At 36.7% G+C, this 57,671-nt stretch carries 44 protein-coding genes (1 of these 44 running past the window's edge); 33 read left to right on the forward strand and 11 right to left on the reverse strand.

Annotated features, from left to right (window positions below):
• Positions 1 to 969: 969 nt before the first annotated feature.
• Together LKL37_RS14355 and LKL37_RS14360 are read right to left on the reverse strand one after the other, a co-directional pair.
• Entirely contained in the window at positions 970 to 2,016 is a 1,047-nt protein-coding gene (locus LKL37_RS14355) for a PA0069 family radical SAM protein (protein ID WP_431611217.1), read from the reverse strand.
• 122 nt (positions 2,017 to 2,138) lie between these two features.
• On the reverse strand, positions 2,139 to 2,333 hold the full coding sequence (locus tag LKL37_RS14360) for a hypothetical protein (RefSeq protein ID WP_089693543.1): 195 nt from the start codon (positions 2,331 to 2,333) through the stop codon (positions 2,139 to 2,141).
• A 175-nt stretch (positions 2,334 to 2,508) separates the two neighbouring features.
• On the opposite strand from LKL37_RS14360, the gene LKL37_RS14365 reads away from it, so the two are divergent.
• Complete coding sequence (locus tag LKL37_RS14365; RefSeq protein ID WP_431611218.1) at positions 2,509 to 2,859, forward strand: hypothetical protein; 351 nt, start codon at positions 2,509 to 2,511, stop codon at positions 2,857 to 2,859.
• 110 nt (positions 2,860 to 2,969) lie between these two features.
• On the opposite strand, the gene LKL37_RS14370 is transcribed toward LKL37_RS14365, so the two are convergent.
• A complete protein-coding gene (locus LKL37_RS14370) occupies positions 2,970 to 5,615 on the reverse strand; it encodes a hypothetical protein (protein ID WP_431611219.1) in 2,646 nt (881 codons plus the stop codon).
• A 34-nt stretch (positions 5,616 to 5,649) separates the two neighbouring features.
• The gene (locus LKL37_RS14375) at positions 5,650 to 6,447 is read right to left on the reverse strand and encodes a DUF2797 domain-containing protein (protein ID WP_431611220.1); all 798 of its coding nucleotides are present in this window, start codon (positions 6,445 to 6,447) and stop codon (positions 5,650 to 5,652) included.
• An 88-nt stretch (positions 6,448 to 6,535) separates the two neighbouring features.
• Between LKL37_RS14375 and LKL37_RS14380 the strand changes: the two genes are divergently transcribed.
• The 10 genes from LKL37_RS14380 (at position 6,536) to msrA (ending at position 22,497) form a co-directional block, all read left to right on the forward strand.
• Positions 6,536 to 7,564, forward strand: coding sequence for a GDP-mannose 4,6-dehydratase (locus LKL37_RS14380; protein ID WP_431611221.1), 1,029 nt, complete (start codon positions 6,536 to 6,538; stop codon positions 7,562 to 7,564).
• 136 nt (positions 7,565 to 7,700) lie between these two features.
• Positions 7,701 to 7,922 (forward strand): DUF2795 domain-containing protein, encoded by a 222-nt coding sequence (locus LKL37_RS14385; protein WP_002662059.1) that lies wholly within the window; start codon positions 7,701 to 7,703, stop codon positions 7,920 to 7,922.
• Between the two features lie 123 nt (positions 7,923 to 8,045).
• A complete protein-coding gene (secA, locus tag LKL37_RS14390; RefSeq protein ID WP_431611222.1) occupies positions 8,046 to 11,120 on the forward strand; it encodes a preprotein translocase subunit SecA in 3,075 nt (1,024 codons plus the stop codon).
• Positions 11,121 to 11,270: 150 nt separating this feature from the next.
• Positions 11,271 to 13,478 (forward strand): TonB-dependent siderophore receptor, encoded by a 2,208-nt coding sequence (locus tag LKL37_RS14395; RefSeq protein ID WP_431611223.1) that lies wholly within the window; start codon positions 11,271 to 11,273, stop codon positions 13,476 to 13,478.
• Positions 13,479 to 13,514: 36 nt separating this feature from the next.
• On the forward strand, positions 13,515 to 15,674 hold the full coding sequence (locus LKL37_RS14400) for a TonB-dependent siderophore receptor (protein ID WP_431611224.1): 2,160 nt from the start codon (positions 13,515 to 13,517) through the stop codon (positions 15,672 to 15,674).
• 41 nt (positions 15,675 to 15,715) lie between these two features.
• Complete coding sequence (locus LKL37_RS14405; RefSeq protein ID WP_431611225.1) at positions 15,716 to 16,915, forward strand: PepSY-associated TM helix domain-containing protein; 1,200 nt, start codon at positions 15,716 to 15,718, stop codon at positions 16,913 to 16,915.
• Positions 16,915 to 19,029, forward strand: coding sequence for a TonB-dependent receptor (locus LKL37_RS14410; RefSeq protein ID WP_431611226.1), 2,115 nt, complete (start codon positions 16,915 to 16,917; stop codon positions 19,027 to 19,029). The genes LKL37_RS14405 and LKL37_RS14410 overlap by 1 nt, the downstream gene beginning before the upstream one ends.
• A gap of 51 nt (positions 19,030 to 19,080) precedes the next feature.
• Entirely contained in the window at positions 19,081 to 20,292 is a 1,212-nt protein-coding gene (locus LKL37_RS14415; protein ID WP_431611227.1) for a PepSY-associated TM helix domain-containing protein, read from the forward strand.
• Positions 20,293 to 20,371: 79 nt separating this feature from the next.
• A complete protein-coding gene (locus tag LKL37_RS14420) occupies positions 20,372 to 21,340 on the forward strand; it encodes an ROK family protein (protein WP_431611228.1) in 969 nt (322 codons plus the stop codon).
• Positions 21,341 to 21,942: 602 nt separating this feature from the next.
• Positions 21,943 to 22,497, forward strand: coding sequence for a peptide-methionine (S)-S-oxide reductase MsrA (msrA, locus tag LKL37_RS14425; protein WP_431611229.1), 555 nt, complete (start codon positions 21,943 to 21,945; stop codon positions 22,495 to 22,497).
• A gap of 107 nt (positions 22,498 to 22,604) precedes the next feature.
• Here msrA and LKL37_RS14430 read toward each other — a convergent pair whose 3' ends face one another.
• Positions 22,605 to 24,365, reverse strand: a complete 1,761-nt coding sequence (locus LKL37_RS14430) for a RagB/SusD family nutrient uptake outer membrane protein (protein ID WP_431611230.1) — start codon at positions 24,363 to 24,365, stop codon at positions 22,605 to 22,607.
• Between the two features lie 13 nt (positions 24,366 to 24,378).
• Positions 24,379 to 27,423 carry a SusC/RagA family TonB-linked outer membrane protein gene (locus tag LKL37_RS14435; RefSeq protein WP_431611231.1) on the reverse strand — a complete coding sequence of 1,015 codons (3,045 nt, stop codon included), beginning with the start codon at positions 27,421 to 27,423 and terminating at the stop codon, positions 24,379 to 24,381.
• A gap of 330 nt (positions 27,424 to 27,753) precedes the next feature.
• On the opposite strand from LKL37_RS14435, the gene LKL37_RS14440 reads away from it, so the two are divergent.
• Positions 27,754 to 28,830 carry a phosphatidylinositol-specific phospholipase C1-like protein gene (locus tag LKL37_RS14440; RefSeq protein ID WP_431611232.1) on the forward strand — a complete coding sequence of 359 codons (1,077 nt, stop codon included), beginning with the start codon at positions 27,754 to 27,756 and terminating at the stop codon, positions 28,828 to 28,830.
• A gap of 279 nt (positions 28,831 to 29,109) precedes the next feature.
• On the opposite strand, the gene LKL37_RS14445 is transcribed toward LKL37_RS14440, so the two are convergent.
• Positions 29,110 to 30,900: a metallophosphoesterase gene (locus LKL37_RS14445; protein ID WP_431611233.1), complete on the reverse strand. Its 1,791-nt coding sequence runs from the start codon at positions 30,898 to 30,900 to the stop codon at positions 29,110 to 29,112.
• 74 nt (positions 30,901 to 30,974) lie between these two features.
• The gene (locus LKL37_RS14450; RefSeq protein WP_431611234.1) at positions 30,975 to 31,814 is read right to left on the reverse strand and encodes a hypothetical protein; all 840 of its coding nucleotides are present in this window, start codon (positions 31,812 to 31,814) and stop codon (positions 30,975 to 30,977) included.
• A gap of 371 nt (positions 31,815 to 32,185) precedes the next feature.
• Between LKL37_RS14450 and LKL37_RS14455 the strand changes: the two genes are divergently transcribed.
• The 4 genes from LKL37_RS14455 (at position 32,186) to LKL37_RS14470 (ending at position 36,002) form a co-directional block, all read left to right on the forward strand.
• Positions 32,186 to 32,380, forward strand: a complete 195-nt coding sequence (locus LKL37_RS14455) for a hypothetical protein (protein WP_431611235.1) — start codon at positions 32,186 to 32,188, stop codon at positions 32,378 to 32,380.
• A 46-nt stretch (positions 32,381 to 32,426) separates the two neighbouring features.
• Positions 32,427 to 34,130, forward strand: coding sequence for a tetratricopeptide repeat-containing sensor histidine kinase (locus tag LKL37_RS14460; RefSeq protein ID WP_431611236.1), 1,704 nt, complete (start codon positions 32,427 to 32,429; stop codon positions 34,128 to 34,130).
• Between the two features lie 12 nt (positions 34,131 to 34,142).
• Positions 34,143 to 34,808 (forward strand): response regulator, encoded by a 666-nt coding sequence (locus tag LKL37_RS14465; protein ID WP_431611237.1) that lies wholly within the window; start codon positions 34,143 to 34,145, stop codon positions 34,806 to 34,808.
• A 126-nt stretch (positions 34,809 to 34,934) separates the two neighbouring features.
• Positions 34,935 to 36,002 (forward strand): type I restriction endonuclease, encoded by a 1,068-nt coding sequence (locus tag LKL37_RS14470; protein WP_431611238.1) that lies wholly within the window; start codon positions 34,935 to 34,937, stop codon positions 36,000 to 36,002.
• A gap of 232 nt (positions 36,003 to 36,234) precedes the next feature.
• On the opposite strand, the gene LKL37_RS14475 is transcribed toward LKL37_RS14470, so the two are convergent.
• The 3 genes from LKL37_RS14475 to LKL37_RS14485 form a co-directional block, all read right to left on the reverse strand.
• Complete coding sequence (locus LKL37_RS14475) at positions 36,235 to 36,684, reverse strand: GNAT family N-acetyltransferase (RefSeq protein WP_431611239.1); 450 nt, start codon at positions 36,682 to 36,684, stop codon at positions 36,235 to 36,237.
• A complete protein-coding gene (gene yihA, locus LKL37_RS14480; protein WP_431611240.1) occupies positions 36,677 to 37,300 on the reverse strand; it encodes a ribosome biogenesis GTP-binding protein YihA/YsxC in 624 nt (207 codons plus the stop codon). The genes LKL37_RS14475 and yihA overlap by 8 nt, the downstream gene beginning before the upstream one ends.
• A 66-nt stretch (positions 37,301 to 37,366) precedes the next feature.
• Positions 37,367 to 38,128, reverse strand: coding sequence for an alpha/beta fold hydrolase (locus LKL37_RS14485; RefSeq protein ID WP_431611241.1), 762 nt, complete (start codon positions 38,126 to 38,128; stop codon positions 37,367 to 37,369).
• 272 nt (positions 38,129 to 38,400) lie between these two features.
• Between LKL37_RS14485 and mraZ the strand changes: the two genes are divergently transcribed.
• The 17 genes from mraZ to LKL37_RS14570 form a co-directional block, all read left to right on the forward strand.
• Positions 38,401 to 38,859, forward strand: coding sequence for a division/cell wall cluster transcriptional repressor MraZ (gene mraZ, locus LKL37_RS14490; RefSeq protein WP_047378001.1), 459 nt, complete (start codon positions 38,401 to 38,403; stop codon positions 38,857 to 38,859).
• A 49-nt stretch (positions 38,860 to 38,908) separates the two neighbouring features.
• A complete protein-coding gene (rsmH, locus tag LKL37_RS14495) occupies positions 38,909 to 39,802 on the forward strand; it encodes a 16S rRNA (cytosine(1402)-N(4))-methyltransferase RsmH (protein WP_431611242.1) in 894 nt (297 codons plus the stop codon).
• Positions 39,803 to 39,876: 74 nt separating this feature from the next.
• Positions 39,877 to 40,242 carry an FtsL-like putative cell division protein gene (locus tag LKL37_RS14500; RefSeq protein ID WP_105682842.1) on the forward strand — a complete coding sequence of 122 codons (366 nt, stop codon included), beginning with the start codon at positions 39,877 to 39,879 and terminating at the stop codon, positions 40,240 to 40,242.
• A complete protein-coding gene (locus LKL37_RS14505; protein WP_431611243.1) occupies positions 40,226 to 42,217 on the forward strand; it encodes a penicillin-binding transpeptidase domain-containing protein in 1,992 nt (663 codons plus the stop codon). Before LKL37_RS14500 ends, LKL37_RS14505 begins: the two co-directional genes overlap by 17 nt.
• 57 nt (positions 42,218 to 42,274) lie before the next feature.
• Positions 42,275 to 43,735 carry a UDP-N-acetylmuramoyl-L-alanyl-D-glutamate--2,6-diaminopimelate ligase gene (locus tag LKL37_RS14510; protein WP_431611244.1) on the forward strand — a complete coding sequence of 487 codons (1,461 nt, stop codon included), beginning with the start codon at positions 42,275 to 42,277 and terminating at the stop codon, positions 43,733 to 43,735.
• Between the two features lie 177 nt (positions 43,736 to 43,912).
• Positions 43,913 to 44,152 carry a four helix bundle protein gene (locus LKL37_RS14515; protein WP_431611815.1) on the forward strand — a complete coding sequence of 80 codons (240 nt, stop codon included), beginning with the start codon at positions 43,913 to 43,915 and terminating at the stop codon, positions 44,150 to 44,152.
• 43 nt (positions 44,153 to 44,195) lie between these two features.
• Positions 44,196 to 45,437: a phospho-N-acetylmuramoyl-pentapeptide-transferase gene (mraY, locus tag LKL37_RS14520; RefSeq protein ID WP_431611245.1), complete on the forward strand. Its 1,242-nt coding sequence runs from the start codon at positions 44,196 to 44,198 to the stop codon at positions 45,435 to 45,437.
• Between the two features lie 62 nt (positions 45,438 to 45,499).
• Positions 45,500 to 46,837 carry a UDP-N-acetylmuramoyl-L-alanine--D-glutamate ligase gene (murD, locus tag LKL37_RS14525; RefSeq protein WP_431611246.1) on the forward strand — a complete coding sequence of 446 codons (1,338 nt, stop codon included), beginning with the start codon at positions 45,500 to 45,502 and terminating at the stop codon, positions 46,835 to 46,837.
• A gap of 17 nt (positions 46,838 to 46,854) precedes the next feature.
• Complete coding sequence (locus LKL37_RS14530; RefSeq protein WP_431611247.1) at positions 46,855 to 48,093, forward strand: FtsW/RodA/SpoVE family cell cycle protein; 1,239 nt, start codon at positions 46,855 to 46,857, stop codon at positions 48,091 to 48,093.
• Between the two features lies 1 nt (position 48,094).
• Complete coding sequence (gene murG / locus LKL37_RS14535) at positions 48,095 to 49,189, forward strand: undecaprenyldiphospho-muramoylpentapeptide beta-N-acetylglucosaminyltransferase (protein WP_431611248.1); 1,095 nt, start codon at positions 48,095 to 48,097, stop codon at positions 49,187 to 49,189.
• A 150-nt stretch (positions 49,190 to 49,339) separates the two neighbouring features.
• Complete coding sequence (gene murC, locus LKL37_RS14540) at positions 49,340 to 50,698, forward strand: UDP-N-acetylmuramate--L-alanine ligase (protein WP_431611249.1); 1,359 nt, start codon at positions 49,340 to 49,342, stop codon at positions 50,696 to 50,698.
• 30 nt (positions 50,699 to 50,728) lie between these two features.
• Complete coding sequence (locus tag LKL37_RS14545; protein WP_431611250.1) at positions 50,729 to 51,694, forward strand: cell division protein FtsQ/DivIB; 966 nt, start codon at positions 50,729 to 50,731, stop codon at positions 51,692 to 51,694.
• 87 nt (positions 51,695 to 51,781) lie between these two features.
• The gene (ftsA, locus tag LKL37_RS14550) at positions 51,782 to 53,167 is read left to right on the forward strand and encodes a cell division protein FtsA (RefSeq protein ID WP_431611251.1); all 1,386 of its coding nucleotides are present in this window, start codon (positions 51,782 to 51,784) and stop codon (positions 53,165 to 53,167) included.
• A 91-nt stretch (positions 53,168 to 53,258) separates the two neighbouring features.
• Complete coding sequence (gene ftsZ / locus LKL37_RS14555; RefSeq protein WP_431611252.1) at positions 53,259 to 55,169, forward strand: cell division protein FtsZ; 1,911 nt, start codon at positions 53,259 to 53,261, stop codon at positions 55,167 to 55,169.
• A 90-nt stretch (positions 55,170 to 55,259) separates the two neighbouring features.
• Positions 55,260 to 55,706: a GatB/YqeY domain-containing protein gene (locus LKL37_RS14560; protein ID WP_431611253.1), complete on the forward strand. Its 447-nt coding sequence runs from the start codon at positions 55,260 to 55,262 to the stop codon at positions 55,704 to 55,706.
• 453 nt (positions 55,707 to 56,159) lie between these two features.
• Positions 56,160 to 56,570 (forward strand): BrxA/BrxB family bacilliredoxin, encoded by a 411-nt coding sequence (locus tag LKL37_RS14565; RefSeq protein ID WP_079243608.1) that lies wholly within the window; start codon positions 56,160 to 56,162, stop codon positions 56,568 to 56,570.
• 106 nt (positions 56,571 to 56,676) lie between these two features.
• A protein-coding gene (locus tag LKL37_RS14570) for a GH3 auxin-responsive promoter family protein (RefSeq protein ID WP_431611254.1) crosses the window boundary here: on the forward strand, positions 56,677 to 57,671 show its 5' portion. It continues 520 nt past the right edge of the window; 995 of the gene's 1,515 nt are visible here — the first part of the coding sequence; its start codon is at positions 56,677 to 56,679; the stop codon falls past the right edge of the window.

Here is a 57,671-nt window from a genome sequence, read left to right on the forward strand (position 1 = left end):
AGAGAGGTCGGAGGGTTTGAGAATTGGAGCGTGGGAGGGTTTTTCATGAGTAATGAGTAATGAGTAATGAGTAATGAGTAATGAGTAATGAAAGGTATACCTATATATAATAGTAGATATCTTTCTAGAAATATTCTTTTCTAGGTTTGGGATAAAGCCAGCTGAATGATTTGTGTTCATCAAACAGGCTTCGTTCGTCTAAGCTCAAGGTTATAGTCCGTTTCTATTGAATCGCCAGGTACAATGAACCACAGATCGCTTGGGTTGGCACAGAGGATAATGGATATAATATATATAAGAGAAAAGTCGATGATACAGAATACAGCTATTCTATGTCCCGGACAGCATTGTCACTCAGTAGGAGTTTGGACAAAACTCTTTCCATAAAATTAAAATACCAGAATATTCACCGTAAGTAAAATGCTTCGACTAAGCTCAGCATGACACCGCTAATACTTACTGCTGAAAAAACCCAGACACTATACTATAATTTTACTTCCTTTACAATTCTCATCAACAAGTCTGGATTCCTGTGAAATGACACAATGGGAATAGCAGGATAGCCGCATATCTCTACACTGGTTATTGTATAGGAATGATAGATTTAAAAACGTCAGACTCACTACAACCTGAACTCCACAACCCGAAACTAGGAACTCGAAACACAATAACCCAAATCACTATACCCTGAAACTCATCATTCATCATTCATAATTCATAATTCATCATTCATAACCCCTTCCCTAGCCCTGATAGAAATGGTTACCCCGCAGATTGCGTGGGAAAGTGGGTTGGCTTGAGCGTCGGAGAGCACTGGCGCGAGGAGTATGAATGGATAGCAGGATGAAGCTCCTGAGAATGTTCGGGAGTTCGAGAGTTGGTAGGAAAAATTGGAAATTACAATAAGGAAGATGAAATTCCATCTATACCATATATTATATAATAAGCAGAATTACTTCAAAGTTATGATTAATCAAATAATCTCAATTGCTGCTCTCGGGTTCCGGTAAAGTTGGCTGTAGAAAGTTTTGGGAATTCTTTACCTTCAAAAAACTTCTTTCTGCCAATCTTAAAGGTGGTGTGAATCATTTCGGCGATATTACCCTCTCCTCTTTGTCTTTCAAAATATCTTTTATCACCCAGTTTTCCACCACGCATAGATCTGATGAGATTTAATACTTTCTGTGCTCTGTCCGGAAAATGGGATTCAATCCAATTCACAAAGACAGGTTCAACGGTATCATTTAATCTTACCAAGGTATATCCGAATCCTAATGCTCCTGCATCAGAAATAGCCTTTAATATATTCAATGGTTCATCACTATTGAGCCCGGGAATAATGGGAGCAACCATTACATGTACGGGAATATTGTTTTCGGAAAGGAGTTCGACGGCTTTTAGTTTATTCTTTGCAGAGCTTGTTCTTGGTTCCATTTTTCGTCTCAGCTCTTCATTGATTGTTGGAATGCTTAAAGAAACGGAAACCAAATTTTGTTCTGCCATCGGTTTTAAAATATCAAGATCTCTTAGTACCAGTGCGTTTTTTGTCAGAATATTGACAGGGTGTCTGTAATCAAGACAAACCTGCAGTAATTTTCTGGTAATTTCGAATTGTCTTTCGGCCGGCTGATAGCAATCTGTGTTTCCGGACAACAAAATCGGGGCTGCTTTATAGCCTCTCTTTTGAAAAAACTTTTCCAGGAGTTCGGGAGCATTTTTCTTTACCATGATTTTTCTTTCAAAATCAATTCCTGCGCTATAGCCCCAATATTCGTGAGTAGGTCTTGCAAAACAGTAAGAGCATCCGTGTTCGCATCCCTGATAGGGATTCATGGAATATTCCATCGGAAGGTCTTCGCTTTTGACCTGATTGACAATTGTTTTGGGAAATACTTCAGTGAAAGAGGTCTTTATGGATTCGAAATCTTCATCTTCAGGCTCATAGGTATACCTGTCGAAACGATTGACAACGTTTCGCTGAGCTCCCTGACCTTTTATAAATTTTTCGTTTTGCATTCTGATGTAAAATTAGAGTGGAATTTTCATAAAATAATGAGTTTTAACATTAAAGTTTTCCACAAAAAAATCCGGCACTTTCAAAAGTGCCGGATTTAAACATAATTAAATATATCTTTTTACTACTTCAGCGCGTAAAATTCCACTCCGTGTGTTTCATCGTCGTGGTTCTTTTCATCAAAGTGTCTGTGATAATCCGAATAGGAATCACTATATTTTTTATCTTTTTTTGTCAAAATTTTTTTAATACTAATTAAGCCTAATACTGCCAAAAGACCTACTCCTCCTGCCAGTAAAACTCCAACTTCTTTTTTCATATTTTCTCTGATTTATTATTGATACCATTGCAAAAAGTATACCTATTTTATTTTTTTAAATTATAAATTTTGTTAACATTAAACTTTATTTTTAAGAAAACTGTAATCTGCTATTTTTCTTATATTTAAAGAATGCAATGGTTTAATTATTGTACTTAAAAACAAAAATATTATTATGGAAAACCAAGAAAACTTCGACAGAATGACGACCTTAAGCCAAGTGATGAAAACGCTTTCTGAAAGAGGAATACATAGGGAATTCAGGATGAATGAAAAGTGTGAAATGAAGTTTGAAAACTCTGATAAGGTTTATCAGCCCGCTGAACTGGTGATTTTAAAAACTTACCGTTTCGAGGGAGACAGTAATCCTGATGATAATGCCGTACTTTATGTGGTAAAGGATGGTGCCGGAAATCGTGGAATGATCATAGATTCTTATGGAGCGGACAGCAATTATCCGGGTGAAGAGTTTGATAAGTTTCTAAGGGATATTCCTGTTTTGGAAAGTGATGAATTCAATTTTTAACCGATCTTTCTTATATTTATTTTTTAAACCATTAAGACTGTTTTAATTAAAAACTTGTTTTTGTTTGTTTTGCTCGGCAAGTAATGATTCGATCTTAATGGTTTAAAGAATTATTCTTCAGATTTTTCTTTTTTTCCGAATATATTGTTCAGAAAACCTTTCTTTTCTTTTTTCTCTTCTTTCGGTTTGGAGGTTTTATTTTTGATCTCCTGTTTTATTTCTTTTACGGACTGTTTCATTTCTTTTACCGATGAAACTGCATTTTTCACTTTCTTTTCTGTTTTTTCTACATTTACACCTATCAGTGTCTTCTTTAATCCCTGCTCAATTCCTTTCCAGAAGAGATTGAAGAAAGACTTTGTGGGATCACGTTCTACGTTTTCTACTGCAACAGACTCTGGAAAACTTCCAGAATCTGATTTTATGAAAATATTGGCCACAGCCGTCAGAAAGCCTTTTTTCTCATGATTATTCTTATTTAAAACTGCAATTTTAAGATCTTTATGCTTAAGATTAAAGGTTCCGTGTAATCCGGCAGGGTTTCCTTTAAAATTAAAAAGCATTTCCTGAATAGTTCCCGCAGTTGCCGTCACATGAAGATAAGGTCTTATAAAAGGATTGATTCCGCTGACAGGAAGATTGGTTGTTTTTCCTGAGATTGCAAACCCATCGTTCTGATCAGCTACATCAAAGCTCCAGTTTACGGAAAGTGGTGAGAGGTTCATGAAAGAACAGTTGATTTTAATATCCACTTTTGTGGGTTTCCCTTTTGTTTTAGCAGAATTCAGATTTTTGACATTCATATTAAAGTTACTGAATGTCAACTTTCCAGGTCCCATACTTTCCGGAGTATCTTCTTCGTATACCAAGACGGAATTTTTCAGATCAAGATTATTAATTGTCATTGGAATTTTGATTGAACGAAGCATTTTTGAATACAACGCCTTTATTTTTGGATCGTCTTTCGGGATTTTACTTCTGAAAATATTAGCGTTTGCAGACTCAATGCCTACATGGGAAGCGTTCACCATTTTATTATGAGAAAACAGATCCCACTCTCCTTCTGCGGTTATTTGTCCGGCCTTCAAGTCGTATAAATCTCTCTCAACAGGTATCATTTTGATAAACTGGGCTCTTGAAACGAGAGGTTTCATAGCAAAATTGTTGATTTGGATTTTATTTTTATTCAGCTTCAGAAGCCCAAGGCTCATGTTATAGAATTTCGTTTTGTAAGCAAGATTTCTGGTGGTTACATAATAGTCTTTTACCTTAAAAGAAAGTCCTGGCTGATTGGATTTGGGGGATAATTCAATATTATTTGCAGTGGCATTCAAATCATGAAAAGCCAACGGTTCTTTCCCATTATCATAAATAATATTTGAGTTTTTCAAAGACATTTTCCTTACGATAACAGACTGTATGATTCCGGGTTCAGAAGTCTTATTTTGTTTCTTTTCCCCTGCTTTGATGGTGCCGTTTATATTATTTACGAGAACATCTTTGAGATCCAGATTCAGTTTTTTATCAACGAACTCGAGTTTATTGATATGAAAAGCAATATGATCTGTTTTCAAATTTATTGTTGATTTTCCAGCTGCAGAAGAACCCGGTGTGAGTACAACATCCAGAATTTCACCGTTTGTAGGTTTCAGAGCCAGACTTCTAATGACAATATTCTGATGATTGGAATATACAATATCTCTTCCTGAAAGCAGAAAATCTTTATATCCGATAGGAATGACTTGCTCTGAACTTTCTTTATCAAATTTAAGTTGATTGATATTTAAGTTAAGATTTCCAACAGACAACAGTTTATTCCCATCAGGTTTGTTGATCTGAACTACGGCATTATTCAGTTTTATATTTTTTAAATCAACCTCAAAGTTTGATTTTTTTTCATTCTTTTTAGCTTTTATTCCTGTTTTATATACTGTAAAAGCTGGGTTTTGGAAATCAGCATTGGTAAGAGAGACTTTATTTTTATTCAAAATCACATCTTTGAATTCCATTTTTGGAATGACACATTCAAATAATTGAGTTTTTTTAGGATAAAACTTTTTAAACTGGGCAAAAGAAAGAAGCGGAGTGAGTCTGAAATTCCCAACAGACATCTGCCCATCACGTGTGTTTATAGTACTGATGGTAATAGCATACGTTTCATCCGGGCGGAAAAAGAATCTTTCTCCTTTAATACTGTATCTGTCAAATACGATGGGCAATTTATTTTCTACAGATTCTTCCGTCATCTGTAAGTTTTCTACAAACAGATTCAGTTTCTGTACTGATAAAAATTTTTGTTTTGAATGTCTGAAAACAGCAATTTTACCATCTTTGATCCTGATATTTTCGAATAAGAACGGATTTCTTTTCTTTCCGGTTTTATGGTCAACAGGTTTTGCAAGGATAACATTTAGATTAGGTTTTGCCAAAAGCAGATCAGATGAGCTTATTCTTTTATTAAAAATGGCATCATAAATCCCGAAACGGCTTATTTTCAGGGTATCAATCGTTCCCTGTAAACCAATAACATCTGTATTTTGCGGATCTTTACTGTTAACGGAAATTTGTGTTGCAAAGATATTTCCTGTTCCTAAATCTACATCCAGGGTTTTGTAGGAAACTTTATAAGCTGTATTCTTTTTTATATAGTCAGGAAGCTGGGTTTTCAACCATATATTCAGTCCGAAATTCGCGGCAAGAAGAATTCCTGCCAGGATCCCGAAACTTATCAATAGTCTTTTAACCCATTTCCTCATATTTTGTGATTTGGTTCTTACTTTATTGTATAGATCAATTCTTTATTTCAAGTTCGATCACGTATCCTTCGTGTCCTCTTACATTGATGAAATTTCCTCCTTCAAATCCAAGATACTGTCCTTTAATGCCTGTAAGCCTTCCTTTAAATTCAGGTTTTTTGTCTAAAGTAAATGAAGTGACTTTCTCCGGTTTTTCAAAAGGATAGTCGAACGCCCACAATTCTTCACCTTCGCTATAGAATTTCTGAAAATCTTCAGGGAAATATTCTTTAATCTTCTGTCTGAAATCTGCAAGGTCAATTTCTCCTTCAAAATCATCCTGAAGCATTTTTCTCCAGTTGGTTTTATCCTGCAAATGATCTTTCAAAGCAACTTCTATCATTCCCGCTTCATAACGGTTCTCTGTTCTTGCAATAGGTAATGCAAAAGTCGCACCCTGATCAATCCATCTTGTAGGAATTTGTGTATTTCTGGTTACCCCTACTTTTACATCTCCGGTATAAGCAAGATAAACAGTATGTGGCTGCAGCTGAATTTGTTTTTCAACTTCAAGATCACGCTCTGCAACGCCTAAATGTGCTGTAGAAAGCTCCGGACGGATAATGGTATCACTGGCATAAGGACTTTCAAAAAAACAGCTTTTGCAGAATCCCATTCTATAAATAGGCTTATTGAGTCCGCAATTTACACATTGGAATCCGGTATGTTTAATGCTTAACTCCTTCCCAAACAGCTCATTCATGTGGATCAGATCTCCTGAAAGATTGAGATAGTACTGGATTGGCTTGGCGTCGAAGCTTGTCATTTTTAAAATTTGCCCTTGAAACTGCATATTATATTTATATTACTTTTTTAAGTAAATTTAATGATTATATTTTTCAAAAGTAAAATTTATATTTTTGCACTAATAAAAAATACAAATGGTTTATCTTATAACAGGCGGTAGTGGGTTCATCGGTTCCCATTTAATTGAACGATTGTTGAGAAATGGACATTCTGTCATAAACATTGACAATTTTGATGATTTCTACAACTATCGGGTAAAAATTAAAAATACTTTAGAGTCAATTGGCAAAATTTCGGATTTTGAATTCTCTGAAAAGGAAACCGATATCCAACGTTTGGCTTCCCTCACCCATTCTGATCAATACTCCCTCTATTGGCAGGATATCCGGGATAAAAAAGGCCTTGAAAATATATTTAAAAATCATCCTATTGATATGGTGGTTCATCTGGCAGCTCTTGCTGGTGTACGCCCTTCTATCGAACGTCCTCTGGAGTATGAAGAAGTAAATGTACGCGGAACAATGAATCTTTGGGAGCTTTGTAAGGATTTCAATATTAAAAAATTTATTTGCGCCTCCTCTTCAAGTGTTTATGGAAACAACGAAAAGATTCCTTTTTCAGAGACTGATAATGTAGATAATCCTATTTCACCTTATGCTGCTACCAAAAAAAGCGGTGAGATTATAGGGCATGTTTATCATTCATTATATAATATAGATATCATCCAACTTAGATTCTTCACTGTATATGGGCCAAGACAAAGGCCGGATCTCGCTATACACAAGTTTGTAAAGCTAATTTCAGAAGATCAGGAAATTCCTTTTTATGGGGATGGAAGCACTGCCAGAGATTATACTTATATAGATGATATTATTGATGGAATTACCAAGTCTATCCTTTATCTGGAAACTCATTCCGGCGTTTATGAGATCCTTAATCTGGGCGAAAACCAGGTAATCACTTTATCTGAGATGGTAAACACAATAGAAATGGCACTTGGAAAAACTGCCATTAAAAAAATTCTGCCAATGCAGCCGGGAGATGTCACAAAAACGAATGCCGATATTACCAAAGCAAAGGATTTAATAGGGTACAAACCGGCCACTGACTTCCAAAATGGCATAAAAAAATTTGTGGAATGGTTTTTGAGAAAACGACATTAAGTAAATTGCTGACACAGCTGCCAGCCAGTTTGTGCCAGCCATTTATAAGAAAAAATTATAAAAAGAATTGAAAATCAAGTATAAAAAAGTTTATTATACAACCTATTTTTATACTTTTGCAAAAAATTAGAAAATTATGTACTGGACATTAGAATTAGCTTCATATTTAAGTGACGCACCTTGGCCAATGACAAAAGCAGAGCTTATCGACTACGCAATCAGAACTGGTGCACCTATGGAAGTAGTAGAAAACCTTCAGGCTATTGAAGACGAAGGAGAAATTTATGAATCTATCGAAGAAGTATGGAGTGACTATCCTACTGATGAGGATTTCCTTTGGAACGAGGACGAATATTAATAAAGCGATAAGCTTTAGGCTGCGTGCTTAGAGCTTTTTTGCCCTTTTTATATATTAATTTACACGATAAGTGTTATTTAAAACGCTTAAAGCATTTTGCATTAAGCATAAAGCAAAAAATTTATGAGTTTTTTAAACAAAGTTCTTAAAGGGTTTTTGGGAGACAAGAAAGCGCAGGACCTAAAAGAAGTAAAAAAAGTTGTAACAAAAATCAAAGCTGTAGAACCTAACATCCAACAATTGTCGGATGATGGGTTGAGACAAAAAACGGCTGAGTTTAAAGAGAATATAAAATCTGCAACCAGCAAGATTACAGCTCAAATAGAACAGGTAAAAGAGCAGATAAAAAATTCAACCAATGTTGACGAAAAAGAAGCTCTTTTTACAAAAATTGAGTCTCTAAAGAAAGAATCATACGAAATTGAAGAAAAAGTTCTGATTCAGGTTCTTCCCGAAGCTTTTGCATTGATCAAAGAAACGGCAAGAAGATGGGCTCAGAATGGAGAAATCCGTGTAACTGCTAGTGACTGGGACAGAGAACTGGCTGCTGCAGGAAAAGATTTCGTTAGCATTCAGGGAGACACAGCTGTTTGGAAAAACTCATGGGACGCTGCCGGAACTCCTGTAGTTTGGGATATGGTCCACTATGATGTTCAGTTTATCGGAGGGGTTATTCTTCACAGTGGTAAAATTGCCGAGATGGCAACCGGTGAAGGTAAAACTTTGGTAGGAACATTACCTATTTACTTAAATTCACTTCCGGAAAGAGGAGTACACGTTGTAACCGTGAACGACTACCTTGCAAAAAGAGACTCCGCATGGATGGGTCCTCTTTATCAGTTCCACGGAATGTCTATCGATTGTATCGATAACCACCAGCCGAACTCAGACGGAAGAAGAAAAGCATACAACTCGGATATTACTTACGGAACGAATAACGAATTCGGTTTCGATTATCTGAGAGATAACATGGTGACATCACCTTCAGAATTGGTACAAAGAGAACTGAACTTTGCGATCGTGGATGAAGTTGACTCTGTATTGGTAGATGACGCAAGAACACCTTTGATCATCTCTGGTCCGGTTCCTCAGGGAGACAGACAGGAGTTTGATGTTCTTAAACCTTCTATCGACAGAATTGTTGAAGTACAAAAGAAAACGGTTTCTGCTATTTTTAATGAAGCGAAAAAATTAATCGCTGCAGGAAATACAAAAGAAGGTGGATTCAAATTGCTTCAGGCATACAGAGGTCTTCCAAAAAACAGACAATTAATCAAATTCTTATCGGAAAGCGGAAACAGAGCATTGCTTCAGAAAGTTGAAGCGCAGTATATGCAGGACAACAACCGTGATATGCCGATTGTGGATAAAGATCTTTACTTCGTAATCGAAGAGAAAAATAATCAGGTAGATCTTACAGACAAAGGTGTTGAGTACATGTCTCAAGGAAACTCAGATTCAAACTTCTTTGTACTTCCGGATATCGGAACTGAGATTGCTGAATTAGAAGCTAAAAACTTATCTAAAGAAGAAGAGTTTGAAGCTAAAGAGAGACTTTTCTCAGATTTTGCTGAAAAATCTGAACGTGTTCACACAATGAGCCAGCTATTGAAAGCATACACATTATTTGAAAAAGATGATGAGTATGTAGTGATTGATGGTGAAGTAAAAATCGTTGATGAACAGACAGGTCGTATCATGGAAGGACGTCGTTATTCTGACGGTCTTCACCAGGCGATCGAAGCGAAAGAGAATGTAAAAATTGAGGCTGCTACTCAAACTTTTGCAACGATCACGCTTCAGAATTATTTCCGTATGTACAACAAACTTGCGGGGATGACAGGTACTGCTGAAACAGAAGCTGGAGAGCTTTGGGAGATCTACAAATTAGATGTTGTGGTAATTCCTACCAACCGAGTTATTTTAAGAGATGACAAGCAAGATTTGGTTTTCAAAACCAATAGAGAAAAATATAACGCTGTAATTGAAGAAATTGAAAAATTAACAGCAGCAAGAAGACCTGTACTTGTAGGTACTACTTCTGTTGAGATTTCTCAGTTATTATCAAAAGCACTTCAGTTAAGAAAGATTCCACACCAGGTATTGAACGCGAAACTTCACAAGAAGGAAGCAGAGATTGTAGCTGGAGCAGGACAGCCGGGAGTTGTAACGATTGCAACAAACATGGCAGGTCGTGGTACGGATATTAAGCTTTCTAAAGAAGTAAAAGAAGCTGGAGGTTTAGCGATCATCGGTACAGAAAGACACGACTCAAGACGTGTTGACAGACAGTTAAGAGGTAGAGCAGGACGTCAGGGAGATCCGGGAAGTTCTCAGTTCTATGTATCTCTTGAAGATAACTTAATGCGTTTGTTCGGTTCTGAAAGAATTGCTAAAATGATGGACAGAATGGGTCATAAAGAAGGTGAAGTAATTCAGCATTCTATGATCAGCAAGTCTATTGAAAGAGCTCAGAAAAAAGTAGAAGAAAATAACTTCGGAACAAGAAAGAGACTTCTTGAGTATGATGACGTAATGAACAAACAACGTGACGTAATCTATAAGAGAAGAAAGAATGCTCTTTTCGGAGACCATTTGAAATATGACATCACGAATATGATTTTTGATGTTGCCAATTCTATCGCTGCGAAAGGAAAGGCTTCAGGAAGTTATAAAGATTTTGAATACGAAATCATTAAAACCTTCACCATGGAATCTCCGGTTTCCCAAAGTGATTTTAATAACAAGAATGTTCAGGATCTTACTAATATCTTATTCCAGGCGGCTCAGGAAGATTACAAAATGAAACTGAACCTATTGAAAGAGAAATCATTCCCAATCATTGAGAATGTATATCAAAATCAAGGTTCTATGTTCAAAATGATCCAGGTTCCTTTCACTGACGGACACAAAACAATGACTATCGTAGCTGATCTTAAAGAAGCTTATGATACTCAGTGTGAAAGTTTGGTGAACGATTTCGAAAAGAACATCACTTTATCAATTATCGATGAAAACTGGAAACTTCACCTTCGTGAGATGGACGACTTAAGAAGATCTTCACAAGGAGCTGTTTACGAACAGAAAGATCCATTGGTAATTTACAAACAGGAATCTTTCCACTTATTCAGTGAAATGATCGACAAATTAAACAAAGAGATTATTTCTTTCTTATACAAAGGAGAAATCCCAGCTTAAGAAAATTTTAATAAAATCATATAAAAACCGCTCTGGCATTGGCTAGAGCGGTTTTTTGTTATTCATTATATAACATTTCATGATAAATATCAATCTTATTATTTATTTAGAATACTTAAAAATAATATATTTGCAAAAAATTTGACTTTCATGAAAAATGTACTGATCTGTGCTTCTGCACTGGGAACAATGCTGGTTTCTGCCCAAAAAAAGGATTCTTTAACCACTAAAAGCATTGACGAAGTAATCATCAATACATATGTAAAGAAAGACAGTGAATACTCCAACAAAATGCCTTTAAAAGCAATAGAGGATCCACAGGTATATTCTTCTATTGACAAAGGAGTGCTGGAAAACCAATTGCTATTTACCGTAGATGATGCTTTCAGGAATGTGGCGGGTGCACAGAAAATGTGGAGCGCTACAAACAGAGCCGGAGATGGAGGTATTTATCTTAATTTAAGAGGTTTTGTAGCCGGAAACTCCATCAGGAATGGTATGGTTGCTCCTATTACTACTTCTATGGATGCTATTAACGTAGAAAGAATTGAAGTTTTAAAAGGTCCTTCTGCAACATTATTCGGAAGTAATGTGACTTCTTACGGAGGTGTTGTGAACAGAGTGACTAAAAAACCCTTCGAAACTTTTGCAGGTGCTGTTTCTTTAGCAGGGGGAAGTTATAATTACTACAGAGTTCAGGCAGATGTAAATGCTCCTCTTACGAAAGATAAAAAATTATTATTCAGATTAAATACAGCTTATACCAATCAGGGAACTTTTCAGAGAACCAATGCAAAGAACTCATTTTACGCATTTACTCCATCCATCACTTACCGTCCTACGGATAATTTGGAGATCAATGCGGAGCTGGAAATGTTTGAAACCAATTCATATCCTGAAACAGCATTCTTTTTCTATGTTCCGAGCGCACAGCTTGGTGCAGACAGTATGGATAAGCTGGAAAAGCTAGGTTATAACTATAAGCAGTCTTACACAGGAGAAGGCCTTAAAACTATTGGTAAAGCAAGAAACTTCTTTGGGCAGGTGAACTATAAGATTAATGAGCATATCAAATCCTCTACGAATGTAAGCACTTCTTATTCTTATTCAGACGGATTTAATCCTTATTTCTATTTTGCTCCGAAAGGCATGGTAACAGGAATTCCTACAGATACAGAATTGGGAGTTGTAAGAGCAGATCAGTCAACTAAAGACAGCAAAAGAACGTATTTTCAGGTTCAGCAGAACTTCAATTTTGATTTCAACATCGGAAGTGTAAGAAACAGAACGGTTGCCGGTTTCGATTATATGAGACTGAATGATAACCAATACTTTATGTTCACCAATTTTGACTGGGTTCCGTTCACGGGTACAGATTATTCTAATATGAATGGACAGACATTGGGAGCAATGTATGACAACCTGAGAAAACAGCCTGATTTTGAGAAAAACAACACCTATATAAGCGCTGGTAAAAAAGATACTTACAGTGGTTATATTTCCAATGTAATTACTCCTATAACCGGTCTTAACATTCTTACTTCATTACGGTATGAAACGAATAACTACAGAGGCGGACAGGTAGGACAAAATAAAACAGCCGAATACAAACAGGGAGCATGGTCACCAAAATTTGGCCTAGTTTATCAAATTCTTCCTGAGAAATTATCCGTATTTGGAAATTATCAGAACAGCTTTACCGTAAATGGATATTATACTTCAGACAAGGCCGGAAATGTGACCCTTTCAACTCCTGAAAAAGCTAATCAGTTTGAAGGTGGTATCAAAACAAACCTTATCAAAGGAAGAATTACTACAACGCTAAGCTACTACAATATCCAGGTAAAAAACACCCTTCTGAATACGGGTGAAATGACAGGAACAGGACAGGCTGTACAAAACCAGGCTGGCTTACTAAGAAGCCAGGGAGTAGAACTGGAAGCAAACGCCTATCTGATCAAAGGATTCTCTGTAATTGCCGGAGTAAGCTATAACGATATGAAATATACAGAAGCTGATAATACGGTAATCGGCAGAAGACCCGCTACGGCATCATCTCCATGGTTGGTTAACTTCAATGCAAGTTACCAGTTTCTTGACGGGAAACTAAAAGGACTTGGATTCGGAGTTGGAGGAAATTACGCAAGCGACAACAAGATTGTGAATTCTACGACGATGGGTACTTTCATCCTTCCAAAATATCTGGTACTGAATGCTAATGCATTTTACGATACCAAAAAATTCAGAATCGGGGTAAAAGTAGACAACTTTACCAACGAACATTACTGGAGCGGATATACTACTGCCAATGCCCAGGCACTTGCCAATGTATTAGGAAGCTTTACTTATAAATTTTAACTGTAGAGTAAAAAATAATTACTCCCCTTATAAACAATGAAAAGAATAACAATAGGAGCTGCATTATTAACTTCCATGTTAAGTTTTGCACAGGAAAAAAAAGACACCATCAAATCCAACGATATTGAAGAAGTAGTTGTTAACGGACGATATTATCAGAAGTATAAGCTTAATGAGGTTTCCGGTTCTCTGAGAATCCAGACTCCGATTCTTGAGCTTCCTCAGAATGTACAGTCTATAAGTTCTCAGGTTCTTGCTGATCAGCTGACTTTAAACATGTCTGAAGGAATTGTTCGTAACGTGAGCGGGGCAAGAAAGGTGGAACACTGGGACAATGTGTACTCCAATGTTTTCATGAGAGGGGCAAGTATTGCCACTTTTATGAATGGAATGAATGTTTCCTCTACATGGGGACCCATCAATCCTGATGCATCTATCATAGACCGGATTGAATTTGTAAAAGGTCCTGCCGGATTTATGGGCTCTATGGGAGATCCAGCTGGGTTTTATAATGTGGTAACTAAAAAACCTACCGGAAAGTTTGCCAATAGTGTACGTTTCACAACGGGAAGTTATAACCTCTTCAGAGGGGAAGCCGATCTGGATGGAGTTCTTGTAAAAGACGGGGTTTTAGACTACCGTATCAACTTAATGGGTAGTTCTAACAATTCATGGGTGGAAAATGATAAAACAAGCAAAATTATTGTTGCTCCTTCCATCACTTTCAGACCAACAAAGACTACTACATTTACGGCTCAATACAATTATCAGTATTTAAAATTCAATCAGCCCGGAGCTTACCTGATGTCTAACGACGGATACGCTTCACTGAATGTACATACCAACTTTAATGATCCTAATTTCAAGAAAACCGAGGTAAAAGATCAGAGTTTATTTTTAACCTTAGACCAAAAGCTTTTCAAAGATTGGGTTTGGAGCACACAGTATGCTTATATGGACCTGAATTACGACGGGGGCTCATGGTGGGGAACTTTTGACCCTACCAATAAAAATGTTTTAAACAGAACAGTAAGCAACTGGCAGGCTAAAGGAAAGAACCATATTTTCCAGACGTATGTAAGAGGAAAGCTTAATACAGGAAATATTGTACATAAAATTATTGCAGGATTCGATTACGGAGACAGAAAGTACAATGCAGACTTTTCATCTTTTGCAGGAGGTCCATTCCCAATTGATATTTATAATGTCAACTATGGTGTAGATCCTTCCAAACTTCCTTCTTCTGATTTTTACACTTTAAACCCATCTGCTCCGTTTTATGATGATGAAGGTGTAAAATATACCTCATATTATGCTCAGGATCAGATCGAAATGTTTAACAACAAGCTAAGAATAACATTAGCAGGAAGATACACAAGCGGTACTACTTATGCCGGATATCCATACTATTCACCGGGAAATGTTATTCCTAAAAACAAAGCAGGAGAATTCACGCCGAGAGTGGGAATCAGCTATTCTATCCTAAGCGATTTCTCTGTGTATGGAATCTATGATAAAACTTTTGTTCCACAATCTGCAGTAGGAATTAATAATACTCAGATCACAGATCCTTTCAGAGGACAGAACATTGAATTCGGATTGAAGAAAGACTGGTTCGGAGGAAAATGGAACTCTACTTTTGCTGTATATGAAATCAGAAGACAAAATATTCTTGTTGCCGGAGCTAAAGAACAAAATGGAGGAAATCCTTTTCAGGTTGCTACAGGCGAACAGAGAGCAAGAGGTTTTGAAACTGATATCAAAGGAGAAATCATCAAAGGCCTGAACATTGTTATCAACTATGCTTATACAGATGCAAAAACCATCAAAGATACAGATCCGACAAGAATTGGAATTCAGTCTCCGGGAAATGCAAAAAATGTACAGAATACCTGGCTAAGCTATAGGTTCGAAAATGGGCTTATAAAAGGTTTCGGAATTTCAGCAGGTTATCAGTATCAGGGAGGAAGACAATCCTGGTTTGGAGTAAATGCCGCAAAAGATCAGAGCCTTCCGGATTATTTCGATACCAACTTCGGGGTTTCTTATGTTGCTAAAAAATTTGATGTCAACCTAATCTTGAATAATGTTCTTAACAAAAAACTGTACAGCGGATACAGAGGAGATGCAGGTGAATATGCATGGATCTACAATGCTCCGCGTAACTGGAGATTATCAATAGGATATAAATTTTAAAAATTCAAAGGTTAGCCCCTCCCCGGGGTTAACTTTTTGCTATGAGAAAAAAGCATCATCATACAAAGAAAGCTCCTTCAAAAAAATGGTCAGCCAAACTTCATTTGTGGTTTGGTTTATCTGTTGGTATTATTGTATTTATAGTCTCTCTTTCGGGGACTTTATATGTTTTTAAGGACGAAATACAGAATAGCCTGCGAAAAGAAGCTATTTATCTGAAAAAAGAGGAGATCGGAACAAAATCTTTACCGATTAACCTTCTTCGTGAAAAAGTATCGCTGGAACTTAATGAAAAATATCCTGTAAGTGCTGTAGAAATTCCATTGGACAAAACGAAATCCTATCAGTTTGAGTACTATGATAAAAGCAAAAAGGGATGGAACTATTTTCAGCAGGTACGCATCAACAAGTTGATTTATGTGAATCAGTATACCGGGCAAATCCTTGCTGTTTACAATGAAAAATATGATGTCTTTAGTATTTTGAAATACCTCCACTGGGGACTGCTGCTCAACTCAGAATGGGGACCATACACCGTAGGAATCCCAACCGTTCTTTTCATTGTTATGCTGATTACAGGAATCATTTTATGGTGGCCTAAAAATAAAAATGCCAGAAAAGGACGTTTCTGGTTCAATTGGGAAAATGTAAAAAACTGGAAGCGTAAAAATTATGATCTTCATAATGTACTTGGATTTTATGCATCATTTATTGCTTTGCTTCTATGTGTTACAGGGCTTTATTTTGCTTATCCTTATGTAAAAAATACATTCACATTTGCCTTATCAGGCTCATGGGAGCTTCCAAAGGAAAAAGAAAGAAAATCTCCGGACTCTCTGATGGCTAAAAATGAAGCTGTTTTTGATCTGGCTGCGGCACAGACAGAAAAGCTATATGCAAAATCCTCCAGCTTCAGAATTAATCTAAACGGAAAGAATAAAAAAGGAAAAGAACTGAAGAGCCTTCCGGTAACGGTTTACGGACTGGATGGAAGATACAGCGAAAGAAACATCCTGACATTTGATAAATACTCCGGAAAACTACTGGCCAACAAACCTCATCACAATCTCAATACTGCCGAGAAATATTCCAACGCTAATTATGATATCCATACCGGATCCTACTTCGGAATCATTGGAAAAATCATCTGGTTTATGGCCGGCCTGACATGTACATCACTCCCTGTAACCGGATTCCTGGTTTGGTGGGGAAAAAGAAAGAAAAAAGGAAAGAAAATATAATGAAAAAAGCGCTTTTATCAGCTGCCTGTCTAGGAACAACTGCCGTTTTTGCCCAGGTAAAAGATACTCTACAAACTAAAAATGTAGACGAGGTTGTCATGACTGCCTCCAGAAAAAGGGAAAACATAAAAGAAGTTCCAAGCTCTATCACAGTGGTAGGAGAAAAACAGATTCAGTCTCAGCTGACTGTTAACTCAGATATTACAAGCATCCTGCAGTATACGGTTCCCAGTTTAGGAACCAATTCCGGGCAGACTTCCAACTCCGGACAGACGTTAAGAGGGCGCCAGGTTTTGGTTTTGATCGATGGAATTCCACAGTCTACCCCACTTCGTAACGGAGCAAGAGATTTAAGAACTATCGACCCTTCAGCCATCGAAAGAATCGAGGTGATCAAAGGTGCATCTTCCATCTACGGAAACGGTGCAGACGGAGGGATCATCAATTATATTACAAAAAGAAACAAATCAGATAAAAAGATTTCCGGAATTTCACAGATTGGCCTTACCGGACAGCCATATGGTGGTACTTTAGGAGTAAGAGCCAGCCAGCTTTTATCCGGAAAGATCAATAAGTTTGACTATACCCTTTCATTAGCCTACGAAAGAACGGGATATACAAAAGATGGAGATGGTGTTTTGATAAGTCCAACCTACAGTATTGCCAAAATGGACAACTACAACGGATTGCTGAAAGTAGGTTATGATATCAACGAGAATCAAAGAATTGAAGCATCTTATATCGGTTATTCTTCAAGATCAGATCTGAATGTAGGATTAAAAACAGGAAAATACGGCATCACGCCTACCATTGGGGAAGGAATTGGAAAAGGATTGGAAACAACGCCTCAGGGAACTCCTAAAAACCATAACATCAGATTGAGCTATGACAATAAGAACCTGTTTGCCGGAACTTCTTTGAATATCAACCTTTATTATCAGGATTTCAAAACCGTTTACGGATACAGCGATACGTTTTTCAATGGCGGTCAGTCTAATGTCATTTCAAAAAAAGCTGGAGCAAGATTCAATTTTGACACCCAGCTTTGGAATTCAGCCAACTCTCAGGGAGAAATCATCTACGGAGCTGATATTCTGAATGATGAAACTGTACAAAAGCTGGAAGACGGCCGTTTCTGGACTCCGAACATGAGTATGACCAATATTGCGCCTTTCGTGCTGGCAAAAATTGATCTGTTTAAAAAATTAACCATCAAAGGAGGTCTTCGCTACGAAAATATTAAAGTAAATGTAGATGACTTCAATACGCTTTCTACCCTGAAAAGTGACGGAACTTTCACCAAAAGTATTCCTGTTGCCGGCGGAAAACTGAACTATAATGCATTGGTTGGAAATATTGGTATCCGTTATAATATTGAGCCTTATATCAACCTTTTCGGAAGCTTCTCTCAGGCTTACTCTATCAATGAATTAGGAAGAATCTTAAGAACCTCAACCTCTGAAACCATCAATAGCCTGGAAACAAAACCCATTATCGTTAACAACTATGAATTGGGTGCAACAGGACAACTTTCAAGCTGGCTGAATTATGAACTAACCTCTTATGTGAGTACATCTAAATTAGGTGCATCATTTGTACAAAGTCCGGACAGGGCATTAATGATTCAGAGATCTCCGGAGATAGTATACGGAGTGGAGGGATTTTTACACTTTACCCCTACAAAATGGATTCAGTTTGGAGGAAGCTACAGCTGGATGGAAGGAATTACTTCTGTAAAAGATGACGGTGATTATTCTGCAAAAATCAACAACAGCAGAATTTCTGCACCTAAAGTACTGGCTTATGTTCAGGCGAGGCCTGTTCCTGCTTTATCCGTTGGTCTTGATATGCTTCACTCTTTCCAGCAAAACAGATTTGAACCTAATGCTAAAACGGGACAATATGCCTACGGTGAGGGGTTTGTTCCTGAATATACTGTTTTTAATTTCAAATCAAGTTATGAAGTTAGCAGCAACTGGAGGCTGTCATTAGGTATTGAAAACCTATTCAACAAAGTATATCAGCCTGCTATTTCATGGTGGACAGCCAGAGACAGTGACTTCACGAATGCTCTTGGATTAAGAGGAACATTCATGATTGAATATAAATTTTAATTAAACTAAATAAAAAGTAAAACATATCTTTGCTTTACTTTTTACTGCTATATGAAGAAAAATCATCATCATAAAAAGAAACCTGGATTCTTTAAGAAATGGTCTGCCAAGCTGCACCTGTGGTTTGGATTGGGAATAGGTTTTCTGATCTTTATTATCTCTATTACAGGAGCATTATACGTTTTTAAGGATGAAGTAGAAAATGTCACCCGAAAAGATGTCATGTACCATCATGAGCAAAATATCGAGCAGAAACAGGTACTTCCTATCCGAGTGATGGAAAAGGCTGTTGCGGAGCAGGTAAAAGAGAAATACCCAATCCACTGGGTAAACGTTCCTATTGACAAGACGCAGTCTTATATGTTCTTCTGGTATGAGCATAATACGGATGCCTGGAACTATTTTGATGAATTTCCTATCTACAAACAAGCTTATGTAAACCCATACACCGGAAAAGTACTGAGAGTATATGATGAGAAAAACGGCTTCTTCAACATTGTAAAAATGATCCACTGGAGCTACCTTTTAAAACAGGACTGGGGAACTTATGTGGTAGGAATTCCTGTTATTATCTTTATTATTATGCTGATCTCCGGGATTATTCTATGGTGGCCCAAAAATAAAGCAGCAAGAAAACAGCGTTTTGCTTTCAAATGGAAAAATATTAAAAGCTGGAAACGAAAAAACTATGATCTTCATAATGTATTAGGGTTTTATGCCTCAATTTTCGCGTTAATATTCTCTATTACAGGGCTTTTCTATGCATTTTTTGTAGTGCAGGCAATGATTTATGTGATATTTTCCGGTGGAGAAACCAAATACCCTGACTTCTCACACATTAAAACAAAAGCTCCTATTGAGCTGAGAACAGAAGGAACACTGGATAAAATCATCAATACAGTACAGACAAAATATCCTGATTCCTACGGTTTTGCCATAGACTTAGGACATCCACATATGGATGACCATGAGCATCCGAACTTTGAGGTGTATGTGAAACACCTTTCTTATTCTTATCATAAAAGCAGCAGCTTAATCTTTGATGAAAACTCAGGAGAGCTTCTTCATACTCATGATCCGAAGGACAAAAACTTTGGGGAAAAGGTAGTGAGCGCCAATTATGATATTCACGTAGGCGCTATTTTAGGGCTTCCAACCAAGATCATTGCATTTGTTGTAAGTATTATCTGTGCCTCTCTTCCGGTAACCGGATTTATGATCTGGTGGGGAAGAAAAAAGAAAAAACCGGCAAAACCAGTTTAACATATTAAATAAAACGGAGTTAATAATCTATTAATACAATCTTTTTTATAATTTTAGCCCCTAGAATTTAATAATAGAAATGTCATTAATAGATTTATCAAAACAAGTTGCCCTTGGAGTTGACATCGGCGGAACCAATACTAAATTCGGAATCGTAAACCACCGTGGAGAAGTTCTGGATAAAGGAAATCTGAGAACTGATGCCTATGACAAAGTGGAAGATTTCATCGATGCTTTATATGAACATGTTCGTCCAATGATGGAAAAGTATGGTACAGAAGCACACTTTGACGGAATCGGGGTTGGCGCACCGAACGCCAACTATTACAAAGGAACCATAGAACTGGCTCCAAACCTTCCCTGGAAAGGAGTAATTCCTTTCGCTGAACTGATGACTGCAAAATTTAATCTGCCCTGTACAGTAACCAATGATGCGAATGCTGCAGCACTGGGAGAAATGCTTTTCGGAGCAGCAAGAGGGATGAAAGATTTTATCATGATTACCCTGGGAACAGGCGTAGGAAGTGGAATTATTGCTAACGGAAGCTTAATCTATGGACATGATGGATTTGCCGGGGAATTGGGACATACGATTGTAAAACCAGGGGGTAGAAAACACTGGAGTACAGGTTCTGAAGGAAGCCTGGAGGCCTATGCTTCTGCTACAGGAATTACCATTACAGCTAAGAAAATGAGAGCGGAGTTCCCGGAATCTATGCTGAACCAGTATCCTGAAGACGAGATCAATTCTAAAACAGTATACGAATGTGCTATGAATGAAGACCCGATTGCTATTGAGGTTTTCAGATATACAGGTCAGAAGCTGGGTGAAGCAATAGCCAATTTTGTGATGTTCTCTTCGCCTGAAGCTATTCTTCTTTTCGGAGGAGTAATCAAAGCAGGAGATTTTATTTTAAAGCCGGCTAAACTTCATATGGAAAGAAACCTTCTTCCAATTTTCAGAAATAAAGTGAAACTGGTATTCAGTGAACTTGACGAAGCAGATGCTGCCATTCTTGGAGCAAGTGCTTTGGTTTGGGAAAAATAACTGAACGCTATTTTAATAATATAGAGCATCCTTTTTTAGGGTGCTTTTGTTTTTCACTACAGATTACACAGATTTTCACAGATGATTATGTTGTATTTCTTTGTGTTTATTTGTGAAAGTATTGGTGTTATTTGTCCTTAAGATTAAAAATTCAGCTTAATTAAGATGCTTCGACTCCGCTCAGCATGACATTGCTAATACTACATGCTTTAAGAGACTTTTGACATTATTTCTGGCATCGTATATTTCACAGATAAGTACGTTTTGCTTTCCTTGTGCTTATTTGTGAAAACATTGGTGTTATTTGTGTTTAAAACTAAAATGGGAGGATAGAATTCATCCTAATTGAGATGCTTCGACCCAGCTCAGCATGACACTGCTAATACTAACTGCCTAAAAAAACCTGGTGTTATCTCTGTTATTTTATATTCTACATTCACCTATAAAAATGTTTGCTAATTGTGTTTAAAATCATTTGTCACATCTATCATTGCAATTTGAGTTTACAACATAAAATCATGTTCAAATGAAAAAGTTTTTCATACTTTTGATCAGCTTTTTCCGTGTCTGGAAAAGATCATAAAACAATATAATTACGCAAAATGGACAACAATAATTTAGAACAGATTACTTTCGGAGGCGGATGTTTCTGGTGTGTGGAAAGCTGTTTCAATATGCTTAAGGGAGTACAGTCTGCTATTTCAGGATATTCCGGTGGACATAAAGATAACCCGACGTATCAGGAAGTTTGCACTGGAGAGACAGGACATGCAGAAGTGGTGCAGATCACTTATGATCCAGCTATTATTTCTTATGAACAACTGATGGATGTATTTTTCTTTTTGCATGATCCTACTCAACTTAACAGACAGGGGAATGATATCGGGACTCAATACCGTTCTGTAATTTATTATAAAGATGATGCTGAGAAATCAAAGGCTGAGGAAGCGATCAAAGTATCTCAGGAATCAGGAAGATGGGCTGGAACTTACGTGACAGAATTAACGAAATTCGATAAATTCTGGGCAGCAGAACAATACCACCAGGGATATTACAACGAAAACCCGACACAACCTTATTGCAGCGCTGTGGTAGGTCCTAAAATTCAGAAATTCAAAAAACATTTCGGAGAACTGGGAATGTTGAATGCAGAATAAAACGTGATATTTTAAGTTTCGGCAAATCCCATATAAAATAACAGAAGCGAAGAGGAAATCTCTTCGCTTCTTGTTTGACGCAAAAAATAATTGTTTATATGAAAAAACTAATATCCTGGATTCTGTGTAAAATCTTTTGAGGCATCAATGGTTGCCTGAGGGATTGGGAAAATCCTTCTGTAAGGCTGAGAAGCAGGTTTCGCTGTTCCCGGTAAATCAAATTTCTTGAATCTGATCATCGCCTTTCTTCTGTACATCTCCCAATACAGTTCATATCCTGATTCTTTAAACAGTGTATTCTCATCTAAAGAAGCAATGGCAACTCCCGGAGTATTGTTCTTTAAAGCATCATTTGTTCTGCTTGTTCTCAGTTTATTGACATCAGCCAAAGCTCCCGCTAAATTCCCGCTTCTTAAGTAGGCTTCTGCTCTCATCATATAGATAGTTCCTAATCTGTACAATGGCACATCCATTCCGCTTGTTCCGTTGTTTCCATAGCCTGGATCAAATTCAAATTTAAAGTTTCTTACTCCTCTGTTGATCTGAGCCTGTGTAAATACAGATTCAGAAGGGTTGTCAAAATTCAGTTCAGGAGTGAAATCTGCAGCAAGCGTGGTATTTTTTTCGGTAAATAATTTGTAGACCTTAATTCTTCCGTCTGATGTCATATCAAAGTTTCCGTCTGCAAGAAGCTTAGGACCGTATTGCTGGCCTACCTGCAACCCTCTGTTGAAATGAAACCATGGTTTTCCGGTTCCTTCTACTTTACTTGATGATGGTACACTTACATCTGTTCCGTCATTTCTGAACCATGTTCCATCCGCATACTGATAAGATCTCTGAAAACGTGGATCATCATGATTTCCGTTCCATGAATAATAGAATTCCGGGGTGATACATGAGGCATTGGTTCCTCTGTTGTCTGGAGATGGTTTCTGGATTCTTTCCATAGACATGTACGCAAGGTCATTATCTGAAGTTTTGTCTGTATTCTTCTTCTGAACAATAGAGAAGATCATTTCCTTACTTGTATCATTATTGATATCAAAATTGTGGAAATAGTTAGACTCCAAGCTGAAATTTGGATTGTTGATCAACAAATTGGAATACTCAATTACTTTATCCATATCCGTTCCTGAACCATTCACCGCCTGTTCCAAAAAGTTAAAAGATCCTGCAGTTTTATTCTTCAAAACAGCTCTGTTCAGGTACATATCTGCAAGAAATGCATAGGCTGCCTGTTTCGTAAATCTTCCGGCGTGCGTGTTCTGTGTCTTAATATCTGCCAGATTGGGAATAAGCCCTTCCACTTCAGTGATCAAAGCATCAATGGTAGTTTCTGCTTTTCTAATCTGAATAGGAGCATTAATATTATTGGGATCTCTGTAAGGAGCCTGCCCGAAAAGATCAATCGTTGTATACGTATAGTAGGCCAATAGTCCTTTTGCTTCAGCTAAAAATAAAGCCCTGTTGGTACTGTTGCTTTTTTCAATACTTGAAATGGCTGTCAAAGACTTTGTAATTCCAAAATTCAGGGAATTCCAGGTTGTTTTTACTACATCACTGCCTGCATCCCATGAGAATTCATGCATCGCTCTCCATTTTCCGCCATCACCCCAGTCGCTTCCTCTTGTTGGTAATAACGCTTCATCAGTAGAATATTCCTGCAAGGCAAAAACGTTTCCGTGGTCTACAAAAGTTCCGTCTCCCAGCTGGCTGTAAGCAGCGGCAAGAGCAGCTTCAGGATCTGCCGTTTCAGAACCCAATACCTCATCGATCACTTTTTCATCCAGATTGGTACATCCCATTAAAGAAAATACAGCAATGGATAATATAATTTTATTGATATTTAAAAATTTAGATTTCATGATTTCTTTTCAATTAAAATTTAACAGTAGCTCCCAAAATGAAAGTCTTTGCAGATGGATATGTGGTGTAATCAATTCCCAGTGACTGGTTTCCACTTACCTGTTTGTTTGTATCCACTAATGGATCATACCCTGTGTAGCTTGTAATAGTGAACAGGTTTTGTGCACTTACGTAAAGATTGATGCTTCTGAGGAACTTCAGCTGGCTGGTATCGAAGGTATATCCTAGTTTCACGTTATTTAATCTGATAAAGTCTGACTTTTCAAGATAAAGGGATGATAGCTGAGGCTGATTGGTGAAATTGGCTCCTGATTCGTAGAAGTTTTTCAAAACGTTTCTGTCTGAAGCTAAGTTGTTGATATTTAAATCCAATGCAGTATTATTCACAAGGTAGCCACCCGTTTGTCCGATGAAAGAGAATGAGAAATCAAACTTCTTGTATTTCATATAAGAATTAATCCCGAAAGTGAAATTCGGAATAGCTCCCTCAAAGATCTTTCTGTCATTCTGATCAATTCTTCCGTCACCATTTACATCTTCATAGATATATTTTCCGTTGGCATCCACTCCCAAATAATTCAGCATGTAGAAAGATCCTGCTTCATAGCCATTCTTGTAAATATTGGCTGTCACTCCGGAAAGCCCAGGTCCTGAAACCTCCCCTGAATAAATAGCCGAAACCGGAAGGTCTTTTACTACATTATTCACCGTAGCTCCGTTGACATCAAAGTTCCATGTGAAATTTTCAGTTTTAATAATTTCTGAACCTAAAGAGAATTCAAAGCCTTTATTGACAATCTTGGCATCAACATTTTTCCATACCGTGCTTGTAGGGCTTAAGGGTCTGGAAGGGATATTCAGAATCGGGTCTTTTGTTACTTTGTTGTAGTATTCTAGTGATCCATACAATTTGTTTCTCCATAAGCTGAAGTCTGCTCCAATATTGGTCTGCTCCACCACTTCCCATTTCAGATCAGGGTTGGGAGTTCTGTTGATCACCACTCCATTGATCAGGTTCAAATTATCATACAAATAGTATCCTCCGGATGGCGACAGTGAAGAGCTCGCCTGAGTAATCTTATTCGGAACTTCCTGGTTACCGGTTTGTCCCCAGCTTCCTCTTAATTTTAATTCATTAATAATTTGAGAATCCTTCAGGAAATTTTCATTAGAAATTGTCCATCCCACTGCAACAGAAGGGAAATATCCGTATTTGTTGTTTTGACCGAAACGGGTAGAACCGTCAGCTCTCAATGAAGCCGTTAATAAATATTTTTTATCAAAATTATAATTTACCCTTCCAAAATAAGACTGCAGCTCATTCTCCTGAGCATATCCCGCAGCCGGAATAAATGCTTCCCCAGAATACCCAGGATTGATTTCCGGAGAAATTCCTGCTCCCTGATTCGCAATATTTTTTACTCCAAAATATGTTCCTGTAGTTTTGAATTTCTGGTATGAAAAACCACCTAATAAGCTGAAATTGTGTTTATTTAAACTAATATCATAGGTTAAGTAATGTTCCAAAAGTACATTATAGGAATCAAGATTAGCCTGAACGTACATTCCTTTTGGCGTTCTGTCTGTAATGTTCGGATACATGGTTGTATTTCTCTCAGACATTGTTTTATCAATCCCCAGGTTAAACTTATAATTCAACCCCGGTAAAATTCTCAATGTGGCCTCTGTATTCCCCAACACTCTGAAAGTATTGGTTTTATCATTGTAAACGCTCAATAGATACAATGGATTGTAATGAGCATTCATATTGAAGTTGGTAAAGTTTCCGTTCTGATCATATACTGAACGTGTAGGATTCGCCATCAAAGCATGGATAATCACCTGGCCGTCAGAACCTGCGTTGGCTCCGTTCGGAATTCCGGTTTCTTTGATGTCACTTGCCGTAAGGTTGAGCTTAATCTTTAATCGTTTGTTGTCAAAGAAAGATTCTTCTGCATTCAGACGGGCTGTCGTTCTTTTGAAACCACTATTCAGAATAATCCCGTCCTGATCCATATGAGAGATAGACGCAAAGTAATTTCCGGTTTCCGTGGATTTTGAAAATGATACTGAGTGGTTGGAAGACACTGCATTTCTGAAAATCTCATCCTGCCAGTCTGTATTTCCGCCATGGTCGTATAATTTGTTGATTCCTGCCGACCTGTATTCATCAGCGCTCATCAGATCTAGTTTTTTAATGACTGAAGAAAAACCTAAATACGTATCATATGTAAACAAAGGCTCCCCTTTTCTTCCTCTTTTTGTCGTTACCAAAACAACACCGTTTGATCCTCTTGCTCCGTAGATAGCTGCTGCAGAAGCATCTTTTAAAACAGTGATGGATTCAATATCACTGGTATTTAAAAAGTTGAGCGGGTTTTTTGCCTGAGCATTTCCTAAACCGATATTCGGGCCTGTAGCACTTACGGCATCGTTACTCAAAGGCACTCCATCTACAACGAATAAAGGGGTACTTCCGCTTCGGATAGAACCGATCCCTCTGATGGAAACATTCACTCCCGCTCCAGGTTCTCCACTAGACTGAACGATACGGACACCTGCGATTTTTCCCTGCATCAGGTTGTCAACGGAAATGTTCATTCCTTCTTTGAAATTCTCGGCTTTCAGCTGGCTCACTGCTCCTGTTAAATCAGATTTCTTCTGAGAACCATACCCTACCAGCGTAACCTCTTCAATAGAAGTTGATCCTTTTGGGGGTTCTAGTTTTACAGAAACTGAAGTACTTGAGATTTTCACCATCTGAGTTCCATATCCTTCGTAAGAAATAGACAAGGTCTGCCCGATATTGGCCGAAATAGTAAAGTTTCCCGATGCATCGGTAGAAGCAGTGTCTCCGGTTTCTACAACCGTGATTTTAGCGCCTTCAATGGCACCTCCTTTCTGATCCGTTACATTTCCGGAAATGGTTTCGTTTACCTGCGAAAACACAGGATAGTTTGAAGTAAATCCTTTAGCATCAGCTTGGTTCGCCACCAAAAAAATTAATGCAATCGGAATTAGCTTTTTAAACTTAAAAAAATTAATTTTGTGGTACATATCAATAAGTAAAGTAATTGCAAGACGTTACATTGCTTATCAAAAAGCCGCTGTTGTTCCCGCAACAGTGGTTTTCTTTTCAGGCAACGGTTAGTTTTTATTTCGGCATACAAAGTAAAAGGATCTACCACAAATCTATTTTAACATAATATTATCTTAAAGTCAACAAAATATAAATATCTCAATTTGAGAGAATAGAAACAGGCTAGATATCAAATATTTATATTCCATTATTTTTCTATTATTCACAGAATTTTAAAAATTACTTAACATAATATATAAATCATTCCCTGTGAAGAGTAATTAATTTCGCGTTTAAAATGTATCGAAATGAAAAAGGCTGTTTATCTTGGCATTTGTTTATCTTCTTTCAACCTGTTGTGGGCACAATTCCATTCTCTGAATAATGTAAAGATTAATGAAATTCAGGTTATTGGATCTCATAATTCTTATAAAAAAGCGATTCTTCCTGAAGTATATCGTTATTTGTCTCAAAAAGATACCCTGAACGCTCTGCCAAGGATTCAGTATGAACACATCCCTATTCTTCAGCAGCTGGATCTGGGATTGAGAAATCTGGAAATTGATGTATATGCAGACAGCAAAGGAGGAAAATATGCCCATCCTAAAATTCTGGATCTGGTAAAGACCACCGAGCCTTTTGATCCGGAAGGTAAAATGAAAAAGCCGGGTTATAAGATGATCCATATTACAGATATTGATTATCAGACATGGTATTATACATTAGAAGACTGTCTGAAGGATCTGAAAAAATGGTCTGATAAACATCCTGATCACGATCCGGTTTTTATAACGCTTGAACCTAAAGATGGAAAAGCCAATCAGTTTGGAACAGAGCCGGAACATTATACGTCAAAACTTTTTGATGATCTCGATAATGAGTTAAAAAAATATCTGGGAAAAGATAAAATAATTATTCCGGATGATATCCGTGGTTCTTATACAACACTTAATGAAGCTGTTGTAAAGAAAAACTGGCCTAAAGTAAGAGATGTAAAAGGAAAATTCCTTTTTGTAATGGATAACAATGGAGAAAACAGGGATTTGTATATTAAAGATCATCCTTCATTAAAAGGGAGAATGATTTTCACGAATTCCACTCCGGGAACTCCTGAATCTGCTGTTTTATTTATGAATGAACCCAAGAAAGACGATATTGTAATTAAAGATCTGGTTAAAAAAGGATACATCATTCGTACCAGAGCTGATGCCGATACCATGGAAGCACGAAGTGAGGATTATTCAAGGTTTGAGAAAGCTAAGGAAAGCGGCGCGCAAATCATTACAACAGATTATTATTATCCAAGCAAATTATTCAAATCCAATTATAAGGTAAGTTTTGATAATAACACTTATGAAAGAATGAACCCTGTAACAGGAAAATAGTCCTGTTTTGCTATTAGATTTATAATTGAGGAGGCTGTCTGAAAGGGCAGCCTTTCTGTTTTTCAAACACTAATGACGTTAATGTTTTTCACAAATAACACAGGAAAACAGAATACAATTTCTTGTATTTAATCACCGCAAAGTATTTTAAAGCAGTTAGTATTAGCCATGTAATGCCGAGCTTAGTCGAAGCATTTTAATTTTAAACACTAATGCTTTTCACGAATAGACACAACCAATCTATTAAACATAAGGCAAATGTTTATAAAGCACAGAGATTTAGAGCTTTCTTATTTCTTTCCTCCTCAAGTCTATTTCAAAATGATCTGCAGGATCTCCATGGGAAAGTAATGAAAGGATTCTAAAAACAGATTTCAACTGCTGAACAAATGGGTCATCTTTCGAGTCTTGCTCCTTGTACAATTTCTCCAATAACTGATACTGCTTCAGTCTCTCTTCGGGAATATCCTTTCCTGCCAGCTCATCTGCAGACTGAAACTTATATAGATCCAATAACAGATCATCAAAAGACCAGTTTTTAAAATCTTCAGATCTGATTCTTTTCTTTTTTAACTGATCTTTATTATGAATGAGTAAGAGAAGGTCTTCACCATTTAAATTTTTAGTCTTTTCAATAAAATCTTTTGGCCAGTCATCCGGAATCATCCGTAGGCGAACCAGTTCTTTTAAATGAAAGAGCATAAAATCATGATAGGATTTTGTCTTTAAAATATCTTTATTCCAAAGTATTTTACCTGTGCTGTTTTGTAAAACTTCATATTCCTTTTCGTATAGAGGAAACAATTCATCGAAGCGGGGAACTTCATTTAAAACCTCGGTTGTCACTTCCATCTTATCAGGAGATTGGATGGTCAGAACTTTATACGCAGGAAGATAAGCTGCCAGTGATGGCACCTGAACATTCACCAAAATATTATCTCCTACCCTTCTGATACCGGTATCATTAATATGCATATGCCCAGCAAAATGAATTTGTAGTCCTACTTCAGTAAATACTTTTGCTACTTCTTCCTGAGGAACACGTTCCAATTGCCACTTTTTCTCACCTAACAAGCTTTTAATTTCATGCGTTGCTCCATCATTGAAGTCAATCATAGGATAATGGGTAAAAGCAATCAGGGTTTTATTATTTTTCTTTGCTTCGGCAGCCAGTTTTTTTACCCATAGGATTAAATGCTGTTTGTTGGTCAGTACATTATTATAGCCAATAGCCGCTCCTTTATAGTTGGACGTATTTTCAGGGTGTTCATTGATGTTTTTCGGAACATAAGTATTCCCATCTATAGCAATCATCCATACATCTTTCACAGGTTCAACAACATAACTTAAATCCGGGACAGAAAACCCTTTGGCAACTTCATACATTCTTTGGTGATAATCCGCAGACTGCAACCCTTTTTTGTACGAATAATTTTTAAAAGAATCATGATCAAAGGGTGTACCCCAGTAGAAATCTTCTTTTTTAGGATAGAACCCAAAATCTTTTAATTCATTCAAAATTTCAAGATATCCGGATTCAGCAATATCTTTTGTGATCACTTTACCCGTTGATTTTCCGATATTTTCTTTGCTGTAAATCCCTAGTGTCTTTCCATCTTCTCCAAGAAAATCATCTTTCCCTCCATCGTTTCTGAAAGGTCCTACCGGATCATGGTTCCCTGTTGTCAAATAAAAACGAATTCCATATTTCTGATGATAATGTTCTAAAATAGCATGCAGCCCGCGAAGGTTATAAGCCTGCCCGTCATCTGAAAAGTCTCCGGGCATGGCTACGATTTTAATTCCTTTTGCAGCAATATCATCAAGCGCTTTGAGAAAAGCAAAATAGTTCTCATTGAAAATTCTTGTAGAATGCAATTGAGAATCCATTGTTCTCAGAATAGTAGGTTTTCCTGTTTTAGGATTTATAATTCCTTTAAAATCATGATCCGAAAAACTACCGTATAAATCCTGAAAATGTACATCGGAAAGAAATGCTATCTGAGCAGGTTTCTGTGCCGATAGAAATGCAGATATAAAAATTAAACAGGAGAATATTCTTTTATTCATCTTAAAATAAGACGAAATTAATGGAATAAGTAAGGATTTGTTTTAATTGAATTTTAAATAATTGTGAAGGAAAGTTATTCTGACATTATGGGATCAGTATTTCTTCCGCAGTATTTTTTAATAATATATGCAGTTGATTTTTTTAATTCCTTCTTGTTCTCCGGATCAATCCCATCCATCGTAAAAAACTCTACTTTCCCATTGACCTTTGAATACCATGTTTTTCCCAGTGCATTCTCTACTGTAAGCGTGTCTTTCCTTGTAATACGTTTGAAATATTTAATCTGAATCGTATCCTTGGGAACAACAATCAATGAAGGATTTCCATCCTTACAATCAGTCGGTTTATATTCGTTTTTGTCCCAATACATACAGTTTTTTTCAATGCCTGCTATACTGAAAAAACTTAGTGGTTCATTTCTGTTTCTGTTTCCGGAAGAGCAATAATAATTCCCAATCAAAAAACTTCCAAGGATAAATATTCCTACCATGCCTAAGCTATTCTGCTTGACAAATTCCGGCATTTTAAAATGCTGCTCATTGATGATATTAATATTGATTTTGGAAAGCCTTTCTGATATTATCTCTTCATCCTGATCCACACTTATTTTTACTGTGGTCAGATTTTTTTTCTCATCATTCCTGATAAAGGTCCTTGAAAAATCTGTAAAATCTTTATATCCGATATACTGGCTCATTTTATTCAGTCTCTCCGGCTCAATATTCCTGCTGCTATTACCTTCAACAAAGTCTTCATAATATCGTATGAATGTTTTCTCTGAAATTTCATAAAATTTCAGGTTATCAATAAAACAAAGATGCAGATAAGAAGCCAATCCACTTTTTGTGGTTTTCTCTGACTCTTTTCTTGCCTGCTCAAATACTTCATTAATCAGTAGTTTTTTCTTGGACATAAACAGTGTTTTCGGGCATTACAAAGTAGATGAATTTCAATCATACCACATTACGGATTTCCGTAATAACTCCACACTTATTTACTGTCTATTGATGTCTATGTTTTGTCTAACATGTCACTTCTTTTTTACCGCAAATTTGCCTTAGAAATCAACGAAAAACTAATCATTACAAAAAAAGCTGATTTCAAAAAACCAGAGAAAACAGAGGTTAAACTCCGGATTGGGAAGCAGATGTTTCACCTCCGTTTTTAAAGGTTCACTTCCCTAAAAAATTAAGAAGCGCTTCGAAATTTTAACAGTGTACAGCTCGCGATAAAAACTTCGCGAGAGGAAGAAATACGGTTTCAACTTCGAAAATTTTAAAGGAAATGATCCAATTTATTTTGATGCTATTAGGCTTAACCTTTTCAAATAATAATGCCAATACATCAGCAACTGCAAATAATAATGTAACTATACAATCCGAAGCAAGCTCTACAGACCTTGGAAGCTCTATGGCAGAAAGCGGAAGTGATGGTGATACAAGTGGAGAGACAGGACAGATATTACCTCCAAAAAAATAATTACTCAAAAGGACAATGAAAATTGTCCTTTTTTTAATACCTTTAGTTGCTATCAATTATTATCATGTATGCCGGGTATAAATTTCTAGGAGTCTTCCTTTTATTCGTTAGCTGCAACTTTTCCGAAAACAAGAATCCTCTGGTGAAAGCCCCTTCTGCTGAAGCGGACAAAATGTATAATGAAGCAACCGAACTCTATAATAATGATAATGAGAGGGCCTTTACTCTACTTTCAAAAGCAGAAAGTATCTATAAACTAAAGAATGACTCTTCCAATATAGCATCCTGTTTAACAACTAAAGCTATTATACTAAATGATATTGGTGATTATCTTAGCAGTAACGAAAGAGCTATTGATGCTTTAAATCTCTTAAAACTACCCAGAGATTCTAACTTTCTGCCATCAATTTATAACAATCTTGCAATTTCAGAAAAAAACCTCAAACATTATGAAGATGCTCTTGTCTGGTATCATAAGGCTTTGTATGCAAGTTCAGATAAACATCAGAAGATTATCATTAAAAATAATATTGCCGATGTATATGGAAAACTGAAAAGGTATTACGAGGGAATCCGCATTTGTCAATCTTTGCTTAAGGATAAAAGTCTTCAACAATATGATATAGATTATGCCAGAGTTCTTGACAATTACAATTATATCAGCTGGCTTGAAAACAATGATTATAAAGCTGAAAAAGGCTTATTAGAGGCTTTTTCTTTAAGACAAAAAATCAATGACAAGTCCGGACTGATATCCAGTCATTCTCATCTTGCAGAATATTATTTATGTTTTGATAAGGCCAAAGCCCTTTACCATATCAATGAAAAATATCGCCTGGCAAAAGCAATCAAAAATCCTAATGATAGACTAGAAGCACTTGAGTTCTTGGTGAAAAATGATATAGGAGATCATTTACAGGATTATTTTACAGAATATCAGTATCTGAATGATAGTATTCAGCTGTCCAGAGATAAGGCAAAAAACAGATTTGCGCTGATAGAATTTGATGTAGAAAAAAAGAACGCAGAAAACCAACAATTAAAGATTATTACAGTTCAAAAACAAAACAGAATTTTAAAACAGAATGTTGTTTTAGGATTTCTGTCTTTAAGCCTTATTGGTGTTTGGGCATGGTATAAAAGAAGAAAAAAAAGATTGCAGCGGGAAAATGAGTTAAAAATAAAAGAGCATCAACTTCATCTTTCCAAAAAGGTTCACGATGTAGTCGCCAACGGTATTTATCAGGTAATGACCAAAATAGAAAATCAGGAACATTTTGATAAAGAAAAGGCTTTAGATGAGCTAGAGTTTGTATATGAAAAATCCAGAGATATTTCTTATGAGAAGACTACTTCCGAAAATAAGCAGGAATTCAGCAAGAGAATATCAACTCTTATTGCATCTTTTAATAACGAAAATGTAAAAACTTATCTGGCCGGAAATGATGAAAGTATTTGGAATACACTGAAAGAATTTACCCGTGAAGAGATCTACCAGGTAATGCGGGAACTTCTGGTCAATATGAAAAAACATAGTCATGCCACCCATGTTGTTTTCAAATTTGAAAGAAAAAATAATATCATACAAATTCAATATACAGACAATGGAATCGGCATTTCAGAAGGGATCACTTATAAAAATGGTTTGACAAATACGGGTTCCCGTATTGAAGCTATCCATGGAGAAATTATTTTTGACACTGAAACCGAAAAGGGATTGAAAATTTATATTTCATTTCCTGCTTCTTAAAAAAGAAAAAGAATGTTCAAAAAAATTTTAATAGCTGAAGATCACGAAAGCAGTAGTATTTCTGTACAGAAAACATTAGAAGACCTTAATATTTCCACCACAGATTATGTATATTATTGTGATGATGCACTAGCTAAAATTCAAAAATCCATTCGTGAAAATGATCTTTATGATTTGTTAATTACAGATCTTTCTTTTGAAGAAGACCACAATATACAAAATCTTAAAGATGGAAAAGAATTGATAAAAACCATTAAAAAGCTACAACCTTCTTTAAAAATCATTGTCTTTTCAGCGGAGCACAAATCCGGAGTGATAGACAATCTTTTTAATGAATATGGAATTAATGGTTTTGTTCGTAAAGCCCGTAATGATTCAAAAGAGCTGAAAAAAGCAATTGCTTCAACCTATGTAAATGAAAATTATCTTTCACTAGATCTTCAACAGGAAGTAAAGAAGCTCAACAATTATGAATTTTCCACGTATGATATCACCCTGGTCTCTTTATTATCCCAAGGCGTTTTACAAAAAAACATACCTGTATATCTTCAAACCAATGATATCAAGCCCAACAGCTTAAGCAGCGTAGAGAAAAAACTGAACAGTATGAAAGAAGATCTTCAGATAACCAATAATGAGCAGCTTGTTGCTTTTTGTAAAGATTTGGGAATTATTTAATCCTTGTTAAAATTACTATTTTATAGAAACCTTTCATTTTTTTGGAAGGTTTTTTTGTTTTACGGCTTTCCGTAAGGATACTATTTTAATGGAATATAAATTTGAGGTATAAATAAAAATAACAGAATGGACCTTAAAATTAAACTTGAGCAATTACAGCAAAAAGTATCAGGATTAAAAGATCAAATTGCAACCGAAGAAGCTACTAAAAATGCATTTGTAATGCCTTTTATACAAATTTTAGGCTATGACATTTTCAATCCTACAGAGGTAATACCTGAACATGTTTGTGATATCGGAACCAAAAAAGGAGAAAAAGTGGATTATGTAATTAAAAATAATGATGAGCCTATTTTTATTATTGAATGCAAACATTGGAAAGAAAGTGCTGACGCACATAATTCTCAACTTCATAGATATTATCATGTTTCTAAAACAAGATTTGGTGTTCTTACAAATGGTATTATTTATAATTTTTATACAGATCTTGAAAAGCCCAATATTATGGATGAAAAACCATTTTTCACTATCAATATGGAGGACTTAAAGGATAGTTCAATAAAAATACTGGAAAGTTTTACTAAAAAAGATTACAATCTGGAGAATATTCTGGACTCCGCAGAAGCATTAAAATATATTAAGGCTATCAGAAAGGAATTCGAAAAAGAAATAGAATCTCCTTCTGATGAAATTGTAAAGCTACTAGTAGGACGATTCTTTGAAAAGCCAATGACAGCTAACAGAATGCTTTCATTTAAAGAATATACAAAAAAAGCATTAGCAACCTCTATTAATGAATCTATTAGTTTTAGGCTTAAATCTGCATTAAATATCAATGAACAAATTGAAAAACAGGAAGATGATATTAAAATGTCTCAACCTATAGATGAGAATAATGACTCTAAAATTGTTACTACTGAAGAAGAGCTTGAGGGTTTCCAAATCGTAAAAGCTATTATGCGAGAAAAAGTTCCGGCATCAAGAATAGCATATAGAGATACATTATCTTATTTTGGAATTTTACTTGATGATAATAATAGAAAACCACTTTGTAGATTACATTTCAATACCGCTAATAAATATATTGAGACGTTTCACAATGGTAAGGATGCAGGAGAAAAAATATTATTGAATAGTCTGGATGAAATTTATAATTTTAGAGAAGAGCTTCATAAAACATTAGAAAACTATTAGCCAGTATAGAGGAAAAACTGAACAGTATGAAAGAAGATCTTCAGATAACCAATAATGAGCAGCTTGTTGCTTTTTGTAAAGATTTGGGAATTATTTAATCCATTACGGATTTCCGTAAGGTTGTTTTTTTTAATAGTCTTAATTTTGATATAGGGAATGATGAAAAACTAATATCACCCAATATAATTTTATACAACAGTTCGAAAAAAGGTATCTCGTTTGAGATACCTTTTTACTTTCTTATCATTTCCGTATGCGGAATATCATCTTCAAGATATTTATTCCCTGTATCTTCAAATCCGAAACCACTGTAAAATCTTAACAGATAATCCTGTGCAGATATTTTAATTTCAGAAGTATGAAAACGGTTTTCTATAGTTTCTATAGCGTATTGTATTAACTGCTTCCCAAGGCTTTTTCCTCTCGCCTGTTCTGTGGTCAGAACTCTTCCGAAAGAAGTTTCATCATATTTTATCCCCTTGTCAAATACACGGCAGTAGGCCAGTACCTGTCCGTTTTCTTCAGCCCAGATATGAACTCCTTTCTGATCATAATTATCCAGATCGGGATAAGGACAGTTCTGCTCAATAACAAAAACATCAATACGCGCCTTCAGTACTGCATACAATTCAGGAACGGTGAACTCCTCAAACGTTTTTATTTTCCAGACAATATTACTCATCGAAACTTATATTATTATTCGTTAAAAACTCATTGGTCTTTTGGATAAAATCGAGGATCTTGTCTCCACCCTCTTTCTTTTCCGCAGAAGTAATATACAGCTCAGGAAGATCTTCCCACGTTTTATGAAGTTCAGCCTTATAGTCTTCAACATTTTTGACAACTACGTTCGGCTTTAGTTTATCTGCCTTGGTAAAGACAATGGAAAATGGTATTCCACTTTCCCCGCACCACTGGATGAATTCCAGATCAATTTTCTGTGGACTGTGTCTTGAATCTACCAAAACAAAAAGGTTCACCAGATTTCTTCTGTTCAGAATATAATTGGTGATCAGTTTTTCAAAATCCTTTCGCTGAACTTTTGAAACCTTTGCATACCCATATCCCGGTAAGTCGGTAAGATACCAGTTTTCATTCACCAAAAAATGATTGATTAGCTGAGTTTTTCCCGGAGTCCCCGAAGTTTTAGCCAAATCTTTATGATTCATCATCGCATTGATCAGTGATGATTTTCCTACGTTCGACCTTCCGATAAAAGCATATTCGGGAATATTTGGCTCAGGGCATTCCTGCCATTTTCCACTACTCTTTACAAACTCTGCTGTCTTGATAATCATTTTGAATGTATTTTAGAAAAATAAACCATTAAGAAAAGCTCTTAATGGTCATTTATTATTATGTATTTAAACTTTATCTTTTATCCAGTTGTACAGGATTTCATTAAATTCATTTGGCTTTTCCATCATGGCTGCATGCCCGCAATGGTCTATCCAGAATAAATCCGAATTGGGAATAAATTTGTGCATATCTTCTGCCACTTCCGGAGGAGTCACATTATCCTGTTTACCCCAGATCAGACACGTAGGTGTCACAATCTTCGGAAGGTCATTCAACATATTGTGTTTGATGGCACTTCTTGCCAGCATTACCGTTTTTATTCCTTTCATTCTGTCATTCACTACTGCAAAAACTTCATCCACAAGATCTTCTGTTGCCACCTTTGGATCATAGAAAACTTCTTCCGTCTTCTTTCTGATATAAGATCTGTCATTTTTTCTTGGAAAGCTGTCTCCGAAAGTTCTTTCATACAATCCGGAACTTCCTGTAAGAACAAGATTCTTTACAAGATCAGGTCTTGCCAAAGTCAAGATAAGTCCTACATGCCCTCCCATTGAGTTTCCTACAATGCTTACAGGTTCTGAAATATGACTTTCTATAAACTTGATAATATATTTTGCGATAGTGGTAAGATTCGTATTGAGTACAGGAAGATCATAGATGGGTAATTGAGGAACATATACTTTGAACCCCCTTTCCGAAAAAAAATCTACCATTTTATCGAAATTACTCAAACCACCCATTAACCCGTGCAACAGCACTAATGGATGTCCTTCTCCTGCTTCTATATAGGAATATTTCTTTTCTTTTTTTGTACTAAATATCATAAAACGCCTTAATAAAGCCTTGCAAAAATACAAATTAAACCTCAAAAAAATTTTGATTATCCTAATTTAAGATAAAAATAATATAATATTCTCCTTTTTAACTTTTTTTTTCGAAACCGCTTTATTATGGCTTAAATAACACTTTTTACAAGTCTCTTCATATCAGTATTTTACATTATTGAAATTCAATCTTTAATAAAACTTATTAACATTGAGTCAAAAAGTGGGAAAAAGTGGGAAATTTTGGAAATTATTATATAAATTTGTCCCAAATGAAAAATTTCATTGGGACATATGAGTGCAAAATTGACGACAAAGGCCGCTTGAAAGTTCCTTCATCTTTAATTAAACAGATGGAAAACTTCGAAGACAAGGCATTTGTAGTCAAAAGATCTGTGTTCCAACCCTGCCTGGAAGTCTATCCTATGAATGCGTGGGACAAACTGATGGGCAAAATTAATAAACTGAACAGATTCATAAAAAAGAATGCTGATTTCATACGAATGTTTACGGCAGGAGTAAAGACAGTAGAATTGGATAATGCAGGAAGATTACAGATCTCCAAAGACCTGACGATTTTCGCAAATCTTCAAAAAGATATTGTGATTACCAGCGCGGGAGAGCTCTTCGAAATTTGGGATAAAGATGCCTATGAAAAGGTAATCGCCACCAATGAAGCTGATTTTGCAAGCCTTGCCGAAGATGTGATGGGCTCTTTCGATGAAGAATAACTGTAGGTTATTAATAAGATTATATAGTAAATAAAAAACACAATTAAGCATGTATCATAACCCCGTTTTGTTGAAGCAGAGTGTTGATGATTTGGTGACGAATCCTGACGGAATATATGTGGACTGCACCTTTGGAGGCGGAGGCCATTCAAGAGAAATCTTGAGCAGACTTTCCGACAAAGGGAGATTGTTCAGTTTTGATCAGGACCTGGATGCACTTAAAAATACAATTGATGATCCCAGATTTACATTGGTTAATCAGAATTTCAGGTTTCTGGAAAACTCATTACTGATGTACGGAGTTCCTCAGGTGGATGGTGTTTTGGCTGACCTGGGTGTTTCTTCACATCAGTTTGATGAAGCAGACAGAGGTTTTTCCACAAGAAGCAACGCTCCTTTGGATATGAGGATGAATGTAATGCAGAATCTGGATGCCAAAAGAGTGATCAATGAATATGAAGAAAGCGAACTTGCAGACCTTTTCTACCACTATGGAGAATTAAGAGAAGCAAGAAAGCTGGCAAGAGAAATTGTTCATCACAGAAAAACAAAAAGTATAGACACTACGGAAGACCTGAAAAAACTGTTCAGCTATATTCCGCCTCACAAGGTTAATAAGTTCTATGCTCAGCTTTTTCAGGCGATAAGAATTGAAGTAAACCAGGAACTTGAAGTATTGAAAGAAATGCTGGTTCAGGCTTACAATGTTTTAAAACAAGAAGGAAGATTAGTCGTTATTTCTTACCACTCTCTGGAAGACCGTTTGGTAAAAAGATTTCTGAAAAACGGAATGTTCGAAGGAGAACCGGAAAGAGATATCTACGGAAATTATAAAAAGGCATTCGAATTGATAAAGAGTAAAGCAATCATTCCTGATGATCAGGAAATCGAAGAAAACTCAAGAGCAAGAAGTGCCAAAATGAGAACAGGAATTAAAGTATAAATGATAACAGATAACTGGTCAATGATTTTAAAATATCAATCATCATTGATCATTAATCAACCATAAAGAAAGCTTTGGCAAAAAGAACAACAAATCGCCCCCAGAAAAGACTCACTTTTATAGACATTATAAAAGGAAACTTTCTGAATCGTGATGAGATCAAAATACATTACAGGTATTTTCTCTTGTTGTTTATCCTGATGATGGCCATGATTTATACCAATCATCTCGTCAATAAAAAAATAAAAATTGTAAACGCCCTAAAGGAAGAAACAGAAGAATATAAATCACGAAACGCTTACGCCCAGAGTAAGCTGATCAAAGTAAAAATGGAATCAGAGCTGGGGAAAGAGGTTGCCCGGGATTCATTGATGACCCTGGAAAACCACCCTCATAAATTGCTAATAAAACTGGACAGTACAGATGCAAAAGCAAAATGAATACGACAATAAACGTAAGAAAACGTTACGATGGGGCTACCTCTTTGCAGTGGTAGCTTTGTGCGTGTTTGTCATGTTCCTGGCAAGAATTGTCATCCTTCAGAACACCAATGTCCAGGAAATAAAAGATGATTACATTAATAAAAACTATCGTGAGGCTACCTTAAAAGCTGCCCGCGGTAACCTTTTTGCTTCCGATGGTTCTATTCTCGCAACCACAGTGATGCGATATGACATCTATCTTGATTTCAAAACAATGAAAGATACGGTGTACTCCAACAACATCGGAGCACTGACGGATTCTTTGAGCAAAATGTTCGGAAAATCCAGAGGAGAATTCAGACAGAAGTTTGATGAGCAGAAGAAAAAGAAAAACCAGTACTATACCCTGGTAAAAGGACTGGATTTCGATCAATACGACAGAATCCGAAAGTTTCCTATCTTCAAAAGAGGTAAAAACAAAGGAGGATTTATTGTTGACAGAAATTATAAAAGAGAATTGGCTACTTCAGAAATTGGAGCCGGAACCATCGGAATGGATAACGGAGAGCTTAGATCAGGACTGGAAGGAGCTTTCTCAAAATATTTAACCGGAACTGACGGAAAAAGATTAGAACAGAGAATCAATTCTTCCCAATGGAAACCTATCGACTTCTGGAAAGTTCAGGAACCTGTAGACGGAGAAGATGTGTATACTACCTTAGATCTTAGAATTCAAGATATTGCACACTCCGCTCTTGAGAAGCAGCTGATTAATTTCGAAGCCAAACACGGTACCGTAATCGTGATGGAAGTTGAAACCGGAAAAGTACGTGCTCTTGTTAATCTAAGAAGAACAGAATCAGGAGATTACGAAGACTCTTACAACTATGCCCTGAAAGATAATATCGAACCCGGATCCACTTTTAAAACCATTTCGCTTCTGGCCGCAATGGATGACGGATTCATTGATGAAAATACAACAGTAAACGTAGGAAACGGAGTTTGGGTATATGCAAAACAAAGAATCTCTGACGGTCACGGAGGAGGAACTTATGACATCAGTGATGTGTTGGCGAAATCCAGTAACGTAGGAACATCAAAGCTGATCACAAAATATTATGCAGAAAAGCCACAGATCTTCCTTGATCACCTGAGACGTTGGAAATTATTCGACAAAATGGATATAGAGCTTCCGGGAATTACAAAACCGAAGATCGTAACTCCACAGAATAAAAGATGGAATGCTGCAACACTAGCCTCTATTTCTTACGGATATTCTTCCAATATCAACCTGCTGCAATTGACAACTTTCTACAACGGAGTCGCTAATGGAGGTAAAATGCTTAAGCCATTATTCATTGATAAGATCATGAAAGACGGAAAGGTAATGTACAATGCAAAACCTGAAGTAATGGTGAACAAAATGGCTTCTGAAAAAGCAATCAAAATGATGACCAGCGCTTTAACCAAAGCCGTAGAAAAAGGGACAGGACGAAGCATCTTTACTCCTAACCTGAAAATGGCAGGAAAAACAGGTACTGCAAGATTTGAATACTGGCTGCCAGGTCCAATGAAGTACCGTGCATCCTTTGCAGGATTTTATCCCGCAGACGCACCAAAGTACACTTGTTATGTAATGATTAGTGAGCCTAACACAGCAAAAGGATTTTATGGAGGTTCCGTTTCAGCACCGGTGTTTAAAGAAATTGCAGGAAAAACATTCCTGAAAACACCTCAGAATATTGAAAAAGAAATGCTCGTAGACAAAAAGGTAAACCTGAGCAAAATGGTTGAACCTAACGTTAAAGTAGCAGTAAATGATAAGCAGATGCCTAATGTAGTGGGATTAATTGGTAAAAACGTAATCCCTCAGCTGGAAAACCTGGGCTACCGTGTCGACTATAAAGGAGTAGGAAGAATTAAAGAACAATTCCCTCTGGAAGGCACAACAATCAGTAAAAACCAGAGAATTTATTTGTCTCTGCAAAATTAAAACAAGGTTCCGAAAGGACCATTTAAACCAAAATAGGGCAAAGCCTTATTGATAAAGATGATTATAACAGAATTAGTAAACAGAATCCCAGTCTTGGAAATTCACGGTGATAGCAGCCGTGAGGTTACTGAATTGGTGATCGACAGCAGAAAGGTTACAGAAAACTCTCTTTACATTGCTATGAGGGGAACCGTAGTGGATGGTCATTCATTCATTGCATCTGCTATTGAAAAAGGAGCTGCCGCAATCGTTTGCGAAGAATTCCCTGAAACATTGGCTGAAAACGTAACTTATGTTCAGGTAAAAGATTCATCTAAAGCCCTAGGTCATCTTACCTCTAATTTCTATGGAAATCCTTCACAGAAGCTGAAACTGATAGGAGTTACAGGAACCAACGGAAAAACATCTGTTTCTACCCTTCTTTTTGACGTTTTCAAAAATCTGGGATACCCAGCGGCTTTACTTTCCACTGTTGAGATCAGAATTGGTGAAGAAATTATTCCAGCTACCCACACTACTCCTGATGTGATTACCATCAACAGGATTTTAGCTGAAGCCGTAGAAAAAGGATGTGAATTTGCTTTCATGGAAGTAAGCTCACACGGAATTGCCCAAAACAGAATTGAAGGATTACACTTTAAAATAGCGGGCTTCACCAACCTTACTCATGATCATTTGGATTACCATAAAACATTCGAAGAATATTTAAAAACAAAGAAAAGATTCTTCGATCAATTAGAAGATACAGCCATTGCCATCACCAATGTGGATGACAAAAATGGCAACGTCATGCTTCAGAACACTAAGGCAGCAAAGAAGTCTTACGCTTTGAAAACCATGGCAGACTATCACGGAAAATTATTGGAAGTGGATTTCAACGGAATGCTGCTGAACTTCAATGGAAAAGAATTCTGGACGACACTGACCGGGAAATTCAATGTATACAACTTGCTGCTTGTATTCGGAATTGCTGCAGAACTAGGTTTTGAGCAGGATGAAATTCTTCAGGCCATCAGCAAATTAAAAAGAGTTTCCGGAAGATTTGAAACCTTCAAATCAGATGGCGGAATATTCTTTATCGTAGATTATGCGCACACTCCGGATGCTTTGGAAAACATTCTGGACAGCATCAACGATATCAGAACCAAAAACGAAAGATTAATCACCGTATTCGGATGCGGAGGAGACAGAGATCACTCCAAAAGACCTGAAATGGGAAATATTGCCTCCAAAAAATCAACACTGGCAATCATCACTTCAGATAATCCGAGAACTGAAGATCCTGCACAGATCATTAAAGAAATTGAAGCAGGTGTTGAACCTCAGAACTTCAGCAAATACACTTCAATTCCGGACAGAAAAGAAGCCATAAAAATGGCCATAAAGTTTGCAGAACCTAAAGATATCGTCTTAGTTGCCGGAAAAGGCCACGAGACCTATCAGGAGATAAATGGTGTGAGACATCATTTTGACGACAAAGAAGTAATTAATGAGCTTTGGAAATTAATGTCCAAGTAAATTGAAAGATTAAATTCATTTAAAAATTTAAAAATTTGGTATGGCGAAGAATTTTGAAAATTTCCCTGTATATATCAAAAGTTTAGATCTTATTGAAAAAGTCTATATTTTTCTTCAAAGTCAGAGTTTTGTAAAGAATTTGAATTTAATAACCAGATAAAAAGAGCGAGTTTTTCAATTAGCAACAATATTGCGGAAGGCTCAGAATATAATAATAACAGACAATTTATTAGATATTTAAAAATTGCAAAAGGCAGCTGTGCAGAAGTGAAAAGCATGCTGATTGTAAGTAAAAGATTAAAATTAGGTGACGAAAATAAAGCCGAAGAAATTATCATCCTTTCAAGAGAGGTTTCTTCAAACATATCAAACTTTATTAAGTATTTAAGTGAAAATATTGAGAAACCCAATCTTTAAATCTTTAAATAAATTAAATTTTTAAATAATAAAAACCAGAAACATGCTATACTATCTATACGAATATCTAACCGACCATGGAATTCACGTTCCGGGATTAGGAATGTTGAAATACATCTCCTTCCGTGCCGGAATGGCTGTATTATTCTCACTCATCATTGCTCTTGTCTTCGGAAAAAGAGTAATCAATTACCTGAGAACAAAACAGATGGGAGAATTGGTACGTGATCTGGGATTGGATGGTCAAAAACAAAAAGAAGGAACTCCTACCATGGGAGGGCTTATCATTATTTTGGCAACCATCATTCCGGTATTGCTGTTTACAAGAATCACCAATGTGTACATTGTACTGCTGCTGGTTTCTATGTTCTGGATGGGTGCTATTGGTTTCCTGGATGATTATTTAAAGAAAATCAAAAAAAATAAAGACGGTTTAAGTGGTAAATTCAAAATTGTAGGACAGGTCGGATTAGGGCTAATTGTCGGAATTACAATGTATTTCCACCCGGATATTACCGTAAAAAGAAAATATGCAGATGCTAAGGTGGTGAACAGAAACAACGTAGAGCAAAACTTTATGCCTACAGAGAAAATTACTGTTTCTACCGTTCCTTTTGCAAAGAATAATGAGTTCGACTATAGTGGAATGTTATTTTGGATGAATGATAAAGATGCCCATGAGTGGGCATGGATTGTCTTTATTCCTATTGTGATTTTCATTGTAACAGCCGTTTCAAACGGAGCCAATATCACAGATGGAATTGACGGTCTCGCAGCAGGTACAAGCGCCATTATACTGCTTACGCTGGCTCTTTTCGCCTACCTTTCAGGGAACATCATCTTTGCAGATTATCTCAATATTATGTTCCTTCCCAACATGGGAGAAACCACCATTTTTGCCGTGGCAATGGTAGGTGCCGTGATCGGATTCTTCTGGTACAACACCTACCCCGCACAGGTTTTCATGGGAGATACCGGAAGTTTGATGCTGGGAGGAGTAATTGCCGTTTTAGCCATCATTTTAAGAAAAGAATTGCTGATTCCTGTATTATGCGGAATCTTCCTGATTGAAAACGTGTCTGTAATGCTTCAGGTAGTTGTTTTCAAATACAGAAAAAGAAAATACGGGCTGGAATATGCCCAAAACAATAGACTATTCAAAATGTCACCATTACACCATCATTATCAGAAAGAAGGGTTCCACGAAAGTAAAATTGTGAACAGGATGATCATCATCGGAGTAATATTGGCCATTGTATGTCTGATCACATTAAAAATGAGATAAAAATTAAAAGCTGTAAGCAATAAGCAATACGCTTAAAGCCTATAGCATAAAGCTTTTATAATATGAAAATAGTTGTTTTAGGAGGTGGAGAAAGCGGATGCGGAGCTGCTTATTTGGCTAAAAAGAAAGGTCTGGAAGTATTTCTTTCAGATAAAGGAGCCATTAAGGATAACTATAAGCAGTTTCTTACCGATAATGAAATTGAATTTGAAGAAGGAAACCATGATGAAGAAAGGATTTTAAATGCTGACTGGATTGTAAAAAGCCCGGGAATTCCGAAAAAGGCAGATATCATCAATAAAATTCATGATAAAGGAATCAGGCTATCCTCTGAAATTGAATTTGCTTCTGAATTTACAGATGCAAAGATCATTGCCATTACCGGAAGCAACGGAAAAACAACCACTACTTCCCTGATCTATTATATCCTGAAAAATGACGGATTGAATGTAGGTTTAGGAGGAAATATTGGATACAGCTTTGCCAAGCAGGTTGCAGATGAAAACCATGAATATTATGTACTGGAAGTAAGCTCTTTCCAGCTGGATGATATTCAGAATTTCAGACCTTATATTTCTTTATTATTGAATCTGTCTCAGGATCACCTGGATCAGTACAACTACAACTATGAAGAATATGCTTTAGCAAAATTCAGAATCACTGAAAATCAAGAGAATGACAACTTCTTCATCTACAACAAAGATGATGAAATGAGTAAAAGTCTTCTTGAAAAGCTTGAAATAAAGGCTAAAATGATTCCTTTCTCAATAAAAGAGAAGTTACCTGAAGGAGGTTTCATCAATGAAGATGAAATTGTGGTAAAAATGAAAGACGAATTCGCCATGAAAGTGGATGAATTGTCTCTATTGGGAAATCACAATGTAGCCAACAGCCTGGCGGCATCTATTGCCGGTAAGATATTAAAAATCAACAATGAAAGCATCAGACATTCATTGATGACATTCCAGGCCGTAGAGCACAGATTGGAGTTTGTAACTGAAATTGACAATGTAAAATACATCAACGACAGTAAAGCAACCAACGTGAACGCTACTTACTATGCTTTAGAAAGTATGAAAACACCAACCGTATGGATTGTTGGTGGATTAGATAAAGGAAATGACTATACCGAAATTGAAGATTTAGTCAAAAGAAAAGTAAAGGCAATTGTTTGCCTTGGAGTAGATAACAAGAAGATCATAGACTTCTTTAAAGACAAAAAAGAAGTTATTTATGATACTTCAAGCATGGAAGAAGCGGTGAGAATTTCAAAATCATTAGCTAAAAAAGGTGATACCGTTCTATTATCTCCATGCTGCGCAAGCTTTGACTTGTTCAAAAGCTATGAAGACAGAGGACGCCAGTTTAAAGATCAGGTATTAAAAGCCAACGGCCATTAGCCAGAATAGCATTAAATATGGACGAACAGAACACAGAAAGCAGATTTGAATTTCTAAAGGGCGATAAAGTACTTTGGATGGTCATCCTTGTGATCTCCATTTTCTCTATTTTCCCCGTATACTCTGCAAGTTCAAACCTCGAGTATATTGTTAATAACGGAACCACAACAGGTCACGTTATCAAACATATGTTCTTTGTAGTCTTGGGATTAGCAATTATGAGACTGGTAGGAACTATAAAATATGAATACATCGGAAAGCTCAGCAGCATCCTGCTCGGCCTTATGATTATTCTGTTGATTGTTACTATGTTTACCGGACAGACCATTGATGGGGCCAGTGCTTCCAGGTGGCTGAAAATCCCGGGAACACCGATCTCTTTCCAACCCTCATCATTTGCTTTTTTAATGTTAATCATCTATCTGTGCAGATATTTAACCAAGAAGATCACAAGAGAAAGGCTTCCAATAGAGAATATCATGTATATTTTCGGACCTATCCTGCTTGTTTTTGTACTGGTAGCCAAAGATAACGGTTCCACAGCATTGATGATTTTAATGGTTTCCGTAGTCGTTCTTATCATAGGACAGCTTCACTGGAAATACATTGCAGGGTTTATTTCCGCCTCATTTGTAGCGATTGTGTTATTCTTATTAATAGCCCTGAATACGAACATGATTGGCGGAAACCGTGTACATACATGGATGAGCCGTGTAGAAACATTTACTTCAAGCAAAGCCAAATCAGCCGATGTAGATGATGAAAGCGTAAAAGCAAAAAATTATCAGGTAATGCAGGCCAAAGCAGCTATTGTACATGGCGGAATTACCGGAATGGGACCAGGAAAAAGCGCATTGAAACAAATGCTGCCACAATCTGCCTCCGACTTTATTTTTGCGGTCATCGTAGAAGAATATGGCGTGATTGGTGCAGCTTTTCTGATCAGTTTATACCTGATCATGATGATAAGGATTGTAATGATCGCCAGTAAGATGCCGGCGTTTTTCGGATCGCTGCTCGTGCTCAGTCTCGGAGTAATGATCTTTATTCAGCTTTCGGTCAATATAGCCGTTGCTGTAAACCTGATCCCGGTAACAGGACAGCCGCTGCCTTTGATAAGTTACGGAGGAACTTCAATGCTGGTAACCTATTTGCAGTTAGGCATTATTTTAAATATAAGCTCAAGAATCCAGATTTATGATGAAGAAGGAATGGGCAAAAAACAAAGTATAGCAGAAATAAACGATATCGCTTAAAATGGACAAAAAATTGAAAATATTATTATCAGGCGGCGGAACAGGAGGTCATATCTTCCCGGCCATTGCCATTGCTGATGAGATCAAAAAAAGATTTCCTGACGCTGAATTTTTGTTCATTGGTGCCAACGGGAAAATGGAAATGGAAAAAGTTCCACAGGCAGGCTATAAAATTGAAGGAATTGATATCGCAGGAATCGACAGAGGAAATCTGCTATCCAACCTGGGACTGCCTTTCAAGATTCTGAAAAGTTTATCAAAATCTAAAAGGATTATCAAAAACTTCGCTCCCGATTTTGCCGTAGGAACAGGGGGATTTGCCAGCGGACCTGCTCTTTATGAAGCCAGCAAAATGGGAATTCCGATTTTCATACAGGAACAGAATGCTCATGCTGGGGTAACCAATAAAATTTTAAGCAAGAAAGCCAAAGCCGTTTTCACAGCGTATCCAAAAGTAGAAGGTTTTCCAGCAGAGAAAATAAAATTCCTGGGAAATCCGATTCGTGAGAATATTGTTTCAGGAATGCAGGAAACATTCCAGGCAAAAGAAAAAATGGGATTAAATAAAGACAAACTTACGATTCTGTCTGTAGGAGGTTCTTTAGGCTCCAGAACATTGAATAATGCCTGGAAAGAAAATCTTGAAAATCTGAAAGAAAAAGGATATCAATTAATTTGGCAAACAGGAAAGTTGGATTACAAAGAATTGTCTTCCAGCCTCCAACTTCCAGCTTCCATTCATTTGAAAGAATTCATCAAAGATATGGAACTGGCTTATTCTGCTGCGGATGTCATCGTTTCCCGAGCTGGAGCTATTGCCATTTCAGAGTTGGCTGTAGCACAAAAACCGGTGCTTTTGGTTCCTTTCCCTTTTGCAGCGGAAGACCACCAAACGAAAAATGCTATGAATCTTGTTGAAAAAAATGCAGCAAGAATGGTAAAAGATTCTGAAATGCAGGAAAAATTCTGGAATACATTATCAGAGATCTGCGAAAATGAAAGCGTAAGAAAAGAAATGTCTGACAATCTTAAATATTTTGCCAAGCCAAACGCTGCAAAAGAGATTGTAGATGAGATTTTTAAAGTAATAAAATAATTAGGAAAGGCTTCGACAAGCTCAGCCTGACACTGTTAAAATTTAATTTATTAGCGAATTATTAGTGTTAGTTGATTAAAGCTTTATAATATAAAATATTAGTAATAAAACTCTGAACTGGTTAAAGAGTTATTAAAGATTAAAATATAAATGAACATTTTACAAACATATCAAACTTTTTACTTCGTCGGAATCGGAGGTATCGGAATGAGTGCATTAGCACGCTATTTCAATGCATCCGGTAAAAAAGTATTGGGCTACGACAAAACCAATACAAAGCTTACTCAGAACCTGATGAATGAAGGTATTGATATTGTTTTTGAAGATCTTATTGATGAAAGGATCACTTCCCTTCAGAAAGAAGATACACTGGTTATTTATACTCCAGCGATCAAAACTCTCGGCATCCTTGATTATTTCAACCAAAATCAGTTTGAAATTTTAAAAAGAGCTAAGGTTTTAGGGTTAATTACCGAAAACACAGACTGTATTGCGATTGCAGGAACTCATGGAAAGACAACCACGTCTACCCTTGTGGCCCATTTATGTAAAGAAGCAGACCTTCCTTTCTCATGCTTTTTGGGTGGAATTTCTGAAAACTTTAAATCGAACTTCCTGTACAATGGTTCCAAATATTCTGTAGTAGAGGCAGATGAATATGACAGAAGCTTCCTGAACCTGTCTCCGGACTGGGCAGTAGTAACTTCTACAGATGCTGACCACCTGGATATTTATGGAGATAAGAGCCATATTGAAGAAGGATTCAGGCAGTTTGCGGCTTTGGTTCCTAATGATCAGCAGCTTTTTATAAGAAAAGGACTGGAAATTGGCAGAGGGCATCAAACCTATGCAGTGAATGAGCCGGCAGATTATTATTCAGACAACCTGCGCATGGATCACGATAAAATTTATTTTGACTTCCATACACCAACGGAAACGATTAAGGATTTTGTCTGGGAAATTCCGGGAATCCATAATGTGGAAAATGCTACTGTAGCACTGGCTATTCTGCATAATTTAGGCGCAGATTTTGATACGCTGAAAAAGGCAATTGCCAATTTTAAAGGAATTAAAAGAAGATACACAAAACATATTTATCAAAACGGTAAAATTTATATTGATGACTATGCCCACCACCCTACAGAAATTAATGCTGTAATGGGTTCAATCAAAACATTTTATCCTGATAAAAAACTATTGGTAGCCTTCCAGCCACACCTTTTCAGCAGAACAAGAGACTTTGCAGACGGGTTTGCGGAAAGTTTAAGCAGAGCAGATGAGCTTATTCTTCTTGATATTTATCCTGCAAGAGAACTTCAGGAGAATTTTGAAGGTATTACTTCAAGCTGGCTGCTGGATAAAGTAACATTAGATAAAAAAGAAGTATCAACATTATCCGATGCTTTCGAAAAAATAAAAGAAAAAGATTTTGATATCCTTCTTACTGTAGGTGCAGGAAATATAGATACCCTGTATGATCCTATTTGTGAATGGATAGAGAAAATTTGAGTATAAACGCAATGCTCGCGAAGAAAAAATATGAAAAATAAATACAGAATATTAAAAATTGTTGTCACTGTAATTATCTTAGGATTGTTACTGAGCTTCTCATTGAGAAGATTCAGCCGTGAGCAGATTACGGACAATAAGATTTCTGTAAAAATGAGTGAGAAAACTCCGGTTTATTTTGTTGATGAAAAAGATATCAGGGAGATTGTAAAAAAAGAAAATCCATCTGGAAAAGTAGGTGATCTTAATATTCCTTCTTTAGAAAAAAGAATAAATTCTCTTCCTGCAGTTGACAGTGCTAATGTCTACCTGAACCTGAACGGAAAACTGAATCTGGATATCAAACAGAGAGTTCCTGTATTCAGACTCAATAAAGATGGAAAAGACTTTTATGTAGATGAAAAAGGAATTGAGTTTCCTATTTCAAGGACATATTCACATCCGTGTATGCTGGTAACAGGAAATGTAAAACCTGATGAATATGAAAAACTCGCAGAACTGGTAGAAAAGATTGACAAAGATGATTTCAGCAAGAAATATTTTATCGGAATCTCAAAAACCAAAGACAGCTATAATCTTCTGACAAGCGAGGGAAATTACAGAGTAGAGATCGGAGACCTTGATAATATTGATTTTAAAGTAAGAGGATTTAAAACTTTCGTAGAAAAATACCTGGTATTTCAGGATCCTCAGAAATACAGCATGGTTTCTGTAAAATATCAGAACCAGATTGTCACTACTTTAAACCCTTATTTTAAAGAAAATGATAGTATTTTAAAAGCAGGAAAAATGGAATTGGCAAAAGCCCCTACAATAGCGGCTAAAAAAACAGAGACTAAACCAAAAATAGCGGAAGCGAAAAAAGCAAGTTCCACACCGGCCAAACCGAAAGAGGCTACAAAGACAAAAACACATACAAAGGAAACGAAAAAAACAGAGAAAAAAACAGCTGCCCCGGCTAAACCCAAGCCCAAGGCAAAAGTAAAAATAGAATAAGTCCTTCAGGACATATAATACACAAATAGGATATTATCCTTATAAAGAAAAAAGGAAAAAAGTAGAAAAAATCAAATCGATATAAAAATGGAAAATCAAGAGTATTCAGTAGGTCTGGACATCGGGACAACGAAGATAGTCGCGATTGTCGGAAGAAGGAATGCACACGGGAAGATAGAAGTTCTCGGTGTAGGAAAAGCTAAAAGTCTTGGTGTTCATAAAGGGATTGTGAATAATATTTCACAAACCATCAATTCAATCAAGGCTGCAGTATCCGAAGCACAGTCCAGTGCTGGTGTTCCTATCCGCAAAGTTACGGTAGGTATTGCAGGAAAACACATACGTTCTCTGCAGCACTCCGATTATATTATGCGTGAACACCCTGATAAATTTATTACAGACGATGACATTGAAGCATTAAAAGATCAGGTAAAAAAACTGGTCATGCTTCCTGGAGAAGAAATTATCCACGTACTTCCTCAAGAATATAAAGTGGATTCCGAGGGGGAAATTCAAGAGCCCGTAGGGATGCACGGAAAGCGTTTAGAAGCTAACTTCCATGTTGTAGTAGGCCAAATGGGCAGCATCAGAAACATTGCAAGATGTGTTCGTGAAGCCGGATTAGAAATGGAGGCTCTTACTTTAGAGCCATTAGCCTCTTCAGAAGCTGTTCTTACAAAAGAAGAGAAAGAAGCTGGTGTAGCCATCGTTGACATTGGTGGTGGAACAACAGATATTGCCATATTTAAAGATAATATCATCCGTCATACCTGTGTGATCCCATACGGAGGCGGAATTATTACCGAAGATATCAAAGAGGGATGCTCTATTATCGAGAAACATGCAGAACAGCTTAAAGTAAAGTTTGGTTCGGCTGTTCCCGAATTAGAAAAAGACAGTACTTTTGTAACTATTCCGGGGCTTCACGGAAGACCAGACAAAGAGATTTCTTTAAAAACTTTAGCACAGATCATCAATGCGAGAGTAGAAGAAGTTTTGGAAATGGTCAATACAGAACTGAAGGCTTACGGTGCTTTTGAACAAAAGAAAAAACTGATTGCCGGAATTGTTCTCACAGGTGGTGGTTCAAATTTGAAACACCTTCGCCAGCTGGCCAATTATACCACAGGTTTTGACAGCAGAATCGGTTTTGCGAATGAATATATCGCCAACGATAAAAATCAGTACTTGAAAGGCCCTGAATTTGCTACGTCTATCGGGTTACTGATGGAGAGTTTGAAAATTAGAGACAAAAAGCAGAATGCTGATGAAGAGATAGAAATTATCACTGAACAGCCAAAGCAGGAAACAGCTGTAGCACAGACAGAAACGGTTCAACCTATTCAACAGGCAGCGCCAGTTCAGGAGCAGCACTCTTTTGAAAACGAAAAGCAAGAAAATAGAAAAGCGAAGCTAACCTTCGGGCAGTCGCTTATGGAAAAAGTAAAAAAATTCTTTGAAGAAGTAGAGTAAATTATAAATGATGAATGATAAGCGATAAACGATCTTTTCCTTATCAATTATCATTAATCAATTATCAATTATAATTATTAAAAATATAGTTATGGAAAATATAGGTACACAAGGATTTTCATTTGATTTGCCAAAAGGAAATTCATCCATCATAAAAGTAATCGGTGTAGGGGGCGGTGGAAACAACGCTCTAAAGCACATGTACGAGAAAGGAATTCACGGAGTTGATTTCGTGATTTGTAATACGGATGCTCAAACTTTAGATAATAACCCTGTTGCCAATAAAGTACAGTTGGGAACTACCATTACCGAAGGTCTTGGAGCAGGTGCTGACCCTGAAGTGGGAGAAAAATCAGCGATAGAAAGTATTGAAGACATCAAGGCTGCTATGGGCCAAAACACCAAGATGGTGTTCATCACTGCCGGAATGGGTGGTGGTACCGGTACCGGTGCCGCTCCTGTCATTGCTAAAGTAGCAAAAGACATGGGAATTTTAACGGTAGGTATTGTTACTGTTCCTTTTAGCTTTGAAGGTAAAAGAAGATTAGATCAGGCCGAAAATGGTCTTGACAAACTAAAAAATAATGTTGACTCATTAATTGTTATCAATAACGATAAATTAAGACAACAATTCGGAAACCTTGGATTTAAACAGGGATTCTCAAAAGCTGATGAAGTTCTAGCTAATGCCGCAAAAGGAATGGCAGAAGTTATTACAGGGTACTTTGATGTAAACATTGACTTTAGAGATGCTAAATCTGTACTTCAGAATTCTGGTACAGCGTTAATGTCTACAGGAACTGCTTCAGGTGAAAATAAAGCTGAAGAAGCAGTAAGAAAAGCCCTTGATTCCCCATTATTGAACGATAATAAGATTACAGGTGCTAAGAACGTTCTGTTATTGATCAGAAGTGGTGCTGAAGAAGTTACCATGGATGAAATCGGTATCATCATGGATCATATCCAGAAAGAAGCAGGAAACACTGCTGATATTATCTTCGGGGTGGGTGCAGATGAAGAATTAGGAGATGCTGTAAGTGTTCTTGTTATCGCTACAGGATTCTCTAATGACAATAAAAAGTTTGCGGGTCCTACAGAAAAAATCAGAATCAGCCTTAACGATAGTTTTGAAGCTCCAAAAAACTCTCCTTTCAAAACAAGAGAGGAAAGAGAATCAGCTCCTGAAACAACACACGATTTCGGCGGAAAAAACCTTTTCAGATTAGATGATGAAGACCATGATGCTCCATTCAACACAACGTCTACTGAAAAAAAAATGATTATTGAAGAAGAGCAGCCAAGAACTGAAATAAAATTCTTTGATAAAGAGGAAGATACAGTAAATACTCCTGAACAAAACTGGAGAAATGAAGAAGAAGAGCAGGAATACAGCTTGTTCTCCATAGATGAAGAGAATGAAGATCCGAACGATCTTGAGATCCAGTCTTTCTCATTTGATTTTGAAAATAAAAAAGATGAGCCACAGTCCGGGAATACCTTCAACAACTCTTTTTCTGAAGAAAAACCAGTTGAATTCAGCTTCTTTGTAAACGAACCTGTAAGGAATGAACCTAATACAGGTTTTGGACAGCCAAAAGCAGAATTTAATACCCCTGCAAATGCTGCTGTAGCTGAACCTGCTCAGAAGATTGAAACCTTCTACCAAAAACAGGAAGAACCAAAGGCAGAAACAAAACCTGCTTTTGAAAGCAAAACAGAAATTGAAACTCCAAAAACTGAGGAATCAGAATTCACATTTGTGAACAAAACGATGGACCAGGATAGAGTAATTGAAAGAAGAAATAAATTAAAAGAATTCAATTCCCGCTACCAAAGCTTTGACAGCACTAGCGAGTTTGAATCTATTCCTGCTTTCAAAAGAAAAAATATCTCTATTGACGGAAACAATGCTTCAGATCAGAACATTAACACGTACTTATCTGACAACAACGGATCTATGCAGATCAGAGAAAACAGGTTTTTAAATAAAGACGTAGATTAAATGCTATAAGCAGTACGCAGTAAGCCATAGGCTGTCCCAGCCGGATCAAAAAGCTTACTGCTTATTGCCTAAAGCCTAAAGCATATAAACATGAGTTTAGAAAATACAATAAGCGAAGCCATAAAAACAGCCATGAGAGAAAAAGACAGAGTAGCTCTGGATTCTCTGCGTGCTGTAAAATCTCAGATTCTTCTTTTAAAAACAGAAGCAAGAGGCGCTGAAGTTTCTGCTGAGCAGGAAATTGCCATTCTACAGAGAATGATCAAGCAGCGTAAAGATTCTTTTGAGCAGTTCACGGCTCAGGGCAGACAGGATCTTGCAGAAGTAGAAGAGGCTCAAAGCAAAGTAATTGAGCAGTTTTTACCTCAACAGCTTTCTGCTGAAGAATTAGAAACAGAAATTAAGAACATTATTTCTGAAACCGGAGCTGAGTCTATCAAAGATTTAGGGAAGGTAATGGGAGCTGCCTCAAAAGCATTAGCCGGAAAATCTGACGGAAAAAGTATTTCCGAGATGGCTAAAAAGCTCCTTTCATAATGTGATCCGGATTCCGGGATTTGGGGTAATCTCAATCTCCCGGATGCATGTTTCATTCCATAACTAAGGATATACAACCTTTGCATATCGATTTGATTAGAAGCCCGGAACTTTTCAGTTCCGGGCTTCACTTTCTTTGGATATTAAAGTTTGTTAATCAGTTTGATTCTAAACTGAAAAAAAGAATTAAGATACTACCATATTACAGAAGTATTTAAGTGATTGATTGCTTGAGGGAAAGCTTTAAATGTTTTTTCACGGTCGTTTGTTTTTCAGAATCATTTCAAATTTAATAATAATATTTTATTATTCCTAGTATTAATTCACATTTTTTAGAATATTATTGCAATATTAATATTTGGTTAATTTTTTATGACTAAACAATTGATAGTTTTTATATATTGAACAAAAGCAAAGAATTGCTTAACTTTGTAGAGATAAAAAACAAAATATATGTATCCAACAGATTTGGTAATGCCTATGAAGGCAGAGCTTACAGATAAAGGTTTCCAGGACTTAACAACTCCTACTCAGGTAGAAGATGCTTTGAAGCAGTCCGGAACCACATTATTGGTCATCAATTCAGTATGCGGTTGTGCTGCAGGAGCGGCAAGACCAGGAGTAGTGTACTCTCTGACAGGAGATAAGAAACCTGATCATTTAACAACTGTATTTGCAGGATTTGATACTGAGGCCGTAGTAGAAGCAAGAAAACACCTTGCTCCATTCCCTCCAAGTTCTCCATGTGTAGCACTTTTCAAAGATGGTGAATTAGTTCATATGCTGGAAAGACACCACATTGAAGGAAACCCTGCAGGCGCTATTGCAGCAAACCTTCAGGCTGCATACGATGAGTATTGCTAAGAAAACAAACGCCTAAATATCAAACCGTTACAGAATCTGTAGCGGTTTTTTTATTTAATCACTTAAAAAATTTTCTGAAAATTCAAATATCATTATATTTGTTGGAATGGCAACCAAAGCACTTTTCAACACCGTAGTCAACTGGTTTATCCGACAAAGGATAGATCAGATACAGAATTTCATGGACCATCCTATTGAAACACAGAAAGGTATACTCTTTTCTCAGCTGTTTCATGCCGAGGACACGGAATATGGTAAGCTATACGGATTCAATTCTATATCAAGTTATCAGGATTTTAAAAACAAAGTCCCTATTGTTACCTATGAAGAAATGGAGCCCTATATTGAAAAAGCAAGACAGGGATATAAAGATGTGAGCTGGCCCGGACTTATTAAGCATTTTGCCAAATCATCAGGAACTACCAATGCCAAGAGCAAATTTATCCCGATCTCTGCAGAAAGCCTTGAATACTGCCATATGAAGGCAGGAAAAGATATGGTGTCCATTTATGCCAATAATCATCCCGAGAACCAGCTTTTTAATTATAAAAACTTACGCTTAGGAGGAAGTTCAGAATTATATGCAGATTTTAACACAAAATTTGGTGATTTATCTGCTATTTTAATTGACAATCTTCCCTTTTGGGTAGAAATCACCACCACTCCGAGTAAGAAAGTTTCTTTGATGGGAGAATGGGAAAGCAAGCTGAAAGCAATCACTTCTGAAGTAAAAAATGAAGATGTGGGAAGTATCCTTGGAGTGCCAAGCTGGATGATGGTTCTTCTGCAAAGAGTATTGAAGGAAACCAATATAGGAAGTATTTCAGAGCTATGGCCTAATTTGGAGGTGTTTTTTCACGGCGGAATCAGTTTTAAACCCTATAGGGAACAATTCCGGCAGATCATCGGGAAAAACATCAATTACTACGAAATTTATAATGCTTCTGAAGGCTTCTTCGGTATACAGGACAGATCAGACAGCGATGAAATGCTTCTGATGCTGGATTATGGAATTTTTTACGAATTCATTCCTATGGATCAGTTCCATTTTTCAAACCCTAAAGTAGTAAGCCTGGAAGATGTAGAAACCGGAAAGAATTA

This window comes from Chryseobacterium sp. 'Rf worker isolate 10' (assembly GCF_050753305.1).
Lineage (GTDB): Bacteria > Bacteroidota > Bacteroidia > Flavobacteriales > Weeksellaceae > Chryseobacterium.

Bases quoted from the DNA above. Each gene is read 5' to 3' on its own strand.
- LKL37_RS14355 (WP_431611217.1), bottom strand. From the start codon at position 2,016: ATGCAAAACGAAAAATTTATAAAAGGTCAGGGAGCTCAGCGAAACGTT.
- LKL37_RS14360 (WP_089693543.1), bottom strand. From the start codon at position 2,333: ATGAAAAAAGAAGTTGGAGTTTTACTGGCAGGAGGAGTAGGTCTTTTG.
- LKL37_RS14365 (WP_431611218.1), top strand. From the start codon at position 2,509: ATGGAAAACCAAGAAAACTTCGACAGAATGACGACCTTAAGCCAAGTG.
- LKL37_RS14370 (WP_431611219.1), bottom strand. From the start codon at position 5,615: ATGAGGAAATGGGTTAAAAGACTATTGATAAGTTTCGGGATCCTGGCA.
- LKL37_RS14375 (WP_431611220.1), bottom strand. From the start codon at position 6,447: ATGCAGTTTCAAGGGCAAATTTTAAAAATGACAAGCTTCGACGCCAAG.
- LKL37_RS14380 (WP_431611221.1), top strand. From the start codon at position 6,536: ATGGTTTATCTTATAACAGGCGGTAGTGGGTTCATCGGTTCCCATTTA.
- LKL37_RS14385 (WP_002662059.1), top strand. From the start codon at position 7,701: ATGTACTGGACATTAGAATTAGCTTCATATTTAAGTGACGCACCTTGG.
- secA (WP_431611222.1), top strand. From the start codon at position 8,046: ATGAGTTTTTTAAACAAAGTTCTTAAAGGGTTTTTGGGAGACAAGAAA.
- LKL37_RS14395 (WP_431611223.1), top strand. From the start codon at position 11,271: ATGAAAAATGTACTGATCTGTGCTTCTGCACTGGGAACAATGCTGGTT.
- LKL37_RS14400 (WP_431611224.1), top strand. From the start codon at position 13,515: ATGAAAAGAATAACAATAGGAGCTGCATTATTAACTTCCATGTTAAGT.
- LKL37_RS14405 (WP_431611225.1), top strand. From the start codon at position 15,716: ATGAGAAAAAAGCATCATCATACAAAGAAAGCTCCTTCAAAAAAATGG.
- LKL37_RS14410 (WP_431611226.1), top strand. From the start codon at position 16,915: ATGAAAAAAGCGCTTTTATCAGCTGCCTGTCTAGGAACAACTGCCGTT.
- LKL37_RS14415 (WP_431611227.1), top strand. From the start codon at position 19,081: ATGAAGAAAAATCATCATCATAAAAAGAAACCTGGATTCTTTAAGAAA.
- LKL37_RS14420 (WP_431611228.1), top strand. From the start codon at position 20,372: ATGTCATTAATAGATTTATCAAAACAAGTTGCCCTTGGAGTTGACATC.
- msrA (WP_431611229.1), top strand. From the start codon at position 21,943: ATGGACAACAATAATTTAGAACAGATTACTTTCGGAGGCGGATGTTTC.
- LKL37_RS14430 (WP_431611230.1), bottom strand. From the start codon at position 24,365: ATGAAATCTAAATTTTTAAATATCAATAAAATTATATTATCCATTGCT.
- LKL37_RS14435 (WP_431611231.1), bottom strand. From the start codon at position 27,423: ATGTACCACAAAATTAATTTTTTTAAGTTTAAAAAGCTAATTCCGATT.
- LKL37_RS14440 (WP_431611232.1), top strand. From the start codon at position 27,754: ATGAAAAAGGCTGTTTATCTTGGCATTTGTTTATCTTCTTTCAACCTG.
- LKL37_RS14445 (WP_431611233.1), bottom strand. From the start codon at position 30,900: ATGAATAAAAGAATATTCTCCTGTTTAATTTTTATATCTGCATTTCTA.
- LKL37_RS14450 (WP_431611234.1), bottom strand. From the start codon at position 31,814: ATGTCCAAGAAAAAACTACTGATTAATGAAGTATTTGAGCAGGCAAGA.
- LKL37_RS14455 (WP_431611235.1), top strand. From the start codon at position 32,186: ATGATCCAATTTATTTTGATGCTATTAGGCTTAACCTTTTCAAATAAT.
- LKL37_RS14465 (WP_431611237.1), top strand. From the start codon at position 34,143: ATGTTCAAAAAAATTTTAATAGCTGAAGATCACGAAAGCAGTAGTATT.
- LKL37_RS14470 (WP_431611238.1), top strand. From the start codon at position 34,935: ATGGACCTTAAAATTAAACTTGAGCAATTACAGCAAAAAGTATCAGGA.
- LKL37_RS14475 (WP_431611239.1), bottom strand. From the start codon at position 36,684: ATGAGTAATATTGTCTGGAAAATAAAAACGTTTGAGGAGTTCACCGTT.
- yihA (WP_431611240.1), bottom strand. From the start codon at position 37,300: ATGATTATCAAGACAGCAGAGTTTGTAAAGAGTAGTGGAAAATGGCAG.
- LKL37_RS14485 (WP_431611241.1), bottom strand. From the start codon at position 38,128: ATGATATTTAGTACAAAAAAAGAAAAGAAATATTCCTATATAGAAGCA.
- mraZ (WP_047378001.1), top strand. From the start codon at position 38,401: ATGAAAAATTTCATTGGGACATATGAGTGCAAAATTGACGACAAAGGC.
- rsmH (WP_431611242.1), top strand. From the start codon at position 38,909: ATGTATCATAACCCCGTTTTGTTGAAGCAGAGTGTTGATGATTTGGTG.
- LKL37_RS14505 (WP_431611243.1), top strand. From the start codon at position 40,226: ATGCAAAAGCAAAATGAATACGACAATAAACGTAAGAAAACGTTACGA.
- LKL37_RS14510 (WP_431611244.1), top strand. From the start codon at position 42,275: ATGATTATAACAGAATTAGTAAACAGAATCCCAGTCTTGGAAATTCAC.
- mraY (WP_431611245.1), top strand. From the start codon at position 44,196: ATGCTATACTATCTATACGAATATCTAACCGACCATGGAATTCACGTT.
- murD (WP_431611246.1), top strand. From the start codon at position 45,500: ATGAAAATAGTTGTTTTAGGAGGTGGAGAAAGCGGATGCGGAGCTGCT.
- LKL37_RS14530 (WP_431611247.1), top strand. From the start codon at position 46,855: ATGGACGAACAGAACACAGAAAGCAGATTTGAATTTCTAAAGGGCGAT.
- murG (WP_431611248.1), top strand. From the start codon at position 48,095: ATGGACAAAAAATTGAAAATATTATTATCAGGCGGCGGAACAGGAGGT.
- murC (WP_431611249.1), top strand. From the start codon at position 49,340: ATGAACATTTTACAAACATATCAAACTTTTTACTTCGTCGGAATCGGA.
- LKL37_RS14545 (WP_431611250.1), top strand. From the start codon at position 50,729: ATGAAAAATAAATACAGAATATTAAAAATTGTTGTCACTGTAATTATC.
- ftsA (WP_431611251.1), top strand. From the start codon at position 51,782: ATGGAAAATCAAGAGTATTCAGTAGGTCTGGACATCGGGACAACGAAG.
- ftsZ (WP_431611252.1), top strand. From the start codon at position 53,259: ATGGAAAATATAGGTACACAAGGATTTTCATTTGATTTGCCAAAAGGA.
- LKL37_RS14560 (WP_431611253.1), top strand. From the start codon at position 55,260: ATGAGTTTAGAAAATACAATAAGCGAAGCCATAAAAACAGCCATGAGA.
- LKL37_RS14565 (WP_079243608.1), top strand. From the start codon at position 56,160: ATGTATCCAACAGATTTGGTAATGCCTATGAAGGCAGAGCTTACAGAT.